Here is a 55,054-nt window from a genome sequence, read left to right as displayed (position 1 = left end):
GCTTTTCGAAGCCATGGGGCATCGGCGGGTACAAGGGCGTAGCTCGATAAGGAGGAGTGTCGGACGGTGGTGGTGCCGATGAAACGGCAAATCGCTGCGTTTTGCAAGCCTGCGCAGGACAGCGACGCTGCGTGGTTTGGAGCCTTTCCAGCAACTTGGGCCGTTAAGGTTTGCGCACGATGCAAACTCCGCGTGCAGGTTTTTCAAAAAGATCGGAACAATGACTCCTGCAGGTGGTTACTCAGAGGTCATCCGTGATGAAAATCAAAGGAGGATATCCTCATGACCAAATCCCTTATTGCCGCTTCGCTGCTCGCGATCGGCATGGCATCGTCAGCCTTTGCTCAGTCGAATCCGGATCCCATCGGACCGACAAATGGCGGCTCGACCGATCCGGGTTCGGGTAACTATTCGTCCGATTACACCAACAGCGACAATGGCATGCACCCTGTCCAGGTCGCGCCCGTCGATCCGACCACGACCCAGAGCATCCAACCGCCGCAGGCGATGGAATGCGCCGGCATGCCGCAGCAGCGGACCGGTGTCGATACGCGCGGCGGTGAGAGCGGCGCATCAATCAGCGAAGCTTGCCGCGAATACGACAACTGAGCAGGCAATCGCCCGTTTTGAAACATGTCGCGCAAAAGCGCACCACATCGGAAAAGGCCGGTTTATGCCGGCCTTTTCATGTCGCGGCGAATAAAGACTTCTTCCGCATCAGACCTTTTGATCCGCGCGTTCCGACCACCCGTCTTATTGCGCCATTGATCATTCCGCAGGGTGCGGCATCACCGGATGGTGATCATCGAGCGGTGGCCGCTGCCGCCAGCCAGTCAGATGGTTCATCAGCGGGAAATAAGCGCCATAAGGCAGCAGACGCGCCAGCTTCAGCATCGTCGTGAAGCGCCTGGGGAAAGCGATCTCGAAAGCCTCCGATTTCAGCCCGGCAGCAATCTGGCGGGCAGCCTCCTCGGGCGACACCAGCGCCGCTGACATGGGAAATGCGCTCTTCCCCACTGACGGCGTGTCAACGAAGCCAGGGCTGATGAGCTGGATGCGGATGCCCATCTTGTCGAGATCGAATTTCAGGCTTTCGGCCATGTTGATCAACGCCGCCTTGGTGGCGCCATAGGCAGCCCCCGTCGGCAGGCCCCCATAGCCTGTGGCGGAAGAGACGATGGCGATCTGTCCCTGCCCTTTCGCTTTCATATGGCGGATCGTCGGCAACAGACAGTTGACGACGCCGGAAAGATTGACCGCAAAGCTCATTTCGAAATCGGCGCGGTTCAGGTCTTCGGCGTGAACAGGCAGATGGATACCGGCATTGAGGATGGCCATGGCCAGCGTGCCATGCTCATATTCGATCGAGGCCAGGACATGTTCCATGTCCTCAGCATCGGTGACATCACCGTCGAGGACGATAATGTTGCCGGAAAGGCCGCTGGCTTCGGCCTGCAGCTCGACCAGCTTTTCGTGGCTTCTGGCGGTGACCGCGACCTTGTATCCTTCGCCGGCAAGCTTCAGCGCAAGCGCCCGGCCGATACCCGAGCTCGCGCCCGAGATCCAGACGATTCCATGTTCGGGACGGGCGATGAAATCACGCATGACATGCTCCTCCGGCTCTGCCTGACCAGCACGAAAACAGGCCCGGAAGTTCTTTGCGCCTCCCGGATTTACGGCTTTATCACACCATTGTGGCTGCTTTCAGCCGATCAGGTCGCCGATCATCTGACGAAAGGACCCGGTCAGCCGGATCGGTCCATCCGAAACAGCCAAGGCAATGCAAGGCCTGTCCCTTTCGGCAACCGGCCGGTGATCGACAGTTTCATCGGCAATCGAGATGTCGCCGGGGCCGAAATGGCCGCGCTCATCGTTGAAAGCCCCGTCGAGAACGAGGATCAGTTCCACGCCTTTATGCGTGTGCGCCGGAAAGGCGCGTCCAGGGCGAATCCACATCAGACGGACCTCGCAGCCGTCCATGTTGAGCGAGTATTCTTTAAATCCGGGCAGCCGCCTGCGCCAGGCGACCTCCTCGACTTCGAAGCCGACAAGGTCGCGCAGCCCACGGGGAAACAGCGCAGTTGCCGGTCTCCTGGCTGCCTCTGGCTCAGAATCGGAAGAAGCGGTGGAGAAGATTGCCGCAAGGTGCTGCTTGCGGTCGGCAATGGCGGCTTCCGTCGTGTTTTCCAGCGCCTCTCCGGCCAGCAGCTCGAGTGCCTTCACCAAGTTGCGATTGTCAGGTTTCATTTCCAGGTGGGAGTGTACGAGCACGCGTGCCGGCTCGGGCAAGGAGCCGGCGACATAATGCGCCATCAATGCGTCGATCGTGTCGATCTGCTTGTAATCCATTCGGTTTTCGGCCACGCCCCGCTGCCCGTGTTCCGTTGTCGCTTTGTCCTCATCCGTACGGGGAAAGTCAATCTTCGGATCACCGCGACACGGTGGGATCGCGCTCGCGGGCCATTTCGGGCAAGAAAGCTAAATTTTATCGTGGCCGTCAGGGGCATGGAATAGCATTTCTTGCCAACACAGCCTTGTGAAGGGAAAAGACCGTTCCTAAAGTAAGAGTTCGAAAGAGGCAGATTCCATGACCTTCCATCCCTCCGTCCTCGAAGCCATCGGCAGCACGCCGCTGATCAAACTCAAGGGTGCCTCCGCGGCAACCGGCTGCACCATTCTCGGCAAGGCGGAGTTCCTGAACCCCGGCCAGTCGGTGAAGGACCGTGCCGCGCTCTACATTATCCGCGATGCGGAGCGGAAGGGGCTGCTTCGGCCCGGCGGCGTCATCGTCGAAGGCACGGCCGGCAATACCGGCATCGGGCTGACGCTGGTCGCCAAGGCGCTCGGCTACCGCACCGTCATCGTCATCCCGGAAACGCAGAGCCAGGAAAAGAAGGACGCGCTGAAGCTGCTCGGCGCCGAACTCGTCGAAGTGCCGGCCGTTCCCTACAAGAACCCGAACAACTACGTGAGAGTGTCCGGGCGCCTTGCCGAGCAAATGGCAAAGAGCGAACCGAACGGCGCGATCTGGGCGAACCAGTTCGACAACGTCGCCAACCGGCAGGCGCATGTCGAAACGACCGCGCCGGAAATCTGGAAGGATACCGACGGCAAAATCGACGGCTTTATCTGCTCCGTCGGTTCCGGCGGCACGCTGGCAGGTGTCGCTGCCGGCCTCAAGGCCTTCAAGGCCGACGTCAAGATCGGCATCGCCGATCCCGATGGCGCCGCTCTCTACGAATTCTACAAGAACGGCACGCTGAAATCCGAAGGTTCATCGATCACCGAGGGCATCGGCCAGGGCCGCATCACCGCCAATCTCGAGGGCTTCATGCCGGACTTTTCCTATCGGGTCTCCGATGCCGAAGCACTTCCCTATCTTTTCGATCTCGTCGAAAACGAGGGCCTGTGCCTCGGCGGCTCGACGGCGATCAATGTTGCCGGCGCCGTCAATCTCGCCCGGGACCTCGGCCCCGGTCACACGGTGGTGACAATCCTCTGCGACTACGGCAACCGCTACCAGTCGAAGCTTTTCAATCCGGATTTCCTGAGGTCGAAAGGACTGCCCGTTCCGGGCTGGATGGCTCGGTCTTCCGACATACACGTTCCCTACGAACCCGTGTGAGACCGATGCCCGTCAATGCCCTCTATCGTGACGACTTCTATCTCTCGACATGCGAGGCGGTCGTCACCGCCGTTCACGACGACGGGGGCATCGAGCTCAACCAGACCTGCTTTTATGCCACTTCGGGTGGCCAGCCCGGTGACACTGGCCAGCTTGAACGCGCCGACGGCACCAAGATCGCACTCGGCCAGACGAAACACGGCGCCGGCAAGGACGTCATCATCCACGTGCCGCTCGAGAACGAGCCGCGGCCGGAGGTTGGCGAGACGCTGGTGCTGCATGTCGACTGGCCGCGCCGCTACCGGCTGATGCGCATGCACACGGCCTGCCACCTGCTGTCGGTCATCTGCTCCTATCCGATCACCGGGGCCGCGGTCGGCGAGGAAGAAAGCCGCGTCGACTTCGACATGAGCGAGACGATCGACAAGGACGAGGTCACGGCCAAGCTGATGGAACTCGTCGGCCAGAACCATCCGGTCTACTTGCAATGGATTACCGACGACGAGCTTGCGGCCAACCCAGACATCGTCAAATCAAAGAACGTGCGCCCGCCGATGGGGCTCGGCCGGGTCAGTCTGGTCTGTATCGGCGAGAACTCCTCGATTGACAGCCAGCCCTGCGGCGGCACACATGTCTCGGAGACGCAGGAAGTCGGTCAGATCCATATCGCCAAGATCGAAAAGAAGGGCAAGGAGAACCGCCGCTTCCGAATCCGATTCGGCACGCCCGGCGAAGAAGCCTGACAAGGGGAGACCATAATGACTGAGAGCAAGAGCCGTTTCGTCGTCTCGGCCGACTGGCTGCAGGCCGAGCTCGGCAAGCCGGATCTGCGCGTGCTGGACGCCTCCTTCTACCTGCCGGCGCAGAAGCGCGACGCCGATGCCGAATATGCGGCCGGCCATATTCCCGGGGCCATCCGCTTCGATCAGGACAAGATCGCCGACCACTCGACGTCTTTGCCCCACACCATCCCCTCGCCCGATTACTTCGCCGCCGAAGTCGGCAAGCTCGGCATCAGCGAGAATCATCGCATCGTCGTCTATGACGGTATCGGCGTGTTTGCCTCGCCCCGCGTCTGGTGGCTGTTCCGGGTGATGGGCACCAAGAACGTCTTCGTCCTCGACGGCGGTCTCGACGGCTGGAAGGCCGAGGGCCGTCCGCTCGAAACAGCGGCCCCCAGCTATGCCCCGACGACGTTTACGCCTGACTTCGACGAGAGCCGCGTCGTGACGCTGGATACCATGCGTGACATCGTCTCGAGCGGTGCGATGCAGATCGCCGACGCCCGTAGCGCCGGCCGCTTCGCCGCTACCGAACCCGAGCCGCGTGCCGGCATGCGCTCCGGCCATATGCCCGGCGCCCGAAGCCTGCCCTCCGGTGTCTTCGCCAACCAGGGTCGGTTCAAGTCGCTACCCGAACTCAGGCAGACGATCGAAAAGGCCGGGATTGATCTCTCTAAGCCGGTCGTCACCTCCTGCGGCTCGGGAATAACGGCCGCGATCATCACGCTGGCGCTGGAATCCCTCGGCCATCACGACAACAAGCTTTATGATGGTTCATGGAGCGAATGGGGCAGCCGTGACGATACCCCTGTTGTCACCGGTCCACCGACGCCGGTCAAAGCCTGAACCGCCATGGGAAAGACGCCCGCTTCGCTCAAAGCTCATATCACCCGTCTTGAAATGACAGCGGCGCCGAAGGCCAGCATGCCGGTGCCCGTCAATATCCAGACGGCGATCATGCGTGCGCCAGGCATACCACTGCCCTTCTACCGCTATCTCTACCGACAGGTGGGGGCGCGCTGGCAATGGGTGGACCGGCTGCGCATGAGCGATGAGCAACTCACCGAAACGCTGAACGACAAGCGCAACAATATCAGCGTCCTCTACGTGAATGGCGCGCCGGCTGGATTCTACGAGTATTTCTGCGAGGACGAGGAGACGATCGAACTTAGCCATTTCGGCCTGATCGAACATGCGCTCGGGCTTGGCATCGGCAAATGGTTTCTGCTGCAGGCGCTCTATGCGATCTGGGCGCTCGATCCGAAGCGCGTCACCACGACCACCAATAATCTCGACCATCCGCGCGCACTGCAGCTCTATCAGATGTACGGCTTCTCCCCTGTGTCCACAGGCACCGGCATTGTGCGGCCGCTGAGTGACAAGGAACTGCTGGAGCTTGCGCGGAAAAGCTGAAGGTTTGATTTGCTCGTCCAAGGGCTGTCTGCGTGCAAGAAACGGGTGGTTTGCACGCTCGTCCAGGTGCAATTTCATGGCAATCACAAAGGAGATTTGTCATGACCGTCATTCGTTTTGCCGCTATGCCGACCGCCGATGCCGATGCCCTCTGGAACGGTGGCCGTGATGCCTATGACAACCTGCCCGAGACGATGATATCAGACGGTGACGGCAACCCCTGCCGCCATTGCCTGCAGAATATCGAAGAAGGCGAGGAACTGCTGGTTTTCGCCTACCGGCCCTTTCCGGCGCTGCAGCCCTATGCCGAAACCGGGCCGGTCTTCCTGCATAAACAAGTCTGCCGACGCTACGCCGCCGAGGAGGTCCAACCGCCGATGCTGACGATGAGCCCCAATTTCATCGTCCGCGGCTACAGTACGAATGATCGCATCGTCTACGGCACCGGCGCGGTGACCGATTTCGACCAAATTCCGGCCTATGCCGAGACACTGCTGGCACGAGCCGACATAGCCTATGTCCATGTGCGTTCGGCACGAAACAATTGCTTCCAGTGTCGGATCGACAAGGTAAAGGCGCCGGCCCTGATAGAGACCGGCGCCTTTACGTGACCTTGGGCCAGACAGCTTACGCGACGTTGAGCACGCCTTCCGGCGCGAAGGCTTCGTAACCGAGCGCCTCCGCGACCGGCTTGTTGGTGATGCGGCCCTTGTGCACGTTGAGGCCGTTCCTCAGGTGCTTATCTTCGGTGATGGCGCGCAGGCCGCGGTCGGCAAGCGCAAGCCCGTGGACCAGCGTGGCGTTGTTCAGCGCATGCGCCGACGTGACCGGTACTGCGCCGGGCATGTTGGCGACGCAATAATGCACCACGCCCTCGACCTCATAAGTCGGATCGGAATGCGTCGTCGCATGCGAGGTTTCGAAGCAGCCGCCCTGGTCGATGGCGACGTCGACAATGACGGCGCCCTTCTTCATGCCGGACAGCATCTCACGGGTAACGAGCTTCGGAGCGGCAGCACCCGGGATCAGCACAGCGCCGATGATGAGATCGGCCGAGAAGACCTCCTCCTCGAGCGCCTGAATGCTGGAATAACGGGTGTGGACACGGCCGGCGAAAATGTCATCGAGCTGACGCAGGCGCGGCAGGGATTTATCGAGGATGCTGACATCGGCGCCGAGTCCGGCGGCCATTCTGGCGGCATGCAGGCCGACTACGCCGCCGCCGATGACTGCGACCTTGGCCGGCAGCACGCCGGGCACGCCGCCGAGCAGGACACCGAGACCGCCATTGGCCTTCTGCAAGGCTGTCGCTCCCGCCTGGATAGACAGGCGCCCGGCGACTTCGGACATCGGCGCCAGCAGCGGCAGGCCGCCGCGCTCGTCGGTCACCGTCTCATAGGCGATGGCGGTGACGCCGGAGGCGAGAAGACCTTTGGTCTGATCGGGATCGGGCGCCAGATGCAGATAGGTGTAGAGCAACTGACCATCGCGAAGCTGCTCCCATTCCGAGGGCTGCGGCTCCTTGACTTTGACGATCATGTCGCACTTTTCGAAAATATCCTTGGCGGAGGCGGCAATCTTCGCGCCGGCCGCGGCATAGGCGGCATCATCTGCACCGATGCCGGCACCCGCCTTGGTTTCCACCCAGACCTCGTGGCCATGAGCCACATATTCGCGCACCGAAGCAGGCGTCAGGCCGACGCGATATTCATGATTCTTGATTTCCTTCGGGCAACCGACACGCATTTCGCGTTCCTCTCCTTCTGTCTCCGCGGTCGCGGATCTCCTCTGCGACCGATCCAACCATCAAGGCTGCGAAATGTCCTTGCAAAGACGGTTTGCGCAGATGCGATTTTTCGGTGATTATTGCGTCACTAACTCTTATTTTCGAAGGTTCTTCGAATGGTCAACCTTGACACCATCGATCTTGCGATTCTGAAGGTTTTGCAGGCCAATGCCCGCATCACCAATGCCGAGCTCGCCGAGCGGATCGGACTTTCCCCCTCGGCCTGTTCGCGCCGGCTCGACATTCTTGAAAGAAGCGGCGTCATTGACGGCTACCATGCGCGGCTTTCGCACAAGGCGCTCGACTACAAGATGATCGCCATCGTGCATATTTCACTCTCAGGCCAGTTCGCCAAGACGTTGGCGGAGTTCGAGTCGGCGGTGAAGCTCTGTCCCAACGTGCTCGTCTGCTACCTGATGTCGGGCGAATATGACTACATCCTCAGGGTCGCTGCCCGCGACCTCGAAGACTATGAGCGTATCCATCGCGACTGGCTGTCGGCCCTCCCCCATGTAGTCAAGATCAATTCGAGTTTCGCGCTCAGAGAAATCATCGACAGGCCGAATGTAGGGTTTTGAGGCCTTGCTTATTTCCCGAATGCCTGACCAGACTTTCGCCACGCGCGGGCGTCTCCCGCTTATTGGCCTGTCATGAAATCGAAGACACACGGTTACATTTTCGCCCTGCTGGCGCTGACCATCTTTTCGCTGCAGGACGCCATCTCCAAACACCTGGCTTCCACCTATCCCCCGATCTTCGTGACGATGATCCGCTACTGGGCCTTCGGGCTTTTCACAGTCATTCTCGCTTCGAAGATGCGCGGCGGTCTCAAGGCGACGGCCCGTACCAAACGCCCCGTCCTGCAGGTGGCGCGCGGTGTGCTGCTCGCGGTCCAGGTGGTTCTGGCCATCACCTGTTTTGCCGTGATCGGCCTTGCCCGTTCACAGGCGATCTTTTCGGCGACGCCGATCCTCATCGCACTGCTGGCAATGCCGATCCTCGGCGAGCGAGTCGGATGGCGGCGATGGGCGGCAATCGGCGCCGGGCTTTTTGGAGTGCTGCTGATCCTGAAACCGGAAGGCGATTTTTTCGACGTGAAGCTGCTTCTCGCCGTCGCCTCCTGTTTCAATTTCGCCTTCTACGTCATCGCCACACGCCTCGTCAGCCGCGACGATTCTTCGACGACCAGCTTTTTCTATACCGGTGTCGTCGGCGCCGTCGCGATGACGCTGATCGGGCCGTTCTACTGGAGCTGGATGTCATCGGGCGACTGGGGCTGGATGGCGCTGGTCTGTATGACCAGCATTTCAAGCCATTATTTCCTGATCCGCGCCTACGATAGTCTCGATGCCGCCGCCGTTCAGCCGCTGACCTATCTGTCCCTCGTCTACGCTTCGATCATCGGCGTGACGATCTATGGCGAGACGCTCAGTCTCAACACGATCGTCGGCTCGGCAATCGTGGTTGGAGCCGGCATCTTCACGGTCTGGCGCGAACATGTGGTGGCGCGCAGAACGGCCACCGCCCGCGGCGTCGCATTGGAGTCAGGCGACCTGCGCTAGCGGGTCTTACACCATTGGCTTTCCAGAATCGCTGCACGCATCTTGGCGACCTGCAATAACGCCAACCGTTTCATTGCAATTTTAGCCAAGCCACTAAAACCATTTCAATTTTCGGGCGCTATGCTCTCCGACTGTATCCGAGGGAGACAGCATGACCCGAAACTTGAAAATCACCGCGCGAAAGGCGGACCGGCAAAACTGCCGTGTCTTCGGCAGCGTCAAATATCTGAACAGCGAAGTGGATGTCCGCATTCTCAACCTGTCGGTGACCGGCGCCGCCCTGGAGACGAAGACGCCACTCCATGCCGCTTCCGGCAGCAAGGTGCGCATCGAAGCCGAAAATATCGGACTGCTCGAAGGCATCATCCGCTGGAAGCACAATGGCCGCATCGGCGTGCAGTTCGATGTGAATTCGAATTCGCGGGCACAGGTCTCTTCCTATTTCCGCTTTTTCCATAAGGAAATACGGCCGGTGCTGGCGGTTCGTCAGCTTAGAGCCGCGACCAGCGGCGACCGCCCACCTCATTTGGCGACGTCGACGCTGAAATCGTAAGGCCGCACCGTCTTTGCGCCGAGGCACATCGCCGCCGTAAGTCACCTGCGATTTGTCGACCACACCGGCCGCGGTGCGCCCGAAATCTTTGACCCTTTGCAGTGACGACGCTGCTCGCGCCGCGCCCGAGGGCTTCAGTCGGAAGATCTCGCTATAGGTTGCGTTTTAAAACCATTTCGCCTTTGCCACGGATTGTTTCCGTCCTGTCATTTTCGCAGTGTACTCCTCGCCAAATCGTCCTAATGCTGAGGGGCCGGACGATGCATGATCTTTAAAGGAGAGCTTCCATGTCTTCCATTTTCGATGTCGGCCTGATGAGCCGCCGTTCCCTGCTTGGCGGCCTTGCCGCCACCTCCGCCCTGGTGCTGCTGCACCCATTCAGTGCGCGTGCCAGCGCCAACCAGGCGCATCTCCGGCTGATGGAAACGACGGACATTCACGTCAACGTCTTCCCCTATGACTATTATGCCGACAAGCCGAACGACACGATGGGTCTGGCGCGCACCGGGACGATCATCGACAATATCCGTGCGGAAGCCGTCAACTCGCTGCTGATCGACAATGGCGATGTGCTGCAGGGCAATCCGATGGGCGACTACATGGCCTATCAGCACGGCATGAAGGACGGCGACGTCCATCCCGTGATCAAGGCGATGAACACGCTCGGCTATACCGTCGGCACGCTCGGGAATCACGAGTTCAACTACGGCCTCGACTTCATGTTCAAGGTGCTGTCGGGCGCCAACTTCCCCTTCGTCTGCGCCAACCTGACCAAAGGCCAGCTCGCCTCGGACCCCAAGCGGGACGACCTCTTCTTCAAGCCTTACGTCATCGTGGAAAAGCAGATCAAGGACGGTGCCGGCAAGGAAAGCCCGGTCAAGATCGGCTTCATCGGTTTCGTACCGCCGCAGATCATGCTCTGGGACATCAAGAACCTTGAAGGCAAGGCGCAGACGCGCGACATCGTCGAGGCCGCCAAGGCCTGGGTCCCCGCGATGAAGGAAGCCGGCGCCGATATCGTCATCGCGCTTTCCCATTCCGGCATCGACGGCAGCGCGCCGTCCGAAAAGATGGAAAACGCCTCACTGCATCTGGCCGCCGTCGACGGGATCGACGCGATCTTCACCGGTCACCAGCATCTCGTCTTCCCCGGCCCGAAGAGCTGGGACGGCGTCGCCAATGCCGACCCGGTCAAGGGCACACTGCATGGCAAGCCCGCCGTGATGGCAGGCTTCTGGGGCTCGCATCTCGGCCTTATCGACCTGCTGCTCGAAAAGGACGGCAACAGCTGGAAGATCGTCGATTTCACCTCGGAAGCACGGCCGATCTATCATCGCGACGACAAGAAGAAAGTCGTCGCCGATTACGCCGACAAGAAAGAGGTGGTCGAGGCGGCCAAATCAGAGCATGCGGCGACGCTCGCCTACGTCCGCACGCCCGTCGGCAAGACCTCCGCGCCGCTCTATTCCTATTTCGCGCTCGTCGCCGACGATCCTTCCGTGCAGGTCGTCAGCCAGGCCCAGACCTGGTACATCAAGCAGATGCTCGCCGACACTGAATTCAAGGATCTGCCGGTGCTTTCGGCCGCGGCTCCCTTCAAGGCCGGCGGTCGAGGCGGCGCGGATTATTATACCGACGTTCCGGCCGGCGATATCGCCATCAAGAACGTCGCCGACCTCTACCTCTATCCGAACACGGTGCAGGCTGTCGCCATCACCGGCGCGCAGGTGAAGAACTGGCTCGAAATGTCTGCCGGCATGTTCAATCACATCGAAGCCGGCTCGAAGGATGCGGCTCTGCTCAACAACGACTTCCCGTCCTATAATTTCGACGTCATCGACGGGGTCACCTACCAGATCGACCTGTCGCAGCCGCCGAAGTATGATTCATCCGGCAAGACGATCAATCCGGACTCCAATCGCATCCAGAATCTCGCCTTCGATGGCAAGCCGATCGATCCGGCTCAGAAGTTCGTCGTCGTCACCAACAATTACCGCGCCGGCGGCGGCGGCAGTTTCCCCGAGATTGCAGCGGACAAGGTGATCTTCCAGGCACCTGATACCAATCGCGACGTCATCGTCCGCTATGTCCACGACCAGGGTACGATCAATCCGTCGGCCGATGCGAACTGGACCTTCAAGCCGCTACCGGGAACGACCGTCACCTTCGAAAGCGGTCCCAAGGCAAAACAGTTCCTAGCCGCGGTCAAGAGCGTCAAGATCGAGGATGCCGGCGACGGTGCCGACGGCTTCTCGAAGTTCCGGCTGGTTCTCTAAGGGCAGAATCTGGAGGAAGGCGCGGGAACCGCGCCTGCCTCATTCGGCCGCGAGCGGCACGACAGGTTCCCGCAATTCGGCAATCCGGGCGTGCAAGTCCGCCTGGCTCGGGCAACGCGTAAGCCGCGAGCGGAAGGCATCGATCATCCAGGTGGCCGCCGGCCCCGGCGGATTGGCGAGCCGGCGCATCGAATAGATGGCGTACTCCCCCTGCTCATAAGCATCCAGATCGAGATGGACGAGCGTGCCGCTCAGGAGATCGTCATGGATCAGGGACGCTGGAAGGCCGCCCCAGCCGAGGCCGCTCTTGATGAGCTGATGCTTCGTGGCGATATCGCTGACGCGCCATGTCTTGTAGGACAGGACGTTGAAATCGCGCCCCTTCGTCCGACCCGACGCATCGGTGACGACGAGTTGCACCTCCTCGCGGACATCACCGAGGGTCAGCGGCCGATCGAGTTCGGCCAGCGGGTGGTTGCGCGCGGCGACGGGCATCATGAAGGAGTGACCGATCCGCTCCGTGACGACCGAATCGTCCTGCTTCAGGACTGCTCCGCCAATTCCGATCGTCGCCTTGCCGCTCAGAACGAGATCCATGACCATTCCGAGTTCGCCGACGTTGAGGTTCATGGAAACGGACGGGAACATCTCACGGAATTCGTGGAGGACATCCACCACAGCCTTCGACGGCACCATGACGCTGATGGCCACGGATACCTCCGCTTCGAGTCCTTCCTTCAGGCTCTTGACGCGCGCCCGCATGACCTGCAGGTCGCCGAGAATTCGTCGCGCATCCTCCAGCATCGCCTTGCCCGCTTCCGTCAGCTTCGGCTGGCGCGCCCCGGAGCGCTCGAAAAGCGGCATCTCGAGCTGTGCCTCGAGATTGGCGATCGTATAGCTGACGACCGACTGTGCGCGATTCAGCGCGCGCGAAGCGGCCGAAAAGCTGCCGGTCTCGGCAACGGTCAGAAACACCTGCAATTGGTCCAGAGTCGGGTTCGGAAGCATCTTCCATCCATTCCATCGATAGTTTCGATCGACATTATCTCCGTTTTTTCGATAGCAGGCCAGACTTATTTTCCTGTTCGACACCGCGGCTCACCTCCCAGCAACGAGCCGTTCCGTTCAATTCGAAAGGAAATGATCCATGTCGTCCATTCTTCTTCTGACGTCCAGCCCGCGTGCCGAATCGCTCTCGACGCCGATCGCCGCCGATCTCGCCGAGAAGCTGAAAAACCAGAAACCGGGCAGCGTCGTCGTCCGCCGCGACCTTGCCGCCACCCCGCTGCCGCATATCGACGACCTCTTCACCGGCGCGATCCGCAAGCCGGCGGAAGCCCGCACCGCCGAAGAGATCGCAGCCATCAAGACCTCCGACGAACTGGTCGCCGAACTGTTTGCCGCCGACACGATCGTCATCAGCACCGGCCTGATCAACTTCAACATCTATTCGTCGCTGAAGACCTGGATCGACAATGTCGCCCGCGCCGGCGTGACCTTCAAGTATACGGAAAGCGGCCCGGTCGGCCTCGTAACCGGTAAGAAGGTCTATGTGGTACTTGCTTCCGGCGGCGTCTATTCGCAGGGACCGGCTGCTCCCCTGAACCATGCCGTGCCTTACCTGAAATCGGTTCTCGGCTTCCTCGGTATCACCGATATCGAAACCATCTATGTCGAAGGCCTGGCTTTTGGCCCGGAAGCCGCTGAAAAGGCCATCGGCGCCGCCAAGTCGCGCGTCGAGGAAATCGCACTCGCCGCATGATCGGCTTTCGAAGCCTCCATCGAACGGCCGGCACCTGCCGGCCGTTCGTCATTTGTCGATATCGGCGACGAAATCCCGGATCGTCTCCAGGATTTCGCCCGAAAGAGCCTCATCCGAGGAAACCCTGGCAAGGCCGACGCCGCCTGCCATCATCGCGAAAGCCATGATTGCCTTTCGCCGTCTTTCCGCTTCATTTGCTCCCGTGGCCTTGCTCGCCAAAGCCTCGAAATTGCGTTCGAGCCGCTCCGTCGCAATGCGCCGCGCCTTCTCGCCGCTGCGGGACAGATCCGAGGTCAGTGCGGCAAAAGGGCAGCCATCGCCGGGGTTGTCGCGATGATAGGCGCTGACATAACGATCGGCGATATCCGCCGCGGTCATCTCTGCCGGGTTCACTCCTTCGGCCTCAAGCCCGCGTCCCCATGAATCGAAGGCGAACTGGACTGCCTCGGCGACGAGATCGTCGCGGGAGGCGAAGTGCTTGTAGAAGCCGCCGACAGTCAGCCCGGCTTCCTTCATCAGGTCGGCGACGCCGATACCGTCAAGCCCCTCCTCGCGCAGCCGCTTCGAAGCGGTCTCGACGATCTTCTCGTGCGTCTTCTGTTTTTCCAGTTGCGAACGTCCCATCGGATTCTCCCCGTATTACGTCTTGACTTACATGGATTACAATTATAATCCTTGTAGCTAACGATCATAATCCAGATCGTTGTCATTTCCAAGAGGAGCATGCATCATGCGTCTAAGAAACAAGGTCGCCCTCATCACCGGGGGCAACAGCGGTATCGGTCTTGCAACCGCCAAGGTGTTCATCGATGAGGGTGCCAAGGTGGTGATCACCGGCCGCAACCCGGAAACGCTTGCCGCCGCCGAAAAGGCGCTTGGGGCCGGCGTGCTGGCGCTGAAGGTCGATGTCACCGATGCCGCCGCCACCGAGAAGGCTTTTGCGGAGGCTGCCGCAAAGGTCGGCAAGTTCGACATCGTCTTCGCCAATGCCGGCATCGGCGGCGCAACACCGCTCGGTGACACCTCGCCGGAGCAGTTCAATCGGATCATCAGCACCAATCTGACGGCAGTGTTCTTCACCGTGCAATCGGCCCTGCCGCATCTCAACGACAGCGGCTCGGTCATTCTCAACGGCTCGGTGCATGCCGTGCTCGGCGCTCCCGGCTGGTCGGCCTATGCGGCCACCAAGGCTGCGGTGCGCGCGATGACGCGCAATATGGCGTCGGAACTCGCGCCGCACGGCATCCGTGTCAACCAGGTGACTCCTGGCGGCACGAAGACACCGATCTGGTCGCCGATGGCACCCACAGAAGATGCGATGTCGGCGCTCGAGGCTCGCATGGGCGGCCTGAGCCCGCTCGGCCGCATGAGCGAAGCCGACGAAATCGCCAAGGCGGCGCTCTATCTGGCATCGGACGATTCCGCCAATGTCACCGGCATCGAGATCACCGTCGACGGCGGCATGACGAGCGCACCCTCCGGGGCCAAGATCTTCCGCGCCGCCTGACTGAAGTGGGGGGTTGGCAACACCTGCCCATCCCCCGCTCCCTGCGCATCTGCGGGATTGTTGGCCGAAACGGACCAACTGATCGACCGGCCGGCCTGGCCGTAGAGCCTGGCTACGACGCGCGCCGGCCGGTCGACCATCCCACTCCGTTTGGATCAACAGAATGATTCAATCTAATCAGGAAAGGCTCTAACTCGGTTGCATCATACCGGAGCGGCCGACGACGCAGTTGCGGCCGCTTTTCTTTGCCGCGTAGAGCCTGCCGTCGGCGGCGGTGAGCACCGTCGTAAAGCTGATGCCGTCCTCGTCAGCTGTGGCAACGCCGATGCTGACCGTCACCGGCTTGTTATCCGGTGTTTTGACGCTGGTCTCGATCGTCCAGCGCAGGCGGTCGGCAAGGAGCAGCCCTTCTTCGTGGCTTGTGCCGGGGCAGACGGCGACGAATTCCTCGCCGCCGAAGCGGAAGATGCGGTCGCTTGATCGCAGTGTCGTGCCGAGCCGGGCGGCGATCGCCTTCAGCACCTCGTCGCCCTGAAGATGGCCATGACCGTCGTTGACATCCTTGAAGTGATCGGCGTCGATAATGAGGACGGTGGCAAACAGCCCCTGCCTCAGGGCCTCCCGCAGCATCAGCGGCGCTTCGAGTTCCATGCGCGTGCGGTCATAAACGCCGGTGAGCATATCGCGGCCGGTGCGCTCCAGAAGATCGTTATAGCGCTCGCGAAAGGTGAGATCACCAAAGACGTCGCTGATGGAGCGCGCGGCGGCGTCGGCGCCAAGGCGGCGGATTCGATATTCATAGACGGCAAACATCGCCCCATAGAGGCAGACGGAGAGCATTTTCGCCTTCCAGCCACCCCAGAATACGGCGACCGGAACGTCGAGGAAATAGTGAAGCGCGGCAAAGAAGCCAACCTGGTCGAAAGTCAGCAGCACAAAGCCGGAGATCATGAAACGCAGAACGACACGCCTGCGGAAGAAATCGCCGAGTTTTTCATAGAGCAGAATGATGCCGAGCGAATCGACGTAGAGCAGCGCCGTGCCCCAGATCATCAGCCAACCCATCTCCTTCAGGAAATCGACATCGGGCGTGTGGTTCGACGACAGCTGCAGCGGCTGGTGCAACTGCAGCACCCAGGCGATGCCGACGGTCAGCAGATTGCCGAGAAACAAGCCGTAGATCGGCTGGCGCACCGTCGCGGCATCCTCCCACAGATACAGCATCAGGATCATCATCAGCTTGCCGGAGAAGAAGACCGAAGACCCCGGGGACACGTCGCCGAACGGCAGCGAGACGTAAAAGACCGCCGCTAGGTAGGTCTCCATGAAATGCATGACGCCGAGCGCCGTCAAAAAAACCCCGAGGCCGAGCCGATGGCGGAAATGCAGAAGCGTCACCATCAGCACGAAATAGGCAATGGCTTCGACGACGAAGAGCGCGAGGTTGATAGTCTCCATCACGGCACCGCGGCGTCCGGGAGGCGCCTTCGCGGCCGGGCGGGCGCTGCGATAACGGCAGCGGATCCCTTGATCGATCGTCTGAAAAATTGAAGCACAAGAGCGGCCCTGCAAATCCTGCAAGCGATAGCTTTCGCCGCAATCCTTTAAGATTGCGTGTGCAAGATCACATGACCGGGATCAGAACCAGAACTTGAAAAGCAAGAAAACTCCCCCGGCCGGGATTCGGGTTTCAGACCTGACGGATCTTCTCGCCATCGCTGAAGAGTGACGAACCATGCTGATCGATAATCTGCTGCGCCTTGCGCACCGTGCATTCGATCGCATCGTCGGAGGAGGAAAACATATCGGCACGGATGAAATTGCGCACCAGCACCTCGTCGCCGACCTTCTTTTCGATGCGGCCGGCCAGACGATACTGGCTGCCTTCCTTGCGCGGCTCCGCATAAATCGTGCAATCGCCGTAAAGCTGCGGCTCGCCGGACGGGCCTGCCGCCTGCGAGGCTGGTTTAGCCCCGCCGGAGAACATCGAAAAGAGATTTGAAAAGAATGAAGCCATGACGCGTCTCTAGCACGGCGGCCTTGCGATCGCCAAGTCAAATGATCAAGTTAGCGAGGATCTCGTTCTCGGTGATATCCTCGTAACCCATGCCGGAAGCTTCGAAATTCGCAATCAGCCGGGCGAAGTTCTCAGGCGCCTTGGTTTCGATGCCGATCAGGATCGAGCCGAAGTTGCGCGCCGATTTTTTCAGATATTCGAAGCGGGCGATATCGTCGTCGGGGCCGAGCAGATTGAGAAAATCCCTGAGCGCCCCGGGGCGCTGGGCGAGCCGCAGGATGAAGTATTTCTTCAGCCCTGCGTAACGCATGGCTCTTTCCTTTACGTCAGGCAGGCGCTCGAAATCGAAATTGCCGCCGGAGACAACGGCGACGATGCTCTTGCCGCGGATTGCCTGGGCGTCCATCGCAGCGACCGCCGTCAGCGACAGGGCGCCGGCCGGCTCCAGTACGACGCCCTCCACGTTCAGCATCTCCTGGATGGTGACGCAGATGGCGTTTTCCGACATCAGTTGCACTTGGCTTGCCGGGAAATCACGAAGGGCGGCGAAATTCAGGTCGCCGATGCGGGCGACCGCTGCGCCGTCGACAAAGTTGTCGACCTTGGCAAGCGTCGTCACCTTGCCTGCCTCAATGCTGCGCCTGAGGCTCGGCGCGCCGGCCGGTTCGGCGAAGACGAAGGCCGATTTCTGCACGATGCCGTCGAGATGACCGGTGATGCCGGCGGCCAGTCCGCCGCCGCCGACCGGCAGAATCACCATGTCAGGCACCGTTCCCTCGGGCAGCTGCTGCATGATCTCGGCAGCGACCGTCGCCTGCCCCTCGATGATATCGGCATGGTCGAAGGGCGGCACCATGACGCCGCCGACCGCCTCGACATGCTCGCGCGCCGCCTGATAGCACTGGTCGAAAAAGTCGCCGAACAGCCGGATGGTGATGAATTCAGCGCCGAACATGCGAGTCTTGTCGATTTTCTGCTGCGGCGTCGTCACCGGCATGAAGACGACGCCCGGCACGCCGAAATGACGGCAGACATAGGCAAAGCCCTGGGCGTGGTTGCCGGCCGAGGCGCAGACGAAGGTCTTGCCGGCCGCCCCCTGCCCGATCGCCTTGCGGAAGAAGTTGAAGGCGCCGCGGATCTTGTAGGAGCGCACCGGCGACAGATCCTCGCGCTTCAGCCATATGTCGGCGCCGTAGCGGGCCGAGAGATGGTCATTGAGCTGCAGCGGCGTTGCCGGAAAGAGGCTGCGCATTGCCTCTTCGGCGCTTTCGACTTCAAGTCTCGTCACGGGCGTGGTCCGTTCTCATGATTGGTCACCGCCGCTATGGCACAGGCCGGCGGCCAAAGGAAAGGGTTCACTGATCGGCCGGCCCAGCCCATAGAGCCTTTCTTAAGCCAATCGCAAAATCGGCGGCAGATGAACTGATTTTAACTGTCAATGAAAAGGCCTGCCACTTATATGGAGCGATGATGATCTTCAAATTCGCAAGACCGCTCGCCTGGCTGCTGCTCGCCCTCATCCTGTTTGTCACGGTTTCGCCGATCGGGCTGAGACCGAATACGGTGACGACGGTCGATGCGGACCGCGGCACCGCCTATGTTCTGCTCGGCCTCTCCTTTGCTCTCGCCTATCCGAAGCAGTGGAAACTGGTGGCCGTGCTGCTGATCGTTGGGGCGGTCGCCATCGAATATCTGCAGTATTTCGCGCCGACCCGCCATCCGCGCCTGCATGACGCGGGCATCAAGGCCATGGGCGCCGCCCTCGGCCTCGTTGCCGGCTGGGTGATCAACAGATGGCGCGAGAGCAGAGCTCCAAGCGGCCTGCCTTTCACAGAACGCTAATTATTGCGAATCAGAAACCCGGCAAATCCATTGCCCAGAAAAACAGCGGTATCGCAGCCACAGCAGTTGCAAGAACAAATGCGACGCTCGTCTTGAAGATCCGGACGCGCCGAACCCTGGTCCCGCTCCAATCGTAAACCATCGTCTTACTCCCACAAGACAACACTTACTCGCCGCGGCGCAATCCTTGCACCGAAAATGTCATTGTCAAGCAACAACGCGCTTTTTTGCGCGCAATATACAGGCATATTCAAACAGGATTATAAAGATTGTTGCAGCGAACCGGGGCATTATCGAACCAGTCCGCCTTCGTTCCCGACGGAACTACGGCGCGACAGCCTTCGCTTGGCTGCTCTCTTCGGCTCGCCGAGCCGAAGCTCACAGAGCGTAGGCTGGTGCGGGCGACGGGGATCGAACCCGTATAGCCTAAGGCCGAGGGATTTTAAGTCCCTTGCGTCTACCAGTTTCGCCACGCCCGCTTGCGGCGTTTTCAATATCTCGCGTCACCGACTATGGGAAGAGCCGTGGGGCGTAAAAATAAGATCAGCTCTGCCGGCAGCGCCCCGGAATGAATGAGCAGGCATTTCAGCGCGAAAGAGACGCATCGGTCGGTGCCAAAGAGCATGATATCGTCGGAAAACCGCTCACACTTTTCCGCATCACGCGCGAGTGTTTGCAAAGCGGCCCGAGGGCGCTACCTATTGACCAGCCTCACATCACGGAACATCCCATGAGCCATGACACCGTCGTCACCGCCGCCATGCTCGCCATCGGCGACGAACTCCTTTCCGGCCGCACCAAGGACAAGAATATCGGCCACCTCGCCGATCTGCTCACCCTGTCAGGCATCGATCTCAAGGAAGTGCGCATCGTCGCCGACGACGAGGAGGCGATCGTCGAGGCGCTGAATGCGCTTCGCCCTCGATATGATTACGTCTTCACCTCGGGCGGGATCGGGCCGACGCATGACGACATCACCGCCGATGCAATCGCCAAGGCTTTCGGACTGCCCTGCGAATATGACGAAGCGGCAATGACCCTGCTGGCCGATATGTACCGTCGCCGCGAGATGGACTTCACCGAGGCGCGCCAGCGCATGGCGCGCATGCCGCGGGGTGCCGTTCATATCCCCAATCCGGTGTCGACGGCGCCGGGCTTCATCATCGGCAATGTCTATGTCATGGCCGGCGTGCCGCAGGTCTTTCAGGCCATGGTCGACAATGTGCTGCCGACGCTTCGCACCGGCACGCCGCTGCTCTCGCTCGCCATCGCCTGCCCTTACGGCGAGGGTGATATCGGCACCCCGCTTGCCGCGATCCAGAAAGCGCATCCGGACACCAGCATCGGTTCCTACCCACGTTATCTCGGCCAGAAATTCTCGACCGAGATCGTCGTGCGCGGCCGCTCGCAACCGGCAATCGATGCAGCCGGCGCCGAGGTGCATGCGATGATCGACGCCATCGGCCGGAACAAGGCGATCGCAAAAAACCATTCTGCCGAGGCTTGAGGGACTGGACTTGATTCCCGTCATGGAACGGGAGAACGGTCCGGTGCATTCCGTCCCTCGCGCACGTCATTTCAGCGCAAGGAGAATTGATATGTCCTACAAAACCATCCTCGCCATTCTCGATACGGCAGACAATAGCGCCGTCGTTGCCGATTTCGCCTTTGCGATTGCCGCAGAAAGCGGTGCTCACGTGATCGGCCTGCATGCCGAAACCATCTCGGCCGTGCCGCTGGTGGCGCCGATGGAAATTCCCGATCCCGTCGCGGTGCAGGCGCTGCAGGATATGGCGCATGGTGAAACGGTCGCCGTCGAGCGCATCTTTCAGGCGAAAGCGCAGGCCGCCGGCGCCTCCTCGGAATGGCGCAGCTTTGCCACCTCCACCGGTTACGGTTCCGCACCGCTGATCGAAAGCGCCCGCAGCGCCGATCTTCTGATCGCATCGCAGGCCGACCCGGACAATCCCTCCGACAGCCATGTCGACGTCGACAGCTTCCTCTTCGAAACCGGGCGACCGGTGCTGATGATCCCTTACGTTATCCGCCAGCCGAGGCCGATCAAGCGCGTGCTGATCGCCTGGAATGGCTCGAAGGAGGCGGCGCGCGCGACCTTCGATGCGCTGCCCTTCCTGAAAGCGGCCGAGGAAGTGGAGATTTTTTCGGTCGACCCGGCCGATACCGCCCTGCAGTCGCCGCTCACATCAGGCGCCGAGATCGCCGCTGCACTTGCCCGCCATGGCGTGAAGACGACGCTTGCGACGGGCCACAGCGTCGACAGGAATACCTCGCATGTCATCGAAAACCGGCTGTCGGACAGCAGCATCGACCTTCTCGTCATGGGCGCATATACCCATTCCCGGCTCTGGCAGGCGATCTTCGGCGGCACGACGAAGAGCCTGCTGCAATCGATGACGGCGCTGACGCTGTTGTCGCGATGAGCGGCTGCTCTTGCGTTTTACCGCCAAATCCCGCTAATTGCTGCCACCGATGAAGGCTTCCAGCCCCGGCCACGCCTCGCGCAGTAGCACGTGCGATCTCGCGCGGCAGCTCGCGATCTCGCGCAGTTCCGGCTGCGCGATTTGCGTTTTGCCGCTGAAGCCGTCCGGTCGCCGACAAACGGCGTGTCCTCTCAATCATGCCGCGGAGCAGCCCTATGTCCCTTCCCGATAAAGCCTTTCCCGTTTCCTGGGATCAGTTCCACCGCGATGCGCGCGCACTTGCCTGGCGGCTTGCCGGCCTCGATCAGGCCTTCAAGGCGATCGTCTGCATCACCCGCGGCGGCCTCGTTCCGGCCGCAATCATCTCGCGCGAACTGAACATCCGGCTGATCGAGACCGTCTGCATCGCCTCCTACCACGACTATGTGAACCAGGGCGACATGGTGCTCCTCAAGGGAATTGCGCCGGAGCTTACCGAAAACGGCGGCGAAGGCGTGCTCGTGGTCGACGATCTGACGGATACCGGCAAAACAGCCGCACAGGTGCGCACCATGCTGCCGAAGGCGCATTTCGCCTGCGTCTATGCCAAGCCGAAGGGCGTGCCGACCGTCGACACCTTCATCACCGAGGTCAGCCAGGACACCTGGATCTATTTCCCCTGGGACATGGGCTTCACTTATCAGGAACCGATCGCCAAGGGCGCGCGCTAACCGCCGCTATCCGGAGTGCGCCGGCATTCTCGGCGCACTTCGACAGCGCTCGCCGGCTCAGCGAATCGGCATGCGCATTTGTGCCGGAAATGCCATCACAAGATTTGCCGCAGGACGCTTTTTTGCCGCTACGAGATTTTCCTTAGCCGGCGACACCCGCAAGTCCTTGTATTTTCAGCACTCCCCGACTTTCCCCAATCTCCACAGGCGCATCCACAAGATGTTGTGGTTACCATTCAATTAAAAACCAGCCCTTGACGGAATCAGCTGTTTCAAACTTTATTGTTCGTGATGTTGCGGCGGCGACAGGACCGGAGGTTACGAGCCCGGTTCCCTTTGAAAAACAAGACGCAGATTGAGGGCATGCGCCGGAACCGGTTCAGGCCCGAGGGAATCTCTGCGCAGTTTTCAGCCTCCAAAAAAAGTGACATCGGGACTGGCGATAATAAGTTGTTAATACTATATTTAGTGTTTGCAGCCACCATCACCACAAGATACAGGAAAGCCATCTCCGGATGACACCCCTGTGACAATACGGAAACGAGACTGGCTGCACGACGACAATGTGCCGCCGGATAGGAAATTTGCGCCCAGGGGACGGGCGCCAACGCGAGGTCAAGACTATGCGCATCGAACGTCGTTTCACGAAGGCCGGCCAAGGCGCCTATGCGGATATCGAATTCCGCAAGGCGACGAGCGAGATCAAGAACCCGGATGGGTCGATCGTCTTCCGCCTCGAGAATATCGACGTTCCCGCGCAGTTCTCCCAGGTCGCGACCGATGTTCTGGCGCAGAAATATTTCCGCAAGGCCGGCGTTCCCACTCGTCTGAAGAAGGTCGAGGAAAACGACGTTCCTTCCTTCCTGTGGCGCTCCGTTCCCGATGATGCCGCGCTGAAGACCCTGCCCAAGGAGGAGCAAACCGGTTCCGAAATCGATGCGCGCCAGGTCTTCGACCGTCTCGCCGGCACCTGGACCTATTGGGGCTGGAAGGGCGGCTATTTCTCTTCGGAAGAAGATGCTGCCGCCTTCAAGGACGAGCTCGCCTATATGCTCGCCACCCAGCGCGTCGCCCCGAACTCGCCGCAGTGGTTCAACACCGGCCTGCACTGGGCCTATGGCATCGACGGCCCTGGCCAGGGTCACTTCTACGTCGACCCCTTCACCGGCAAGCTGACCAAGTCCAAGTCGGCCTACGAACATCCGCAGCCGCATGCCTGCTTCATCCAGTCGGTCGAAGACGACCTCGTCAACGAAGGCGGCATCATGGACCTTTGGGTGCGTGAAGCCCGCCTCTTCAAATACGGCTCCGGCACCGGCTCCAACTTCTCGATGCTGCGCGGCGAAGGCGAAAAGCTTTCCGGCGGCGGCCGCTCCTCCGGCCTGATGAGCTTCCTGAAGATCGGCGACCGCGCCGCCGGCGCCATCAAATCGGGCGGCACGACGCGCCGCGCCGCCAAGATGGTGGTCGTCGACATCGACCATCCCGATATCGAGGAATACATCAACTGGAAGGTCAAGGAAGAGCAGAAGGTCGCCGCTCTCGTCACTGGCTCGAAGATCGTCGCCAGGCACCTGAAGGCGATCATGAAGGCCTGCTTCAACTGCGAAGGCGGCGATAATGGCGATTGCTTCGATCCGGCCAAGAACCCTGCCCTCAAGCGCGAAATCCGCGCCGCCAAGAAGGACCAGGTTCCGGAAAACTACGTCCAGCGCGTCATCCAGTTCGCCCGCCAGGGCTACAAGGATCTCGAATTCAAGACCTACGACACGGATTGGGATTCGGAAGCCTACCTCACGGTATCCGGCCAGAACTCCAACAACTCCGTTTCGATCAAGGACGACTTCCTGCGTGCGGTCGAGGATGACGGCGAATGGAAGCTGACCGCCCGTAAGGACGGCCGGGTGATGAAGACGCTGAAGGCGCGCGACCTCTGGGAAACGATTTCCTATGCCGCCTGGGCTTCGGCCGATCCGGGCATCCACTTTAACACGACCATGAACGACTGGCACACCTCGCCGGCCGGCGGCCCGATCCGCGGCTCGAACCCGTGCTCGGAATACATGTTCCTCGACGACACGGCCTGCAACCTCGCCTCGCTGAACCTCTTGCAGTTCAAGGACAAGGCCACCAAGCGCATCAATATCGGCGACTATGAACATGCAGTTCGCCTGTGGACCGTCGTGCTCGAAATCTCGGTGATGATGGCGCAGTTCCCGTCGAAGCGCATTGCCGAACTCTCCTACGAATACCGCACGCTCGGCCTCGGCTACGCCAATATCGGCGGCCTGCTGATGTCGTCGGGCATTCCCTACGACTCCGCTGAAGCCCGTGCCATCGCCGGTTCGCTGACCGCAATCATGACCGGCATCTGCTATGCGACCTCGGCCGAAATCGCCGGCGAGCTCGGCCCCTTTCCGAATTTCGCGCCGAACCGCGAGAGCATGCTCAGGGTCATTCGCAATCATCGCCGCGCCGCTTATGGCGAAACCTCCGGCTATGAGGCGCTATCGATCGATCCGGTTGCGCTGATCCATTCGGAAAACCCCGACCAGGATCTTGTAGTCCATGCCAAATCGGCCTGGGACAAGGCGCTCGAACTCGGCGAAAAGCATGGCTACCGCAATGCACAGGTCTCGGTCATTGCGCCGACAGGCACGATCGGCCTCGTCATGGATTGCGACACCACCGGCATCGAGCCTGACTTCGCCCTCGTCAAGTTCAAGAAGCTCGCCGGCGGCGGCTACTTCAAGATCATCAACCGCGCCGTGCCGGAAGCGCTTCGCACGCTCGGTTATTCCGAAAGCCAGATCGCCGAGATCGAAGCCTATGCCGTCGGCCACGGCAACCTGAACCAGGCGCCGGCGATCAACCCGTCGACGCTGAAGGCCAAGGGCCTGACCGACGAGAAGGTGGAAGCCGTCAATGCCGCGCTGAAGAGCGCCTTTGACATCAAGTTCGTCTTCAACCAGTGGACGCTCGGCGCCGACTTCCTCAAGGAGACATTGAAGGTTTCCGACGAGCAGCTCGCCGACATGAGCTTCAACCTGCTCGACCATATGGGCTTCTCGAAGAAGGACATCGAAGCCGCCAACATCCATGTCTGCGGCGCGATGACGCTGGAAGGCGCGCCCTTCCTCAAGGCCGAGCATTTGCCGGTCTTCGATTGCGCCAATCCCTGCGGCAAGATCGGCAAACGCTATCTCTCCGTCGAAAGCCATATCCGTATGATGGCGGCTGCCCAGCCCTTCATCTCCGGCGCGATTTCCAAGACGATCAACATGCCGAACGAGGCGACCGTCGAGGATTGCAAGAACGCCTATATGCTGTCCTGGAAGCTAGGCCTCAAGGCCAACGCCCTCTATCGCGACGGCTCCAAGCTGTCGCAGCCGCTCAATGCCTCGCTGATCGAAGACGAGGACGACGAGGATGCGCTGGAGGAACTGCTGCAGGCGCCCGTCGCCGCCCAGGCTGTGACGGTCACCGAGAAGATCATCGAGCGAGTGATCGAACGGGTTTCGCGCGAACGCGAGAAGCTGCCGAACCGCCGCCAGGGCTATACCCAGAAGGCCGCCGTCGGCGGACACAAGGTCTATCTCAGAACCGGCGAATTCGGCGACGGCCGCCTCGGCGAGATCTTCATCGACATGCACAAGGAAGGGGCTGCTTTCCGTGCGATGATGAACAACTTCGCCATCGCCATCTCGCTCGGTCTGCAATATGGCGTGCCGCTCGAGGAATATGTCGAGGCCTTCACCTTCACCAAGTTCGAGCCGGCCGGGATGGTCATCGGTAACGATGCGATCAAGAACGCCACCTCGATCCTCGACTATGTGTTCCGCGAACTCGCCGTCTCCTATCTCGGCCGCCATGATCTCGCCCATGTCGACACGTCCGACTTCTCGAACACGGCGCTTGGCAAGGGCATCCAGGAAGGCAAGACCAACCTGCTCTCCACCGGCTGGACCCGCGGCTACAAGCCGACGCTGGTCTCCGGCACCGGCGGCGAACGCCAGGCGGGCGAACCCAAGGGTGCTGCCACCGCAGCCCCTGCCCGCGCCGCCTCCACCGGCACCGTGACCGCCTTTGCAGGTGCCGCGGCCCGCAAGCTGGAGCCGACAGTTGCCGTCTCCACCTCCGAAATCGTCGCCTTCAAGCGCGACTACGAGGAACGCGCCAAGGAATTGGCCGAGGAGATCGCCGAAGAGATAAGCGAGGAAATCACCAGCGACGCCACCGCCCTCTTCTCCGACAAGGCGGCAGCTGACGCAGCGACGGCGAAGACCGAAGCCAAGAAGGTGGAAGCCGAACGCCGCCAGCGCTCAATTATGCAGGGCTATACCGGCAACATGTGCTCGGAGTGCCAGAACTTCACGATGGTGCGGAATGGGACGTGCGAGAAGTGCGACACGTGCGGCGCGACGAGCGGGTGCAGCTGAGCAGGCTTGCAGTTCTTAAGTGTCTGTTGAGAAATCGAAGCTAGTTCTGGCCAAAAGCCTCTGAAATTGGCCATTTCCGACAGAAGCAATGGCCAGCCCGTCTGGGCACTTAAAGTGCCCGGACGGTGGCCCGTTTTGCGAATTCGCAGCAAATACCCTGCCTGCATAAGCCTGCAATCTGGGGTTTCGAAAAGGGTTGACGCCTGCTCGAAGACCTGCTGCGGTTCTCCTGGCATCGGAACTCAGGGCGACGTCCAGAGTTTCGTCAGCGAGGTCGAGCTTAATTCGATTTCGGACAAGACGCGTTCCAGGCTCGATCGCACACCGTCACGCCGAAACCCGCGGGATGCTCAAGTTTCGCAAAGGTGGGACGAAACGACTGACCTCCCTGTGACATCCGCCTAGTTTGCGAGCTGTATCGGAGGCCCTTCATGCTCCAGGAGTCAACACGCAACGAAGCTCTAACCGACGACATCGGCCTCGCGATAAAATGAAGCTGAACCCCATGCTGCCGAAACACCGCCTCATCCTTCTGCGCCATGCCAAATCCGCCTGGCCCGACGGTGTGGCCGACCGTGAACGGCCATTGGCGGATCGCGGGCGCAAGGCGGCATCCGTCATCGGCGCCTATATGGTGCGCGAAAAACTGATCCCCGATCTCGCCCTCGTCTCGCCGGCCCGCCGGGCGCAGGAAACCTGGAAGCTCGTCCGCGGGGCCATTTTGAAAAAGGTCGAACACGAGGCGGCGGATATCTACGAGGTGCCGGCCGAGCGCATGCTCGATGTGATCCGGGCCGTCGAACCTGGCATCCGCACGCTGCTCATCGTCGGCCACAATCCCGGCATGGAGAATGCGGCCTCGCTGATCGCGCCGGACGGCGATGCCGATGCCGTGAGATGCATGCGGGAGAAGTTCCCGACGGCAGGACTCGCCGTCATTGACCTCGATCTCGACGGATGGGACGAGATTGCGGCGGGCACCGGTTATCTCGAGCGGTTCGTAACGCCGAGATCCTTGGGATAACAAGGCCACTTTCCGATTTGAATTTAGTGGACATGGTGCACGGTTCCGATTCTGCCCGCGCCGGTCCGAACGGGCCGTCCACGGCAGAATGGTTCGACAGCGCCGACCTGGCCGGAGAAGCCGTTCTCGTCAACCAGTTGGGATCGATTCCACAAGGTAATCCATTGCGGGTATCTCTTCCCTATATGGCGGATGCTACACGCCGGGCAGCCGCTTCCCTCACCCGGTCAGAGTTCCGCCTTCGGGCTCTCCTTGGCCGGTACCTCAGGCCATTGTCAAAAGGGCAGAATGTTGAACAGGCACTTGCTCGCCCTCGCCGCCCAAGTCGGCGTCACGGTCCCGGCTGCCAATGGAGGGCCGGACGATGGAGTCGGTGGCGATTGGTAGAACCGGTTGAGCATCGCGTCACACACGTAGTGCCCCCAATTCGTCAGATGCTCCGTCTCTCTGGCGCCGAGGAAATGGAGGTAGGTGCCAACCTCGGAGGGAACGACCGAGGACGGCGGCAGTGTGTAAGAGGCGTATGGCTTGAGTTCGGCGTCCTTGCTGTCGATCGACCAATAAACGCCATGGGTTCTTGCACGCAGCGCCGATTTCGCAAGATCATCGAGGCCAAGCCTATCGGCCTGTGTTGCAGCCTTGAAGCCGCCGATCAAGTCTCGTCGCCGCAACGACCTCACCTGATTGTCCGTCGTATCGAGAACGCGTTTCAGCTGGGAGAGATAGTTCCAGTAACCGCGGCTCGAGGAACGCCAAGGCGCACCGGCGTCGCTGACAAGCAGGCAGTCGCAGCGTTTCAGCGCCGGTTCGATGCCGTGATTGTCGTAGACGCCGCCGTCGCTCAATATTGCCCGGCCCGGAGCAACCGGTTCGCCGACGGTGTCGTCGAGTTTTTCCCTCTCCCACGAAAATTGCGACAGGTCCAATCGCAGCGGTGACAACACGGGCGGAAATGCAGCTGAAGCGGCAACCGCGGTTGCGAGCGAAAGTGTCGGGTGGAACGACAAGCCGATCCTGTAATCCGCGATATAGCGGTTCGACATCCGGAAAAGCGAACCGGTGCTGAGATTGCTGGCGCAAAATACGAACCAGGGCGAGCTTGGAAGCTCGCGCAGGCTTGGCGATTTTCCATGGAACAGATGTCGCTCGTAGAGTTTCGCGGCTTCGTCCGCCGCGCTCGAAAAGGGATTGAACACGCCCTTCAGGAAGCTCGGCCCATCAGCGAATAGCTGACTGAAGGCCAGAACGTGATCCAGATATGCGGTCCTGAAGTTGACGGCGATGTCGTTCTCGAAGATCAGCCGGGGCCAGATGTAGGCGAGCAGGCCGGAAGCGATGGATCCGCCCGATACCGACGAGATCATACCGAGCTTCGCCAGAAGACCGGCCTCGTTGAGCCTCGCAAGCGAACCCGCATGGAAAAGCACGGCCCGATAGCCGCCGCCCGAAAGGCAGAGGCCGAGTTTATAACGCTCAGCGGGCTTCTCGGGGTCAACGGATCCCGACAAGACGGCATTCGATGGGGCATGCGCGTCTTCCGACATGCTCAGCCTCACTCAGGAATCTGAGTTTCCCAACATTTCCTCCTCCGGGCGAACCAGCGGTCGCTCGTCTTTGGGCCTGCGCGCTACTTACTCGTATAGCTCCGGGAGTTGGCATCGCATTTGTGCCACTCCCAGTTTATTTCGGCTTCATCCTTATAGCCATAGCACCAGTCGGCGCGATTGAGCAGCGAACCGAGTTCGTCGCGCCGTTTGCATGCCCGCAGCGTATCGGGTCCCTTGCGATCGACACTCGTGCGGCAGATGTCGTCCAGTCCTGTCCACTGATGGATCAACCGATCCGGCGCCTTTGCCCCCTTGTCCGTGGCGAGCACCTTTCCGGTCTCGGCCTCGATCTGCAGAGAGGCCATGTTCCACACGAAAGAGAATTCGGCCATCCCGGAGGACGTCTTACCCGTGTCTCTGTTTCCGGCAAACCACTCGACAATTCCCGACATTTCGCATTTTCCGGCACAGCTGGCCGTCACGGAGCCCGGCTTGACGCTGTAGATGCGCTCCGGCCAGCGTTGGGCGAAGGCTGCCTTTTCCTCCAGGACGGCATCTTTGTCGACCGAGTTTCCGAAGAAGGAGACCTCGTCGGCATAGACGCCCTTCATAAAGGCCAACGCCGAAGCACTGTCTTTCGACCATTCGTCATTGTATCGGTTGACGAAATCAACCGCCTCCGTGGTCAGGTCGCCGGGTTCGGAGGCGGCCATTTCCTCGGGATCGCTCGGGTCTGACGGCATGTCGCCGGGTGTTGCGCTCTCCTGCGGTGCGGCGCCCGGCGGGGGCGGCGCGCTTTCCTGTGCCGAGGGCATATCCTCGGGCGTGTTGATGTTCCAGTCCCGCATTTCCGCAGCGGTGAGATACCGTATATCGGTGTTGTCGATCGACAGGCTGAGCTGCAGCAGATTGGGGCTTACCCCCATCTCGGTGAGATAGCCGATGATCTCGCCGGTCAGTGCTTGAACAGTCGAGACGGCCAACTTGTTGTCGATGGCAACATCGTCGGACAGGGAAACCCGATGCACGCCGATAGAGCCCGGCTCGGCAAATCTTTCAACGCCACCGACGAAGGCGAAGGCGCAAGCCGACGCGCACTCGGCGGCTCTGATCTGTATCGTTTTTGCATTCAGGAGGCGGAGGGCCCGGCCGAACCTGATCGCTGCGACCACGTTTCCGCCGGGCGAGTCAAAGGTGACATAGCTCGGCTGGTACTGCGTATATTCGTCGACAAGCGTCATCGCATCGTCGGAACCCTCGAACACGCCTTTTATCGTCAGGGCGCGCTCTCCCGGCGCGGTCTCCAGACGTTGGTAGGAAATGGCCGCATGCCCCTCCCCGGCTATGGCGACGAACGCCAGCAGCATCGATATCAACGAGACGAATTTCCGCATTCTTCCCCAGCCCTCGAGCACCCGTACTTCTCCTGTCGTCATTCGCAGCATGGCTTGCGCATGTCTGTATAGCCGGACGATGAAAATTACCTGCTCCACCCCAGCCTCATCCGCGACCGGCCAAAACCAATAACGGTCCGAAGAACAATAGCTTCGCAGAGAATGTTGACAGCTGCCCCAGCAGCTCAGATCAATGCACAAGGGCGATCTTCTGGCAAGCGTCACAATCAGAAGTGATGAGACAAGGTAAATGCCGGCCCTCGCCGAAAAGGATCGCAGTTCACCAGACATCATAGACGCGTGCAATTGATATCGGCTATGTCGCCTGGACCGAGGCATTTGACCAGTGAGGCAGTTCGTGACTTCTTCCTATGACAACCACGCCCTTGACCTGAGGAATGATCCCGATTTCTTCGCCCTTCTTGCCGGCAGCTACCAGCGCATTGTCGGCCGCCGTCTTGTGGAGGATGGGCAAGGGCCGGACTGGCTTTACAGCCAAGCGCCTTTCGTGGTCCTCGCGCATAATACGCTGCCCGACCCGCGCTTCATCTATGCAAACAGGACTGCGCAGAACTGCTTCGAATATAACTGGGACGAATTCATCATGCTGCCGTCGCGACTATCGGCCGAGCAGCCTGATCGCGCCGAGCGCCAGCGGCTGCTCGATGCCGTCACGCGCGATGGTTTCGTCAATAACGGCCGCGGCCTCAGGGTCGCGAAATCGGGCCGCCGTTTCTGGGTCGAAAATTTCACTGTCTGGCAGCTTATCGATGAGACGGGCAAGCGGTTGGGCCAGGCTGCGATATTTTCATCGTGGCGGGACGCGTAGTTCCTACGGTTTCACGCGGTCCGGATGCGCTGCCTGAAAGGCGGGGAGTTCAGCGCATCTGGCGTCGATATCGCTGATGCGTCTGAAAGCAGTCATATCAACGCCCCAGCGGCGGGCATTGTAGACTTGGGGAACAAGGCAGAGATCGGCGATCGACGGCCTGCCGCCAAAGCTGAACGCGCCATCGGATTCGCCGAGCATGATCTCCAGCTTGCGAAGTCCATCGCCGATGAAATGCTTCATCCATTCCTCGCGAGCCTCGGCCTTGTCGGTCAGCGTCAGAAGATGCGAGACGACATGGAGGTTGCAGATCGGATGGATGTCCATGGCCATCGCATATGCGAGGGCGCGCACTCTGTGGCGATCGAAGCTATCCGATGGCAGCAATCCGTATTCCGGCCGAGACTCGGCCAGATATTCGATGATGGCCAGCGACTGTGCCAGCGTTTTCCCATCGATCACCAGTGTCGGCACGAGCCCCTGCGGGTTGAGCGCGAGGTAGTCCGGCATCTTGTGCGCACCGTCGAGCAAGTTGATCGGCACCGTCTGATAGTCGAGGCCCAGAAGATTGAGCGCGATCCGCACGCGATAACTCGCCGATGATCGCCAGTAGTCGTAGAGAATGATCTCGTTCATCCCCCGGCAGCTCCCTCGTATCTTCCCACCATCTGCTCGATTGCCCCGAAGATCGAATGGCCGGCATGATCCTTCATCTCGATGCGGACCTGGTCGCCGAACCTCATGAAGGGGGTCTTCGGCGATCCGCTCTCGATGGCCTCGATCATTCTCAATTCGGCAATGCAGGAGTATCCATCTCCTCCCACGCCCACCGGCTTGCCGGGGCCGCCGTCGAGCTTGTTGGAGATCGTGCCGGAGCCGATGATCGTACCGGCCACGAGGTGGCGGGTTTTGGCGGCATGGGCAATCAGCTGGCCGAAGTCGAATGTCATGTCGACGCCGGCATTCGCCTTGCCGAACGGCTTGCCATTCAAGCTTACGAGCAGCGGCAGATGCAGCTTGCCGCCATCCCAGACGTCCCCAAGCTCGTCCGGCGTCACCGCAACCGGAGAAAATGCCGAAGCGGGCTTGGACTGGAAGAAACCGAAGCCCTTGGCAAGCTCCTCCGGGATCAGGCCGCGCAGCGACACGTCGTTGACGAGCATCAGCAGCTGGATGGCGCCGCGCGCAGCCTCGGGGCTGGCTCCCATAGCAACATCGCCGGTGATAACGGCAACCTCGCCCTCCATGTCGATCCCGTAGGCCTCATCCGCCACGAGGATCGGATCGCGCGGCGCGAGGAAACCATCCGAGCCGCCTTGATACATCAGCGGATCGGTCCAGAAGCTTGCCGGCATTTCGGCGCCGCGCGCCTTGCGCACCAGTTCGACGTGGTTGACGTAGGCCGAGCCGTCGGCCCATTGATAGGCGCGCGGCAAAGGCGATGCGGCGTCGTGTTCGTGAAAGCGGATGGTCGGCTGAGCCCCCGTCTCGATGCCTTCGGCAACCAGCCGAAGTCTCGGAGCGACATGCTCCCAGTCGTCGAGCGCCGCCTGCAGGGTGCGGGCGATGTGGCCGACCTCTGAACAGCGGGTCAAATCGCGGGAAACGACGACGAGGCGGCCGTCCCTGGTGGAGTCCTTCAAGGTCGCAAGTTTCATGTCGCAGTTCCAGTGCCGGAGGGGCGGATCTTCATTTGATGCCCGGGGTCCCATCGAACTTGCGTTCCAGGCCATCCCAGCATTCGAGGTAATCCTCCTGCAGCGTTTCGAGCTCGGCTGCGTATTTCGTCAGCTGCTGCGGGTAGCGGGTCTCGAACATGAAGGCCATTGTGTGATCGAGCTTCACCGGTTTGAGTTCGCTGTTGGACGCCTTGTCGAAGGCGAGCGCATCCGGCCCATGGGGCAGCATCATGTTGTGCAGGCTGATGCCGCCCGGCACGAAGCCCTCCTCCTTGGCGTCATATTGACCATGGATCAGGCCCATGAACTCGCTCATGATGTTGCGGTGGTACCAGGGCGGCCGGAAGGTGTGCTCGGCGACCAGCCAACGCGGCGGAAATATCACGAAATCGACATTCGCCGTACCCGCATCTTCGGTCGGCGCAGTCAGCACCGAAAAGATCGACGGATCGGGATGATCGAAGCTGATCGCGCCCACCGGCGAAAACGTTCGCAAGTCATATTTGTAAGGTGCGTAATTGCCGTGCCAGGCGACCACATCAAGCGGCGAGTGGCCGATCTCGGTGACATAGAATTTGCCGCACCATTTCACATGGACGCGGCAGGGTGTTTCCTTGTCCTCAAAGGCGGCGACCGGCGTCTTGAAGTCGCGCGGGTTTGCCAGACAATTGGCGCCGATCGGCCCGCGGTCCGGCAATGTGAATTTCGCGCCGTAGTTCTCGCAGATATAGCCACGCCAGACCGTCTGCTCGCCGACTGTCGTGACCTTGAACATCATGCCGCGGGGGACGAGGCATATCTCCAGCGGCTCGACGTCCATGATGCCCGTTTCGGTGAACACTCTGATGGCGCCGAGCTGCGGCACGATCATCAGTTCGCCGTCAGCGTTGAAGAAATAATCGTCGACCATGTCTTCGTTGAAAACATAGGCATGCGCCGACATGCCGACCTGAGTCACGGCATCGCCTGCCGTAGTCATCGTCCGCACTCCCTCCAGAAAGGTCAGCTTCTCCTCAGGCGCGGGGATGGGATCCCAGCGAAGCTGGCCGAGCGGCAGCGAATGTTCGTCCAGGCAAGGCGCGGTTTTCCAGAGCGGATAGGAGGCGTTCGAGAAGCGGCGGCTGTGACGCACGCTCGGGCGAATGCGGTACAGCCAGGACCGTTCATTCGTCCCGCGCGGCGCGGTGAAGGGCGAGCCGGAAAGCTGTTCGGCATAAAGGCCGTAATTGCATTTCTGCGGGCTGTTCTGGCCCTGCGGCAAAGCGCCGGGCAGCGACTCCGTCTCGAAGTCGTTGCCGAAACCCGGCATATATTTCAGCCTGTTTGCCGTCGCCGCTTCCGCATCGGCGGCCTGGATCGATGTCTGGTCCATGCTCAACTCCTCCCCGAAAACTCTACTGCGCCGTAGAGTTTACTCCGCTGCCGTGCCGATGACACCACGCTTGATCTGATCGGCTTCGATCGACTCGAAAAGCGCACGGAAGTTGCCTTCGCCGAAGCCCTCATCACCCTTGCGCTGGATGAATTCGAAGAAGATCGGGCCGATCACCGTCTTGGAAAAGATCTGCAGCAGGATTTTCGTCATGCCGCCGTTCACCACACCTTCGCCGTCGATCAGAATGCCGTGCTTCTTCATGCGGTCGATCGGCTCCCTATGGCCGTTCACACGCTCATAGGACATATCGTAATAGGTCTCTGGAGGCCCCGGCATGAAGCGCAGGCCGTTATCAGCAAGCCGGTCGGTCGCTTCGTATATATCCTCCGTTCCGACGGCGATGTGCTGAATGCCCTCGCCCCGGTACTTCTTCAGATATTCCTCGATCTGGCTGGTGTCGTCCTTCGATTCATTCAACGGTATGCGGATCTTGCCGCAGGGCGAGGTGATGGCGCGGCTGACGAGGCCGGTGATGCGCCCATCAATATCGAAGAAGTGGATCTGCTTGAAGTTGAACAGATTGCGGTAGAAATCCCACCACTTGTCCATGTTGCCGCGGAAGACGTTGTGGGTGAGATGGTCGAGATAATAAAAGCCAATCCCGGTGGGATTCGGATTGGGCTCGCCAAGCCAATCGAACTCAGCCTCGTAAGCCGATCCCTTTGCCCCATAGGTCTCGACGAAATAGAGCAGCGAGCCGCCAATGCCGACAATCGCGGGAACGTCGAGCACTTTGTCATTTCCTTCATAGGGAACGGCGCCATTCGACACGGCGTGATCGAAGGCGTGCCTGGCATCGACCACGCGCCAGGCCATCGATGGAGCGCAGGGACCATGCTTTGCGACGAAACGCGCCGCATGGCTGCCGGGCTCGGCATTGAGGACATAATTGATGTCGCCCTGGCGCCAGACGGTAATGTTTTTCGTCTTATGCCTGGCAACCGCTACATAACCCATGCGCGTGAAGAGCTCGCTGAGCTTCTCAGGCTCGGGGTGGGCGAATTCGACGAATTCGAAGCCGTCGGTGCCGGCCGGATTGTCGGCGGTGATTTCCGACGGAGGTGCATCATGCGGGAACGGACCCATTTTCTTTTCCTCCAGAGGAGACTGCATTTTCTATGCAAACTATGGCTCAAAACACGCGCAAAGTTCTTGCGTTCTTGATGCAGGAGGAACAAATTATGCACGACCTGTGAGCATTATGGAGATTTTGCGCAATGGATGAGCCCCTCGACAAATTGGATATGCGCCTCCTCTTGGAACTTCAAAAGGATGGCAGGCTCACGAATAACGAGCTAGGTGAGCGGATCGCGCTTTCACCGTCGCAATGCTCACGCCGGCGCACCAGACTGGAAGCCGAGGGATATATTCGCAGCTACCGTGCCCACCTCGATCGGGAGAAGCTGGGGCTCGATATGCTGGTGGTCATTTCCGTCACGCTTGCGACCCACAACCGAGACAATGCCCGCCGATTTTCGCAACTGATCAACGGCCTGCCCGAGGTTCTCGAAGCCTATGCGCTGACCGGCGAAATGGACTATCACCTCAAGGTGGCGACCCGTGGGCTCGCCGATCTGTCGAAGTTCGTCAACGACGTTCTGCTGCCGCACGAATCCGTGCAGCACGTGAAAACCTCAATCGTGCTCGACACGCTGAAAACGTTCGAAGGCTATCCGGTGATGACGCCGGGCAGCCGGCATGGCGACAGCGCGCGATGATTTCGTCGCCGTGCTCAGAGCGGCAGTTCGGTGGAGAATTTCAGCTCGCGCAACACGAAGCTCGATACGACGGTTCGCACATGCGGATTGCGCATGAGATAGCGGGTCATGAAGGCTTCGTAGCTTTCGACGTCCCTCGCCCTTATCTTCAGCATGTAATCGAAGGCGCCCGACAAGGCGTAGCACTCCATGATCTCCGGCCGCTCCAGCACCACTGAAGCGAAAGAAGCCACCGCCTCCTCATGGTGATCCTCCAGCGTGACGTGGGCAATCACGCAGAGCTTGAGATCGAGTTTGCCGGGATCGAGCAACGTCACGCGCTTACGGATGACGCCGTCGGCTTCGAGTTCCTGGATCTTCCGCCAGGCCGAACTCTGCGACATGCCGGCCTTTTCAGCCAGGTCCGCCAGCGACAGGGTGCCGTCGGCCTGGATCAGCTGCAGAAGCTTGCGGCGGAAATTCCCAGTTTCTTTCATTTTAGCCGTCGCATTCGAAAATATCGCCCACCACTATGGCGATAACCGGCATGAAAGAAAAGAAAATCCGTCAAACACGGAGCATAATGGCAGAAATATCGCCATTCCCGGGAGGATCAGCCAATGACCAAGGAAAGCAGCTACACCGCCAAACTGCCCGGCCCGGACGGCCTCTATGACTACACCCCCGAAGAAGATGCAATCTGGGGCGAACTCTACCGGCGTCAGATGAAGCTCTTGGCCGACAAGGCTTGCCAGGAATATCTGGACGGCGTCAAATTGCTGGGGCTCAGACCGGAGAAAGTGCCTCAGCTCCTCGATGTGAACAGACGCCTGAATGAGACCACCGGTTTCGGCGTCGAAGGCGTGCCGGCGCTCATTCCGCCTTCGCGCTTCTATGAACTTCTGTCGCAGGGCAAGTTCCCGCTGGCGACCTTCCTGCGCCGCCGCGAGCATATCGATTATATTGAGGAACCGGATCTGTTCCACGAAGTGTTCGGCCATTGCCCGCTGCTGACCAACCAGAGCTATGCCAATTTCGTCCGGCATTTTGGCGAAACTGCCATGCACCTCGGCAAGGGCTATTCATGGCATCTGTTCCGGATTTTCTGGTTCACCGTCGAATTCGGCCTGATCAACACACCGCAAGGACGCCGATGCTTCGGCGCCGGTATCGTCTCCTCGCCGAGCGAAGCGAAGGCGGCAACGGAAGGCACGGCGTGCGAATTCCGGCCGTTCGATTTGATGAGCGTGCTCCGGACGCCCTACCGCATCGATATCCTCCAGCCGATCTACTATGTCATCGACAGCTTTGCCGATCTCGAGTCGATCGTGGAGCAGGATATCGGCGGCGCGATCCTCAAGGCGAAATCGCTGGGAGATTTCGCCCCGGCTTTCGAAGCCAAGGCTTCGTAATCCTGACGCGGCGGTAGCGTGTGAGTAGTCGTCAGATCCTGCGTTTCACTTCGGATCGGCGGAGCTGCGATTGACGAATTCGACGCGGACGCCCGGCTTGACCATGCCGGCCAGCTCTTCGGCGTCCCAATTCGTCAGCCGTACGCAGCCATGCGAGCCGATCTTGTCGATGAGCTTCGGCTCCGGCGTCCCGTGTATGCCATAGGTCGGCTCCGTCAAATCGATCCAAACGCTGCCGACCGGACCGTTCGGTCCCTTCGGGATTGTTAGAACCTTGTCGTTCTTCCCCTGCTTGAAGTTGCGCTTCGGATCATATCGGTACACTGGCATTCGCGCGACACCCTTGACCTTGTGCTTTCCTGAGGGCGCCGGATTGTCCTCGCTGCCGATGGTCGCGGGATAGACGGCAAGCAGCGATCCATCCTCGCCATAGGCCAGCACCTGCCCTGCCTTCTTGTCAGCCTCGATGCTTTTGACCTTGCCTTGCCTGGGAGGGCCCGGATTAACGACCCACACCTTGTCGCCGGGCGCGAACTGCGAACCCGGGTTGAGCGCGTTCAAGAGATCGAGATCCATGTGGAAGCGCTCGGACAGCTTCTCCGCAACGCTGGTATAGCCGAGGCTCTGCATCTTTGCCTTCTCGCCGTAATCCTCAGGAATTCTGTCAACGAGCCCCGTGGCGTCCTCCGGCGAGACGACATAGCTTTCGATGATGGCCGAATTGTCTTCCAAGCGGGAGGCGACATCCGGATCCGGCCTGCCGTCGACAGGAAGCTTGTTCATCGCCTCGAACCCGGCCACAGCCTTGTCGACGTTCTCGCCGGAGAGACCATCGATCACGCCGGGAGAGGAGCCGGCACGGTCGAGCAGGACCTGGAGGCGGACGATCGCCGGATCCGGATCTGACGGCGACAGCTTTCCTTTCCCGATGTCGGCAAGGGAAGCGGCATTGATCGCTTCGGGACGAAGCTCCCGCGCGACGGCGCCGCCAACGGAGAGGGCCAGAGCGAGCAGCGACATCGGCAGGGCTGTTTTCATGGACAACAAATGGCCGACGTGGGAATTTGTTCCCACGTCGGGCCGGCGTTGTCGACGCAGCATCTACAAGTCCGCGAGACTCCGGTCACTGCGCCTTCGCTTGCTTCCTGGCTTCGCGTGATCTTGCGGCGTGCCGGGCGGGCCTCAGTTCTTCGATCGTCGGCTGCCACCATTCGGCATTTCGACGGGGAGACGTTTTCGCAGGCCAGGTACGGACAAGTTCGTCGAATGTCGGCACCCGCCAAACTCCCCAGAGATGATCCTCGGTGACACCGGGATAGAAGTCCGCGACCAGAGCCGGATCGACCAGTTCGCCAGTGATATAAGTAAAAACAACGATCCCATACGCGGTCGCCACCGGACGTCCTGTCGGCGGCAGGTCGTCGGCCGCAAGGGGGTAACGGCGTCGCTTGCGTTCCGCTGCGCGAAGCCTGCTGCGCACCTCCCCTTCGGTTCCCTTCCGCTCCTCGGCACGCCGTCGCCTCTCCTCCGGTTCGTTTCTGCGAGCCGCCGCTTCGATGTCGGGCCATCTGCGTCGCAGTTCCTCATAGGATCGAAAGGGCACGTGCCATATTCGAAGATCGCCGTCCCATAACGAGAACGGCACCTCGCGCAGCTCATCGACGACAGTTTTTGAATAAGGCGTGCGGATTCGAAAGCCGGCCTTGCCGAGTTCCAGATATGGACTGTCGATGGGATCGAAGGCGAAGGCATCGCGCCCCTTCGCATCCGCATGCGCGTCGGCTTCGGCCTCCAGCTCGGCAAGCCATCGACCGATGCGACGGGACGCGGTTCGGCCGGGAACGAACCAGGCTTTTCGCACGTCGTTCCAGCGGGCACGAGGGAAACGGTTCCGGAACTGGTCGACCGTTATCCTGTCGTAAGGAAAGGAAACCTCTGCACCTGGCTTCGGCTCATGGTCACCGAGCGACTTCTCGTCCCGGTCAGCGGGCGATTTTGTTTCGATCATAGGGGGAGAACGCTCCCGCGCCAGGATCGGTTTCCTCGGGCCGTGCGTCGCCTTAACGACGCTAGTGAACCGTCTTCGACGGCTTCTGCGGGTGCGAAATGTTATGCAGCGTCGCCATGAGCTTTTCGAACTCGTTCAAGACACGGTTGAACTCGGCGTCCGGCATCGTGACGATTTCCGATACCGTCGAAGAAACCGACGCGATCAGTTTATCGATCCAAACGCAGCGATCGGCCGGCACATTTCCGAGAATATCGCGACGAAGTATCTTCAACTCGCGAAGAATGCGAACGATAAGGGCTCCGCGCTCCGCCCTGCTCAAGAACGGAAGCCTTGTCTGCGCTTGGTGGATTTCTGCTATCAGCGTCGTCGCCATCCCCGCTCTCCGCCCCCTCAAATGCAACCGGATATCACAACCGGTGCGATTACAACACGGACTTTAGTCTGGCTAGGCGGCACGGTTCCATTTTGTACGCGCTGCCCCTCCATGGTTAATTGCTCGTCGCGACCAGATCCGACATGTCGCAATTGCGGCGTGGACCATCCCATGGCTGATAGGTGTTGTCTTCCGGCCGATACGATCTGTATCGGGCGGCACATCGGGCTGCCGCCTGCGCATTGACTTTCGTGCGGCCGTCTTCAGGGCTTGCGGCGATATTCTGCTGGAACGGTGAGGAGCATTCGCGGATCTCGCCCTTATAGGATCGGTAGCTGTTGGTCACAGGATCGAAGGAACGGTAGCGCTTGGCGCACCAGGCAAGGTGCTCGGCGGCGAATTTTGGCTGCGGTGCCTGCAGTTCTGTCGACGGACGAGCGGGTTGCGAAGCCATACTTGGCGCGACGGTCGCCGGAGCCTCGGTGACATAGCTGGAATAGACCGGCGGAATTCGCTCATAATGCTGCCGACGTGGATCGACCTTCACCGGACTCGTCGTCCATAGATCGGGGGCGGCAAGGTCCGTGAGCGCGGGCGGTCCGGAATCCGCCACCACATGCGAGGCAACGGAGGCCGCTGCCATGCAGGCGCCAACCGAGCTGACGATGCCGAAGGCGACGGTCGCAATGGCATTCATCAGCTCGCTCCCTGCTGTTGTGCCTGGGGGACCCAGACACGCGGCCCGGCGCTGCTGTGACCGCCGGTGGCGACCAGCACGGCGATAATGCCGGCGATCGCCAAGAGGATGGCGATCAGCGGCACGGCGAGACCAGCGGATTTCTCTTCGGAATAGATCATGTTCCCTCTCCTCGATCCGTGCGGCCGCACGACGACGCTGCCGTCCATCGTGCGGCCAACCTCAAAGCTGATGTGCGAAAGGAAGACGTGGCAGGGCCACGTGAACAATCACGTCACTTGATCACCTGAATCACCTTGCGGGACGAGGGTTCGACAATGACACGCTCGTCATTGACCACCGCGTAGGCATATGTCGGATCGTCCGGAACGGGGGTCACCACGACCGTTTCCGGCAGTGGCTGGCCGACGACCACCTTTTCCTTCACAACGACGCGTGCCGACGGTGCCGGAGCCTCGCGGACATAGGTGACGACCTTCTCAGGCGGCGGATCGATCGCCGTGCCGACGACTGCGCCGGCAACGCCGCCGATGGCAGCACCGGCGGGACCACCGACGATGGCTCCGGTGATTGCGCCACCAGCCGCACCATTCACGGTCGAGGACTGGGCGAATGCGACACCTGACATCAGGGTCATGGCAGTTGCCGCGCCTGCAATAAGCTTGAAGAGCATCTTTTCCTCCTTGCCTTTCAATGCGGCCTGCTTGCCGCTGCCAAACCAACTTGCTGGCAACGAGGTCGTTCCACGCCCCGGACCTCGGTCTGAGGCATCCCGGCCCTTGGTCTGGATTTCAATATTCGTTGGCGGCGCTATTCTCGAGCCGAATGCCATCGCATCGCCGGCTTGGGCAGGAGGCCGAAGGAGATGACACGATCCAACCGCCGGGAAGCTGGACGCAGGCGCCTGGCCATGCGTCTGCCGCAAATGCGGACGCTGATCATGCAGGCACGGGACCCGTGGCAGCTCGAGCTTTTCGAGGCCTATCAGATGGCAGTCAAAGCGCGTGATCGGCTTAGAAGACGACGGTTCAATTTGAAGCTGGTGCGGGAATATGACGAAACCTGTGTCGAGATCGAACAGCACGTCATCGGCGCGATCCATGCCCCTCCCCACCCCAACGACAGCCTCATCCCCTAATCGGCGACCGTCAGTTCAATCCAGGCGGCAGGGCAATGTTGTCCGTACGAGCCCCGGCACCGGCTATCCGCGCGCAAGAGGATGCCGGAAGGGGTTAAGGGGTCCGGCCGGAGACGACCAGGGCGCTCATGCTGCCGCAAGGGCGGGCGCCATGGCGGGACGCCACCCGCTCGGCCACCTCATCAACAATCTCCGACATGCGCTCCGGTGCCCGCGATTCAATTTCTCCGCTGAGCAGCGTGCCCCGGCAGAAAGCGGTCGCGACATCATGTGCTGTGGCCGCGGCAGAGGTCAGTTCGAGCCGTTCGCAGGAAACGGCCTCGAAGCCCGCCGATGACACTTCAGCCTTGATCGAGCCAGGGTCGAAATACGAATATGGCAGGCGCCTCAGGAAATCTGGAGGATCCGGCGGGAAGATGCCTGCCAGACATTCGTCCACACATCGTGCGAAATCGTTGGCAGCAAGCGAATCCCACGTCGAAAACAGGAAATTGCCTCCGCTCCGCAACACTCTCTTCGCCTCGCGATAAGCCTTCGGCTTGTCAGGAAAGAACATCACACCGAACTGGCACGCGACGAGATCGAACATCAAATGGGCGAACGGCAGATCCTGCGCATCCGCGTGCATCCAATGCGTTCGCGACATCGTCAGAGATGGTGCGCCGACATCGATCATCGCCTGGCTGAAATCGGTGGCAACGATCTCGGCCGTCGGATCGAGCTTCGCCCGCAGAGCGCGGGTCAAAGCGCCAGTCCCCGCCGCGACTTCGAGCACGCTGACCGGCTTCGACCGTTCGGCGACGATTGCCATCTCCGACGCGTAGGGCTCGAAAAGAATCGGTACGAGAAGGGCCTGGTAAAGGTCGGCGACGCCTGCCCCGAACGGTGTGGGTGACGCGACAAATGCGGCGTCTGCGCCGCCTTCGATGTTCGCAGAAGTTGTCACCATAAGCCTCCAAACCCAACTCCATCAGAACTGAAATATGGCTGAACCCGCTGTTGTCCACGGGGACGGACCTTGGTCCCAGGCCCCTTCGACCGAAGTCCCCGTAGAGGAACGACCGCCTGACCGCGTCGTTTGAACGATACGTAAGGAGATCCGCACATGCCCCAGAGGAACAGATCCCATGCCAATGACGCTTGGAACATCTCCGTCATCGCCCTCGTCATCGTTCTGGCCGGCCTTCTCTATGTCTTCGGCGCAGCCATGTCAGGCGATAGCCTCCAATTGACCGAGAGCATCAGAGGCGCAGAGGTCTTCGATACCAGGAATCTGCCCTGATCCCGTCTGGAAAAACTCTAAAGACGCGGTAGGTTAGTCGGCAAAGTCTCATGCCGGTATCAAAATGAATTGGCTTCGCCGCTGGAATGCCCGCTCACTCGCCTCGCAATTTTTCATCGCGGGTGGTTTGGTCTCGGTCGCCGCCATGTTTCTGGTGGGCATTCTTGTTACCCATCTGATCGAGGAAGCCGTCATTCATAATTCCGGCGCGGCGACGGCGCTTTACGTCGACAGTGTGGTGGCGCCGCTGCTTCCCGACATGCAAACGGAATCTCTGCTGGACGAAGGCAGCGCTCAGGCTCTCGACGAAACGCTCGGCCAGGGGGCGCTTGGCAGGCGCCTTGTCTCTTTCAGGCTGTGGCGAAACGACGGCACCATCCTCTACTCGAACAACAAGGAACTGGTGGGCCAGAAGTTTCCCCTGAACGCCAAGCTGCAGAAGGCATTCGCCGGCTCGCTCGTTGCGCGCTACGAGATTGCCGATGACCCGGAAAGCGGTACCGAGCGCGCGATCGGCAAGCCGCTGATGGAAATCTACAATCCGGTTCTCCAGCCGTGGTCCGGCCAGGCGGTCGCTGTGCTCGAATTCTACGAGACGGCAGAAGGCCTCGGCGACAGTCTGGCGCACGCGAGGCTGCAGAGTTGGGGGGCCGTCGCCGCTCTCACAGGGATCTTTTTCCTCGTTCTCTCCGCCCTGGTGTTTCGGGGAAGCCGCACGATAGAAGCACAGCGCAGGGATCTCAAGGAACGGGTCAAGGAATTGTCTGCGCTGCTGGCGGAAAATCGCGGGCTGCAGCGGCGGCTGCAGCGCGCCTCGCAGCGCGTGGCGGCGCTGAACGAAACATATCTGCGCAGCATCGGCGCCGATCTTCACGACGGTCCGGCACAGCACATTGCCTATGCTTCGCTGCGGCTGGACAGCGACTTATTGATCAACGCATCCACCGAACCCGAAGCACGGGAAAAAGAACTTGCCTGGATACGCTCGAGCCTCGCCGAAGCCATGACGGAAATCCGCAATATCTGCAGTGGCCTGGTGCTCCCGCAGATCGAAAAGTCGTCGATCACCGAGATCGTGCTGCGGGTCGTCGAAGCGCATCGGCACAAGACGGAAACCGTTGTCGAAACGATCATCGACGAGGATGGACCCGAACTCGCCGCTGCCGTAAAGATCTGTATCTATCGCTTCGTTCAGGAAGCCTTGAACAACGCCTATCGCCATGGCGGTGGCGTTCAGCAGACCGTGAAAGCCGTGTCGCACAATGGTCATGTTTGTGTGGCGGTCAGTGATCGTGGCGATGGTTTCGACCCGACGGAGGTGAGGCCGACAAGCCTCGGCCTGGTGGGGCTGCGCGAACGCATCGACAGCCTGGGGGGATCTTTCGATATCGAGACGGGCGAAGGGGGAACGACCGTGACCATGACCTTCGAGCCTATGGAAGCAGGAGACTAGAGATGACACCAATCACCGTCGGGGTCGTGGACGACCACCCGCTTTTTCGCGAGGGCGTAACGCGCAGCTTGTCGGAGATGAGCGACTTCGTGGTCATTGGCGAAGGCGCCAGCAGCGAAGACGCCGCCATGATCGCCTCGAACAACCGCCCCGATGTGATGCTTCTCGATGTTTCGATGCCCGGCGGCGGATTGGCTGCGATCGGCGATGTCCTGGCGCTGAGCCCGTCGACGAAAGTGCTGATGTTGACGGTGTCGGAGGAGGTGGACACGCTGCTCGGAGCCCTGCAGCAGGGCGCGATGGGCTACGTTCTCAAAGGTGTCGGCTCCCGCGGTCTCGCCGAAGCGATTAAAACCGTCCTCAGCGGATCGCGATATGTCTCGCCGACGATGTCGGCGAAGGCGATGGAAAATTCGCTGCAAAACGGAAACTCCGACAAGAACAGTCTGACGCCAAGGGAGCGCGAGGTGATGGATCTCGTCGCCCAGGGTCTGTCAAACAAGCATATCGGCCTGCGCCTCAACCTGCAGGAAAAGACCGTGAAGCACCATATGACACAGATCCTGAGCAAGCTCGGCGCTTCGAACAGGACCGAAGCGGCCCTGCAATGGCGCGAACGGCGATAGCGCCTGGTCGATCTGCGATCCCTACGGCGCCGTTTTCCGCATTCTGCCTCAGCGAAGGAAATTGCTCAGCCGGTTTGCGTCGCCAGCCGTCGCCTGCCTGCTTATGATCGTCCTGCCCTTCGAGTCCTTCATGATATAGCGGCCACTGCGAAGGCTTTCGGTGATGCCGTTCGCGTGGCGAACGTTGATCGACCCATCGGTGCCTTCGGTCGCTCTGGCCTTCGATCCTGTCGGCGACGAGGCTGATGAGGAAGAGGATCGGGCGTTGCTGTTGGAGCTTCCACCTGCGCTGCTGCCGGAACCGCCGTTTCCGCCCCCATTGCCACTGCCTCCCCCGTTGCCACTGCCTCCCCCGTTGCCACTGCCTCCCCCGTTGCCACTGCCTCCGCCGTTGCCATTCCCTCCGCCGTTGCCGCTTCCGCCACCGTTGCCGTTCCCGTTACTGCCGTCTTTTGCCTCTGCGTGTTTCACCGCCAGAACGCGAAGCGAGCCATCGAGATTGATTGTCACAGGCGATGCGGCAACCACCAAGGCGACAGCCGCGCTGCCGCCCAATCTCAGAAAATCCCGTTTCGAGATAGTCAACGCCATTCCCTTGTTCATCCGTTTTTCGCCGTTCCTACGCTTATGGAAGGCCTTGAGGATTTTCGCTTTTCCGAAGCCTAAATGCAACCGGACCTAGGTACTAAGAAAAGGCAGGACTTTGGTCCGGCATGCAGTGGATGCGCCCCCAAGCGATGTCATCACAAATACTGCCTCGGCGCGTATATTGTCGACATTGTCGCCGTGGTATTGCTGGATGAGGCGCAGACGCATTTTTCTGGAACTTCTTTCCTCGTCATCGCTTTGATTATCAAAGTGCAACAGAGGACACCGCGATGCCGAACCCGAATGATTCACCCGCCGTCCAGTCCCTGCGAAAAGAGCAGGCAGAGCAGCGAAAACAGTCCCGAAAGGGCGAACTGGACAAAGCGATCGAAGACACGTTTCCCGCGTCTGATCCTGTTTCCGCCACTCATACCTCCATCCCCGCCGGTCGCAGCGATGTCGAGGCGGCTGAGCGGGTGAAGCGGGAGCCTGATCCGACCGCGCTTGACCAAGACTATCCGCTGGTCGATCAAGCCCTACGCTCCACCGGACAAATTGCCCGCGCCTCGGACAGATTCGATGCCGACCGCGAGGAACTGCGCGCGCTTCAGAAAGAAGCCGGTCGGATGGCGGAGTCCGCCTCGGAGCTGGCGTCCGGAACAGCCCGTCTGGCAAAGGCGGAAGCTAGGAGTTTGGTCCAGGACATCGAGGATCGGATCCGCCGGCAGCCCCTGACGGCTGCAGCGATCGTCGCCGGCATCGCCTTCGTCTTCGGCGCGACGCGCTGAGAGGACCACGATGGCGAGCCAATGGACCGGCGGCTGCCTGTGCGGATCCTGCCGTTACGAATTCGCCGGCGATCCGCCGCATTCGGGATACTGCCATTGCGACATGTGCAAGAAAGCGACCGGAGGTCCTTTCGCGGTTCTTGTCCAGGCCAAGGTTGAAGATCTCGTCTGGATAAAAGCTTCCCCTGCCGTATACCGATCCTCACCCATTGCGACACGCGGCTTTTGCGGCAAATGCGGAACGCCGCTCTTCCTTCAGTATGACGGCGACGAACTGATCCGCGTGACGGTCGGCTCGCTCGATCGCCCCGACAGGATTCGCCCGGCAGGTCATTACGGCGTGGAGAGCCGGCTTGACTGGGCCGACTGCGGGCGCGGACTACCGGAGGAGGAAACTCAGGAGCGCTTCTGAAGCATGCCGCGCAAAATCATGCTGCGGCTTTGCAGCGCTGACATGCGTTTAAAGTAGACCGGTGACGCGCGACAAGTGAACCTGTTAGATTGCGCCAGCTTCCCGATCTTGCCAGCACCGCTTCGCATGAGCTCTCATGAAAATCGCAACCTACAATGTCAACGGGATCAACGGGCGACTGACCAACCTGCTGCGCTGGCTGAAGGAGGATGGTCCCGATGTCGCCTGCCTTCAGGAACTGAAAACCGACGACGCCAGGTTTCCGCGAAAAGAGCTCGAACGGGCCGGCTACGGCGCGGTCTGGCACGGGCAGCGATCCTGGAACGGTGTCGCGATCCTGGCAAAGGACACGACACCGATCCTGACACGGCGCGGTCTTCCGGGCGATCCTGATGACACCCACAGCCGGTATATCGAAGCCGTCATCGAGGGCATGCTGATCGGATGCCTGTATCTGCCGAACGGCAACCCCTTTCCGAGCGCCAAGTTCGAATACAAGCTTCGCTGGTTCCGTCGCCTGCACGCCTATGCCGCCGAACTGCTCGAAATCGAGGTGCCTTCCATCCTTGCCGGCGATTTCAACGTCATGCCGACGGAGATCGACGTCTACAAGCCGGAGCGCTGGCGAGACGATGCGCTTTTCAGGCCCGAAGTCCGCAAAGCCTATGCCCGGCTCGTCTCCCAGGGTTGGACGGATGCCATCAGGCATCTGCATCCGGACGAGCGCATCTACACCTTCTGGAAATATTGGCGGAACAGTTTTGAGCGCGACGCGGGGCTTCGGATCGACCACTTTCTGCTCAGCCCGACGGTGGCGCCGTGGCTTCGATCTGCGACCGTCCGGCGCAAGCCGCGGGGGTGGGAGCATACGAGCGACCACGCACCCGTCATGATCGAGCTCGATATTGCCGCAGCTGAAGCCGGGTGAGCGGCAATGCCATCGATCGCAGAATATCGGGGAACCTGCGATGCCTGCCGGAGTTTGCCTGCAAAGGAGATTGTCCGATGCGCACGAAGCCCATTCCCGATTCCGTCAAGCTTCCACCGAAATCGTTGAACGAGGATACTCGGGACGGCGAGTTGCCCGAAGCCAATATCGACGACCAGCGCAAGCCTCCCGTCAGCATGGGCATCTGCCGCGAGGCGGGCGACGGCGTCCCCGGCTCCGACCCTGAAGGGTCGGCATTCCTGCCCCGCAATTCTCCAACCGGAAGTGATCGTTATGGGCGAGAGCAAGAACTATCTCAATACCGATGAAATCCGGGCCGGCGATCAATTGTCGCCGAAACCGATTACAACATCGCCTCATTCGCCGCCGTCCAGATCATAGATGCGGCCCGTCAACCAGGCGGGCCAGTCGCGTTCGAAAAAGGATCTGGCGCCTTCGTCCAAATTGCGGTTCGGACGGGTTGAAAGCCTGATCTCATCGCCGTCGAGCCTAACGACGATCTGCTCCTGGCGATGCGCTTCGCTTTCCTTGCGGAAACGATAGTCCTCCAGTGGACCGGCGCTCGCCTGCGGAAGGAATTCGCCCTCCGCATCGCAGATCGCGCGTGCACCCCGACTGCCGCCGCCCCTGCCAATGAAGAAGTCGAGCGCGCTCAGCACCGCTTCCGAGGCGAGCGCCATGTGCCGCCATTGCACACCTCGGACCGCTTCGGCCGCGCGGTCGTAGGCGAGGCCGTTGGCGCGGACTTTGGCGTTCAGCGCCCGCGCTTCGACCAAGGCCTGGCGGACGCTCCTTTGATCGCAGATGATGCCCGCCTTCTCGCTCATGCGCGCCTGCACCGCCGAGCGGACCGCTTTGACGGTGAGCGGGCTTTCAGTCCGCAGCGCGGAGAGGAGATCGGCGATGCCCGCCTCTGCCGCCTCCGGTACCGGTCCTGCGGCAGCCCGCTTCGCCCCGCCGCCGGCGCCGATGTGTTCGGCCACCCTGGTGCCGAAGACCTGTCCGGCATTCAGCGCCGCTCCACCGGGCCTTGTTACCCCATGTGTCCCTGCCGCTTCCCCGACCGCGTAGCAGCCCCTAAGATTGGTGCGGCCCCAGCTATCGACCATGATCCCGCCGTTCATGTGCTGGTTGTTGACCGCGAACTCCAGCGGCTCTGCGGCAATATCGATCTTGTAGCGGCGATAGAGCTCGATCGCGAGCGGGTTCATGTGCTTCAACCGATCGATCGGCATTTCCTGATCGGCGCCAGCCTTGCCGAGATAGAGACGGACGTCCTCGTCCAGCCGTTCCAGGCTGAATGGCAGGTCGCCGGGAACGGGCAGAGGATTACGATTGAAATCCATAAAGACGCGCCGACCCGCTGCGGTCTCACGGTAAATGGCGAGATCGACCAGGCTCGAGCCGAAATCAAGCAGGCGGGTCGCGTGGAACGGCCATTGATAGCCCTTACGGAAGATGTTTGACGCCAGCTCCTGGGTACTTCGATAATATCCCGCCAGGAAATGGTGTTCGGCGCCTTCGCCGTCGACCGAATAAATGTGCGGAATCGCCTGGACATATGTTCCGGACAGATTCCACGGGAATCCCTCCCTGCGCGTTCCAATGCCGAACTGGCTTTCGGTCAGGTTGACGAGTTCCACGCCCCCTTCCAGCGCCAGTCCGAGGGAGCCGAAGCAGCCGTTGGGATAAACGCTGTCGCGATAAAGTTCGCCTGGGCCGCCGGCTGCGAGCACGATCACGTCACTCACGAACAAAGCGATGCCGAGCGGGTTTTCCTGCCTACGGTCGCCGGCGCGCATGACGAGCGTGCCGACGACGTTACGCTCAGCCCCCTCGCCTTCGATGAGGATCTTGACCGCGGTGGTCTGGTTGTAGAACGGCACGCCCAGTCGGATCGCCTCCTCCGCCAGCACCTTGACCATCAAGCGCGAGGTGCGCGGGCCGCAGCTGGTGGCGCGGCCGACCTCGTCATGGTCGGTCTGATATCTCAGCGTTCCGCCGAGCGGATCCTGGGGCAGCGGCAGCCCCAAGTACTGCAGCGATGCCATCATCCGTGACGAGCCGACCGCTTCGACATAGGCCGTGTCCTCGTCCATCGCGCCGCCGCTGCCGATGGCGCGGGCCATCGCCCGGTAATTGTCGCCCTGGTCGGCCGTGTTCGCGGTGTGGAGGGTTTGCTTGTCGGAGCCAGAGCAGGCCGAGGTTCCGCCCCAAGCGCTTTGGCTGATAATGACGACATCGACGCCGCGCCGCTTCATTTCCACCGCCGCACGCAAACCCGCAGCGCCAGATCCGACCACGACGCAGCCGGCTCGGTAGATCGGTACGTCGATGCCAGCCAGGCGGGCTCGACCGGAAGCAGGCGGCTCCGGCGGAAGCCGCGGCATATCGACATCGGTCAGTGCGTCAAGAATTTCCTGCGGAATATCTATGGTCATCGGCGCGTCACAATCAATTGAGCGGGATATCCACCCAGCGTCTCTGCCGGGAGGACTCCATGCAGGCGTCGACAATCTGGCAGATGTGGTGGCCGGTATCGAATGTCGGCCACATCGGCTTGTTTGCGACGATCGATCTTATGACTTCGGCCACCTCGATGATCTTGCTTTCATTGTAGCCTATGCCGAAATTCGGCAGCGGAAGGAAGGCCCTGAAGGTGGGGTTCTCAGGCCCGACGTCGATCTCGCGAAAGCCCCGGCGTCCCGTGCTGTCGTCGTTGGAGTAAAAACGCAACCGGTTTATCTCGTCATAGGTATAGGCGATGCTGCCTTTCGTTCCGTAGACTTCGTAGGTCTGCATGAATTTGCGGCCGGTGGCGACGCGGCTGAAGTCGACGATGCCGGCGGCGCCGTTTTCGAACCGGCACAGCAGGTTCGTCGCGTCGGGATTGGTGATATCGGCCCAGGCCTCGTTGCCCGACAGTTTCACCTGCTCCCCATAGGCAAGCCCCTCGACGATCGGCCGGCGCGGGGTGACGATGAGATTGTCGGCGATCAGAGAGCTGACGCGGCCGACAAGGAAATCCATAAAGCTGAAGATGTGCGAACCGGTATCGCCGACGATCCCGGTCGGCGCGAGCTTGCCATCGGCGCGCCACATGAACGGTGCTGTGGGATCCCCATACATGTCGACGTGCTGGCAGCCGCGAAACAGCTTGACCTCGCCGATTTCACCGGATTCGATGATCTCTTTCGCCAGATCATGAACGGGGTTTCGGGGAAAGGCGTGTCCGACACGGGTAATGACACCCTTTTCTCTGGCGATCTCGGCCAGCTCCAGCGCTTCGTTAGCGGTATTCGCCAGCGGCTTCTCGCAATAGACATGTTTGCCGGCCAGCAGGGCCGCCTTGGCCACCGGATAGTGCAGATGGTCGGGCAGGCAGATATCGACGAGATCGACTTCGGGATCGGCAACCGCCAGCTTCCAATCCTGGTAGATCCTGGCCCCCGGCGCCCTGTTGCCAATATCCTGCGCTACGTCAGGGTTGCTGTCGACAAGCGCAACGATCCGCGCCGTTCCATCCGACACGCCGAAGAAATGCGGAAAGGTCTGATAGGCCATCGTGTGGACCTTCCCCATCCAGCCAGAGGCGCCAAGCACTGCAACTTTCACTACAGACATTGTCGTTACTCCTTAGCGTATTTCGGCGCGGGCCCGCGGCCTGGTATCATTGCGTTCATAGGCAAAGATCGCCGACGGCAGCGCAGGCAGGCCCCGGATGAGGTCCGATCCCTTTTCGCCGACCATGATCGTCGGCGCGTTGGTGTTGCAGGACGGCACGCGCGGCATGACGGAGGAATCGCAGACCCTCAGGCCTTCGAGGCCGTGCACCTTGAGATCGAGCCCGACAACAGCGTCAGGCCCTGTTCCCATCTTGCAGGTGCCCACCGGATGATGGTCGGTCTTGGCACTGGCGCAGCCATAGTCGAAAAGCTGCTCGTCGGTCATGACCTTCGGTCCCGGCAGCCTTTCGGCCATGACATAGGGTTTCAGCGCCGCCTGCTGCATGATTTCGCGGGCGATCTTGAGCCCCTCCAGTGACATCTTCCTGTCATGGGGATCAGACCAGTAATTGGGATCGATCAAAGGAGCCACAGCGGGATCGGCGGATGAGAGACGCACCGTCCCTCGCGAGCGCGGATGCAGATAGGCCGAGTTGAGCGTGACCCCGGCATTTTTGAGCCGCTCCACGCCTGCTTCGATGCCGGAACCCAGGCCGAGGTGGAACTGAATATCGGGAGACCGTGCGTTAGGATCGGCATACCAGAAGCCGCCGGTCTCGAAGAGCGACGAGGCGACCGGACCGGTGCGGAACAGGACATATTGTATCCCCGCCCAAAGCGTACGGTGCAGCTTCGCGACGCCGTCATAGGTGTGATCGCCGGTGCATTCGGCGATAACGAACAGATCGAGATGGTCCTGAAGATTGCCGCCAACGCCAGGCAGATCATGGAGGGGCTTGACGCCCACCGCAGTCAAATGATCGGCCGGCCCTATGCCGGACTGCAACAGGAGCTTCGGCGATCCGATCGCGCCTGACGAGACCAGGACTTCGCGTTCAGCGCGCACGACCTCCAGGCCGTGTCCGGTGGCGATCTCAACGCCGACCGCGCGGCCTGCCTCCAGCAGGATACGGACGACACGCGCGCCCGTGCGGATCGTCAGATTCTTCCGGTTCCTGATCGGCGAGAGATAGGCAAACGACGCCGACGACCGGCGGCGATTGCGCTGGGTGAGCTGGTAAAATCCGACGCCGGCCTGCTGGCGGCCGTTGAAGTCGTGATTGTAGGGTATTCCAAGCTCCTGTCCCGCGCGGATATAGGCGTCGCAGATCGGCAAGGGTGCAGCCGGCATCGAGACACCCAGCGGACCGCCATAGGCGTGGTAATCGTCGGCGAAACGCTGATTGTCCTCCGCACGTTTGAAATAGGGCAGGATCGAACGGTAGTCCCAGCCCGCGCAGCCATCTTCACTGGCCCAGAGATCATAATCGGCCGCGTTGCCGCGGGTGTAGAGCTGCGCATTGATCGACGAGCCGCCGCCGATGATCTTTGCCTGGGTATAGCGGAGCACCCTGCCCTTCATGTGCCTCTGGGGAACGGTTTCCCATCCCCAGCTGGCGACGCCCTTGGTCATCTTGGCAAAGCCGGCGGGCATGTGGAAAAGAGGATTCCAGTCACCTCCGCCCGCCTCCAGAAGCAGTACCTTGACATCGGGATCTTCGCTGAGGCGGCTCGCAAGAACACAGCCCGCAGGGCCGGCACCGGTGATGATATAGTCGAATCCCATTTTACTGTCCTATTTGAAGCCGGCGCGCGCCAACGGATCTGCCTGTGTCTGCAAGTCTGTCGACGCGATGTGATGGGCAACTCTGAGCGCTTGGCTGGCGACGGTGAGCGCCGGATTGACCGCAGCCGATGTGGGCAGAAAACCGGCGTCGACGACGAAAAGATTGCCGTGATCGTAGGACCGGCAGTATGGATCCAGTGGCGCCGTTGCCGGGTCGTTTCCGATGCGGATCGTTCCGCACTGATGGGACGGCGTGCGTTTGTCGAAGGGTCTGGACAACACGATCGGAAAACCGATCGACCGCAGGATCGCCTTCAGCTTGGCGACCAGCGCAAGATGCGCGTCCCAGTTGGTCCTCTGCCATTTGAGGACGATCCGATCGCCATCGACCATCACGCGGCTTTCGGGATTCGGAACGTCCTCGCTCATCGCATAGAAGTCGATGGCATGGTCCGTCATGAAACGCAGAAGCCATTCCGGCGCCTGCGGCAAAGAGCCCTTAAGGACCTTTTCGGAAATACGCCCCAGCAACTGCACATTGCCGAGCGGCGGTCCGCCCTCCCCGTCCGAGAGATAGAAGTCGTTGAAGGCGAAGGTCTTCTGGTAGACGGCGGTGTTCCTGAAGCGCGGCGAGACTGCTATCACAGCCGAGGCGTTGTGGTTCATGAAGTTGCGGCCCACCTGATCGGAAGAATTGGCGAGCCCCCTCGGGAAGCGGTCGTTTTTCGAACGCAGCAAAAGCACGGATGACTGCACCGCACCGGCGGAAAGGATGACGATCCTGGGCGAGACGGTCAGCGTCTGTCCGTCCTTGACATAGGTGACCCGGTCGATCCGGTTCCCCGCCCCTGTGTCGAGCCGTATCACCCGCGCATTGGTCTCAAGCCGCACGTTCTCGTGTTTCAGCGCCACCGCGAGGGCTGCGGTCTCGGCATCCATCTTGCCGTCTCGTGAATGCGGATGTGCATCCCAGGGCGTACGTGCCTTGGAGAGCCAGGCTTGGAGATCCAGACCGAGCGGCAGCGAAAACGGATGCAGGCCTTTCGCCTTGAGGCGTGCCCTGACTTCGGCGATCGGCGCCTCGTCGGGCACGGGCGGGAATCCGTAGGCAACCGAGTGATGCGGTTCGGTCGGATCTTCGCCAAGAGTGCCGCGAACCTGATACATCAGCTCCGCCTGCGAATACCATGGCTCCAGCTCTTCATAGGGAAAGGGCCAGGCGGGCGAAACGCCTTCCCGATGTTCGATGACCCCGAAATCTTCCTTGCGATAGCGCGACAAGACGGCGCCGTAGAATTTCGAATTGCCGCCGACATTGTAATAGTTGCCGGGGTTGAAGCCCCTGCCGTCCGCCTCGTACCAGGTTTCCTTCGGCCGGAAATGCCCACGCTGGAAGATGGCGCGCTGGTCGCGATTGACTGGAAGATCGGCGATATGCTCGCCGGCTTCGAGGACCAATATCTGCGCACCAGATACAGCCAGGCCGGCAGCGACGGTGGCGCCGCCGACGCCCGAGCCGATGATGACGATGTCTGGTGAACCGCTCATGTCAACACCTTGCCAATCACGCGATGCGGGCCTGGCTGTCCGGGTCGAAGAACACAGCCTTGTCGAGATTGAAGGCGAGGCGTGTGTGCTGGCCGGGTGCGATGCCGGCATCGGCGCGCAGTCGGGCGACCACTTCCTTGCCGCCGAGCTTGGTGACGGCGAAGG

At 60.8% G+C, this 55,054-nt stretch carries 57 protein-coding genes, 1 tRNA gene and 1 pseudogene (1 of these 59 cut by a window edge); 29 read left to right on the top strand and 30 right to left on the bottom strand.

Translation table 11 applies throughout. The features are described 5' to 3' along the window. A protein-coding gene (locus HJC00_RS26245) for an HAD-IA family hydrolase (RefSeq protein ID WP_405047658.1) crosses the window boundary here: on the bottom strand, positions 1-22 show its beginning. Its footprint begins 644 nt before the window's first position; the window shows 22 of its 666 coding nt (coding positions 1-22); the start codon lies at positions 20-22; its stop codon lies off the left edge, out of view. Positions 23-282: 260 nt separating this feature from the next. Here HJC00_RS26245 and HJC00_RS26240 point away from each other — a divergent pair, with 260 nt between their 5' ends. Further along, positions 283-609, top strand: a complete 327-nt coding sequence (locus HJC00_RS26240; RefSeq protein ID WP_210628166.1) for a hypothetical protein — start codon at positions 283-285, stop codon at positions 607-609. 159 nt (positions 610-768) lie between these two features. Here HJC00_RS26240 and HJC00_RS26235 read toward each other — a convergent pair whose 3' ends face one another. Next, a complete protein-coding gene (locus tag HJC00_RS26235; RefSeq protein WP_221122770.1) occupies positions 769-1,605 on the bottom strand; it encodes an SDR family oxidoreductase in 837 nt (278 codons plus the stop codon). Between the two features lie 99 nt (positions 1,606-1,704). Further along, complete coding sequence (locus HJC00_RS26230; protein ID WP_221122769.1) at positions 1,705-2,349, bottom strand: ChrR family anti-sigma-E factor; 645 nt, start codon at positions 2,347-2,349, stop codon at positions 1,705-1,707. Between the two features lie 238 nt (positions 2,350-2,587). Between HJC00_RS26230 and HJC00_RS26225 the strand changes: the two genes are divergently transcribed. From HJC00_RS26225 to HJC00_RS26205, 5 genes are all read left to right on the top strand, one after another. Then, positions 2,588-3,625: a cysteine synthase A gene (locus HJC00_RS26225; RefSeq protein WP_210628169.1), complete on the top strand. Its 1,038-nt coding sequence runs from the start codon at positions 2,588-2,590 to the stop codon at positions 3,623-3,625. A 5-nt stretch (positions 3,626-3,630) separates the two neighbouring features. Continuing rightward, positions 3,631-4,368 (top strand): alanyl-tRNA editing protein, encoded by a 738-nt coding sequence (locus HJC00_RS26220; RefSeq protein ID WP_138396748.1) that lies wholly within the window; start codon positions 3,631-3,633, stop codon positions 4,366-4,368. 15 nt (positions 4,369-4,383) lie between these two features. Continuing rightward, a complete protein-coding gene (sseA, locus tag HJC00_RS26215; protein ID WP_221122768.1) occupies positions 4,384-5,253 on the top strand; it encodes a 3-mercaptopyruvate sulfurtransferase in 870 nt (289 codons plus the stop codon). A gap of 6 nt (positions 5,254-5,259) precedes the next feature. Next, a complete protein-coding gene (locus HJC00_RS26210) occupies positions 5,260-5,820 on the top strand; it encodes a GNAT family N-acetyltransferase (RefSeq protein ID WP_210628171.1) in 561 nt (186 codons plus the stop codon). A 101-nt stretch (positions 5,821-5,921) separates the two neighbouring features. Beyond that, positions 5,922-6,431: a DUF1203 domain-containing protein gene (locus tag HJC00_RS26205; RefSeq protein ID WP_210628172.1), complete on the top strand. Its 510-nt coding sequence runs from the start codon at positions 5,922-5,924 to the stop codon at positions 6,429-6,431. A gap of 16 nt (positions 6,432-6,447) precedes the next feature. On the opposite strand, the gene ald is transcribed toward HJC00_RS26205, so the two are convergent. After that, entirely contained in the window at positions 6,448-7,566 is a 1,119-nt protein-coding gene (gene ald / locus HJC00_RS26200) for an alanine dehydrogenase (protein WP_221146522.1), read from the bottom strand. A 156-nt stretch (positions 7,567-7,722) separates the two neighbouring features. Between ald and HJC00_RS26195 the strand changes: the two genes are divergently transcribed. The 4 genes from HJC00_RS26195 to HJC00_RS26180 all read left to right on the top strand — a co-directional run bounded on the left by HJC00_RS26195 (position 7,723) and on the right by HJC00_RS26180 (position 11,997). Continuing rightward, on the top strand, positions 7,723-8,184 hold the full coding sequence (locus HJC00_RS26195; RefSeq protein ID WP_210628174.1) for an Lrp/AsnC family transcriptional regulator: 462 nt from the start codon (positions 7,723-7,725) through the stop codon (positions 8,182-8,184). 72 nt (positions 8,185-8,256) lie between these two features. Then, a complete protein-coding gene (locus tag HJC00_RS26190) occupies positions 8,257-9,168 on the top strand; it encodes a DMT family transporter (protein WP_221122767.1) in 912 nt (303 codons plus the stop codon). 151 nt (positions 9,169-9,319) lie between these two features. Continuing rightward, positions 9,320-9,721 (top strand): PilZ domain-containing protein, encoded by a 402-nt coding sequence (locus HJC00_RS26185; RefSeq protein WP_221122766.1) that lies wholly within the window; start codon positions 9,320-9,322, stop codon positions 9,719-9,721. Positions 9,722-10,008: 287 nt separating this feature from the next. Beyond that, positions 10,009-11,997 carry a bifunctional 2',3'-cyclic-nucleotide 2'-phosphodiesterase/3'-nucleotidase gene (locus HJC00_RS26180; protein ID WP_221146520.1) on the top strand — a complete coding sequence of 663 codons (1,989 nt, stop codon included), beginning with the start codon at positions 10,009-10,011 and terminating at the stop codon, positions 11,995-11,997. 39 nt (positions 11,998-12,036) lie between these two features. Here the strand turns inward: HJC00_RS26180 and HJC00_RS26175 are convergent, their stop codons facing one another. Further along, the gene (locus HJC00_RS26175; protein WP_210628178.1) at positions 12,037-13,005 is read right to left on the bottom strand and encodes a LysR family transcriptional regulator; all 969 of its coding nucleotides are present in this window, start codon (positions 13,003-13,005) and stop codon (positions 12,037-12,039) included. A 139-nt stretch (positions 13,006-13,144) separates the two neighbouring features. On the opposite strand from HJC00_RS26175, the gene HJC00_RS26170 reads away from it, so the two are divergent. Then, the gene (locus tag HJC00_RS26170; RefSeq protein WP_064802027.1) at positions 13,145-13,759 is read left to right on the top strand and encodes an FMN-dependent NADH-azoreductase; all 615 of its coding nucleotides are present in this window, start codon (positions 13,145-13,147) and stop codon (positions 13,757-13,759) included. Positions 13,760-13,807: 48 nt separating this feature from the next. Here the strand turns inward: HJC00_RS26170 and HJC00_RS26165 are convergent, their stop codons facing one another. Continuing rightward, a complete protein-coding gene (locus HJC00_RS26165; RefSeq protein WP_210628179.1) occupies positions 13,808-14,383 on the bottom strand; it encodes a TetR/AcrR family transcriptional regulator in 576 nt (191 codons plus the stop codon). A 106-nt stretch (positions 14,384-14,489) separates the two neighbouring features. Here HJC00_RS26165 and HJC00_RS26160 point away from each other — a divergent pair, with 106 nt between their 5' ends. Further along, positions 14,490-15,266: an SDR family oxidoreductase gene (locus HJC00_RS26160; protein WP_221154907.1), complete on the top strand. Its 777-nt coding sequence runs from the start codon at positions 14,490-14,492 to the stop codon at positions 15,264-15,266. Positions 15,267-15,455: 189 nt separating this feature from the next. Here HJC00_RS26160 and HJC00_RS26155 read toward each other — a convergent pair whose 3' ends face one another. The 3 genes from HJC00_RS26155 to ilvA form a co-directional block, all read right to left on the bottom strand. After that, the gene (locus tag HJC00_RS26155) at positions 15,456-16,727 is read right to left on the bottom strand and encodes a diguanylate cyclase (protein ID WP_210628181.1); all 1,272 of its coding nucleotides are present in this window, start codon (positions 16,725-16,727) and stop codon (positions 15,456-15,458) included. A 229-nt stretch (positions 16,728-16,956) separates the two neighbouring features. Next, a complete protein-coding gene (locus tag HJC00_RS26150; RefSeq protein WP_210628182.1) occupies positions 16,957-17,283 on the bottom strand; it encodes an HlyU family transcriptional regulator in 327 nt (108 codons plus the stop codon). Between the two features lie 37 nt (positions 17,284-17,320). Continuing rightward, the gene (gene ilvA / locus HJC00_RS26145; protein WP_221164821.1) at positions 17,321-18,571 is read right to left on the bottom strand and encodes a threonine ammonia-lyase; all 1,251 of its coding nucleotides are present in this window, start codon (positions 18,569-18,571) and stop codon (positions 17,321-17,323) included. 179 nt (positions 18,572-18,750) lie between these two features. Between ilvA and HJC00_RS26140 the strand changes: the two genes are divergently transcribed. Next, positions 18,751-19,125 carry a VanZ family protein gene (locus HJC00_RS26140; RefSeq protein ID WP_210628184.1) on the top strand — a complete coding sequence of 125 codons (375 nt, stop codon included), beginning with the start codon at positions 18,751-18,753 and terminating at the stop codon, positions 19,123-19,125. A 393-nt stretch (positions 19,126-19,518) separates the two neighbouring features. On the opposite strand, the gene HJC00_RS26135 is transcribed toward HJC00_RS26140, so the two are convergent. Next, positions 19,519-19,604 (bottom strand) — tRNA-Leu (locus HJC00_RS26135). A gap of 251 nt (positions 19,605-19,855) precedes the next feature. On the opposite strand from HJC00_RS26135, the gene HJC00_RS26130 reads away from it, so the two are divergent. The 5 genes from HJC00_RS26130 (at position 19,856) to HJC00_RS26110 (ending at position 27,739) form a co-directional block, all read left to right on the top strand. Continuing rightward, positions 19,856-20,632: a competence/damage-inducible protein A gene (locus tag HJC00_RS26130; RefSeq protein WP_210628185.1), complete on the top strand. Its 777-nt coding sequence runs from the start codon at positions 19,856-19,858 to the stop codon at positions 20,630-20,632. Between the two features lie 91 nt (positions 20,633-20,723). After that, positions 20,724-21,566: a universal stress protein gene (locus HJC00_RS26125; protein WP_221164820.1), complete on the top strand. Its 843-nt coding sequence runs from the start codon at positions 20,724-20,726 to the stop codon at positions 21,564-21,566. 215 nt (positions 21,567-21,781) lie between these two features. Further along, entirely contained in the window at positions 21,782-22,276 is a 495-nt protein-coding gene (gpt, locus tag HJC00_RS26120; protein WP_210628187.1) for a xanthine phosphoribosyltransferase, read from the top strand. Between the two features lie 623 nt (positions 22,277-22,899). Beyond that, positions 22,900-26,715: a vitamin B12-dependent ribonucleotide reductase gene (locus tag HJC00_RS26115; protein ID WP_210628188.1), complete on the top strand. Its 3,816-nt coding sequence runs from the start codon at positions 22,900-22,902 to the stop codon at positions 26,713-26,715. A 490-nt stretch (positions 26,716-27,205) separates the two neighbouring features. Further along, complete coding sequence (locus tag HJC00_RS26110; protein WP_210628189.1) at positions 27,206-27,739, top strand: histidine phosphatase family protein; 534 nt, start codon at positions 27,206-27,208, stop codon at positions 27,737-27,739. Between the two features lie 275 nt (positions 27,740-28,014). On the opposite strand, the gene HJC00_RS26105 is transcribed toward HJC00_RS26110, so the two are convergent. Both HJC00_RS26105 and HJC00_RS26100 read right to left on the bottom strand, forming a co-directional pair. Next, the gene (locus HJC00_RS26105; RefSeq protein ID WP_221164819.1) at positions 28,015-29,283 is read right to left on the bottom strand and encodes a patatin-like phospholipase family protein; all 1,269 of its coding nucleotides are present in this window, start codon (positions 29,281-29,283) and stop codon (positions 28,015-28,017) included. Between the two features lie 83 nt (positions 29,284-29,366). Next, a complete protein-coding gene (locus tag HJC00_RS26100) occupies positions 29,367-30,701 on the bottom strand; it encodes a hypothetical protein (protein ID WP_221164818.1) in 1,335 nt (444 codons plus the stop codon). 337 nt (positions 30,702-31,038) lie between these two features. Between HJC00_RS26100 and HJC00_RS26095 the strand changes: the two genes are divergently transcribed. After that, positions 31,039-31,509, top strand: a complete 471-nt coding sequence (locus tag HJC00_RS26095) for an MEKHLA domain-containing protein (protein ID WP_221146517.1) — start codon at positions 31,039-31,041, stop codon at positions 31,507-31,509. Between the two features lie 3 nt (positions 31,510-31,512). On the opposite strand, the gene maiA is transcribed toward HJC00_RS26095, so the two are convergent. From maiA to hppD, 4 genes are read right to left on the bottom strand one after another with little or no spacing between them, the layout of a single operon-like run. Then, complete coding sequence (gene maiA / locus HJC00_RS26090; protein WP_221164817.1) at positions 31,513-32,145, bottom strand: maleylacetoacetate isomerase; 633 nt, start codon at positions 32,143-32,145, stop codon at positions 31,513-31,515. After that, entirely contained in the window at positions 32,142-33,167 is a 1,026-nt protein-coding gene (locus HJC00_RS26085; protein WP_221154897.1) for a fumarylacetoacetate hydrolase family protein, read from the bottom strand. The genes maiA and HJC00_RS26085 overlap by 4 nt, the downstream gene beginning before the upstream one ends. A gap of 31 nt (positions 33,168-33,198) precedes the next feature. Beyond that, complete coding sequence (gene hmgA, locus HJC00_RS26080) at positions 33,199-34,560, bottom strand: homogentisate 1,2-dioxygenase (protein WP_221164816.1); 1,362 nt, start codon at positions 34,558-34,560, stop codon at positions 33,199-33,201. Positions 34,561-34,599: 39 nt separating this feature from the next. Next, positions 34,600-35,709: a 4-hydroxyphenylpyruvate dioxygenase gene (gene hppD / locus HJC00_RS26075; RefSeq protein WP_210628195.1), complete on the bottom strand. Its 1,110-nt coding sequence runs from the start codon at positions 35,707-35,709 to the stop codon at positions 34,600-34,602. Positions 35,710-35,840: 131 nt separating this feature from the next. On the opposite strand from hppD, the gene HJC00_RS26070 reads away from it, so the two are divergent. Beyond that, positions 35,841-36,341 carry an Lrp/AsnC family transcriptional regulator gene (locus HJC00_RS26070; RefSeq protein ID WP_210628196.1) on the top strand — a complete coding sequence of 167 codons (501 nt, stop codon included), beginning with the start codon at positions 35,841-35,843 and terminating at the stop codon, positions 36,339-36,341. 14 nt (positions 36,342-36,355) lie between these two features. Here the strand turns inward: HJC00_RS26070 and HJC00_RS26065 are convergent, their stop codons facing one another. Then, positions 36,356-36,817, bottom strand: coding sequence for an Lrp/AsnC family transcriptional regulator (locus HJC00_RS26065; protein ID WP_064801990.1), 462 nt, complete (start codon positions 36,815-36,817; stop codon positions 36,356-36,358). A gap of 123 nt (positions 36,818-36,940) precedes the next feature. Here HJC00_RS26065 and HJC00_RS26060 point away from each other — a divergent pair, with 123 nt between their 5' ends. After that, positions 36,941-37,732 (top strand): phenylalanine 4-monooxygenase, encoded by a 792-nt coding sequence (locus tag HJC00_RS26060; protein ID WP_210628198.1) that lies wholly within the window; start codon positions 36,941-36,943, stop codon positions 37,730-37,732. Between the two features lie 45 nt (positions 37,733-37,777). On the opposite strand, the gene HJC00_RS26055 is transcribed toward HJC00_RS26060, so the two are convergent. The 6 genes from HJC00_RS26055 to HJC00_RS26030 all read right to left on the bottom strand — a co-directional run bounded on the left by HJC00_RS26055 (position 37,778) and on the right by HJC00_RS26030 (position 41,486). Then, positions 37,778-38,770, bottom strand: coding sequence for a L,D-transpeptidase (locus HJC00_RS26055; protein ID WP_210628199.1), 993 nt, complete (start codon positions 38,768-38,770; stop codon positions 37,778-37,780). Between the two features lie 85 nt (positions 38,771-38,855). Further along, a complete protein-coding gene (locus tag HJC00_RS26050) occupies positions 38,856-39,740 on the bottom strand; it encodes a hypothetical protein (RefSeq protein ID WP_210628200.1) in 885 nt (294 codons plus the stop codon). A 61-nt stretch (positions 39,741-39,801) separates the two neighbouring features. Next, positions 39,802-40,116: a hypothetical protein gene (locus HJC00_RS26045; RefSeq protein ID WP_210628201.1), complete on the bottom strand. Its 315-nt coding sequence runs from the start codon at positions 40,114-40,116 to the stop codon at positions 39,802-39,804. A gap of 115 nt (positions 40,117-40,231) precedes the next feature. Continuing rightward, positions 40,232-40,813: a BA14K family protein gene (locus HJC00_RS26040; RefSeq protein ID WP_210628202.1), complete on the bottom strand. Its 582-nt coding sequence runs from the start codon at positions 40,811-40,813 to the stop codon at positions 40,232-40,234. Beyond that, complete coding sequence (locus tag HJC00_RS26035; protein ID WP_210628203.1) at positions 40,813-40,974, bottom strand: hypothetical protein; 162 nt, start codon at positions 40,972-40,974, stop codon at positions 40,813-40,815. Before HJC00_RS26035 ends, HJC00_RS26040 begins: the two co-directional genes overlap by 1 nt. 113 nt (positions 40,975-41,087) lie before the next feature. Continuing rightward, entirely contained in the window at positions 41,088-41,486 is a 399-nt protein-coding gene (locus HJC00_RS26030) for a DUF1236 domain-containing protein (RefSeq protein WP_210628204.1), read from the bottom strand. Between the two features lie 192 nt (positions 41,487-41,678). On the opposite strand from HJC00_RS26030, the gene HJC00_RS26025 reads away from it, so the two are divergent. After that, positions 41,679-41,951: a hypothetical protein gene (locus HJC00_RS26025; protein WP_221164815.1), complete on the top strand. Its 273-nt coding sequence runs from the start codon at positions 41,679-41,681 to the stop codon at positions 41,949-41,951. Positions 41,952-42,045: 94 nt separating this feature from the next. Here the strand turns inward: HJC00_RS26025 and HJC00_RS26020 are convergent, their stop codons facing one another. Then, positions 42,046-42,900, bottom strand: a complete 855-nt coding sequence (locus HJC00_RS26020; protein WP_221164814.1) for a methyltransferase domain-containing protein — start codon at positions 42,898-42,900, stop codon at positions 42,046-42,048. A 156-nt stretch (positions 42,901-43,056) separates the two neighbouring features. Between HJC00_RS26020 and HJC00_RS26015 the strand changes: the two genes are divergently transcribed. The 3 genes from HJC00_RS26015 (at position 43,057) to HJC00_RS26005 (ending at position 45,312) form a co-directional block, all read left to right on the top strand. Then, the gene (locus HJC00_RS26015) at positions 43,057-43,233 is read left to right on the top strand and encodes a hypothetical protein (protein WP_210628207.1); all 177 of its coding nucleotides are present in this window, start codon (positions 43,057-43,059) and stop codon (positions 43,231-43,233) included. Between the two features lie 64 nt (positions 43,234-43,297). Continuing rightward, positions 43,298-44,686: a sensor histidine kinase gene (locus tag HJC00_RS26010; RefSeq protein ID WP_210628208.1), complete on the top strand. Its 1,389-nt coding sequence runs from the start codon at positions 43,298-43,300 to the stop codon at positions 44,684-44,686. Positions 44,687-44,688: 2 nt separating this feature from the next. Then, positions 44,689-45,312 (top strand): response regulator transcription factor, encoded by a 624-nt coding sequence (locus tag HJC00_RS26005; protein ID WP_210628209.1) that lies wholly within the window; start codon positions 44,689-44,691, stop codon positions 45,310-45,312. A 48-nt stretch (positions 45,313-45,360) separates the two neighbouring features. On the opposite strand, the gene HJC00_RS26000 is transcribed toward HJC00_RS26005, so the two are convergent. Next, entirely contained in the window at positions 45,361-45,897 is a 537-nt protein-coding gene (locus HJC00_RS26000) for a hypothetical protein (protein ID WP_221164839.1), read from the bottom strand. A gap of 293 nt (positions 45,898-46,190) precedes the next feature. Between HJC00_RS26000 and HJC00_RS25995 the strand changes: the two genes are divergently transcribed. The 4 genes from HJC00_RS25995 (at position 46,191) to HJC00_RS25980 (ending at position 48,357) form a co-directional block, all read left to right on the top strand. Further along, positions 46,191-46,688 (top strand): hypothetical protein, encoded by a 498-nt coding sequence (locus HJC00_RS25995; RefSeq protein ID WP_221164813.1) that lies wholly within the window; start codon positions 46,191-46,193, stop codon positions 46,686-46,688. 10 nt (positions 46,689-46,698) lie between these two features. Continuing rightward, positions 46,699-47,100, top strand: coding sequence for a GFA family protein (locus tag HJC00_RS25990; protein ID WP_221164812.1), 402 nt, complete (start codon positions 46,699-46,701; stop codon positions 47,098-47,100). Between the two features lie 136 nt (positions 47,101-47,236). Next, positions 47,237-48,028 carry an exodeoxyribonuclease III gene (gene xth, locus HJC00_RS25985; RefSeq protein WP_221164811.1) on the top strand — a complete coding sequence of 264 codons (792 nt, stop codon included), beginning with the start codon at positions 47,237-47,239 and terminating at the stop codon, positions 48,026-48,028. Positions 48,029-48,105: 77 nt separating this feature from the next. After that, the gene (locus HJC00_RS25980) at positions 48,106-48,357 is read left to right on the top strand and encodes a hypothetical protein (RefSeq protein ID WP_259672318.1); all 252 of its coding nucleotides are present in this window, start codon (positions 48,106-48,108) and stop codon (positions 48,355-48,357) included. A gap of 48 nt (positions 48,358-48,405) precedes the next feature. On the opposite strand, the gene HJC00_RS25975 is transcribed toward HJC00_RS25980, so the two are convergent. From HJC00_RS25975 to HJC00_RS25955, 5 genes and pseudogenes are all read right to left on the bottom strand, one after another. After that, positions 48,406-50,490: an FAD-binding protein gene (locus HJC00_RS25975; RefSeq protein WP_221164810.1), complete on the bottom strand. Its 2,085-nt coding sequence runs from the start codon at positions 50,488-50,490 to the stop codon at positions 48,406-48,408. A 13-nt stretch (positions 50,491-50,503) separates the two neighbouring features. Then, complete coding sequence (locus tag HJC00_RS25970; RefSeq protein WP_221164809.1) at positions 50,504-51,673, bottom strand: Gfo/Idh/MocA family protein; 1,170 nt, start codon at positions 51,671-51,673, stop codon at positions 50,504-50,506. A gap of 12 nt (positions 51,674-51,685) precedes the next feature. Next, positions 51,686-53,341: a GMC family oxidoreductase gene (locus HJC00_RS25965; RefSeq protein ID WP_221154887.1), complete on the bottom strand. Its 1,656-nt coding sequence runs from the start codon at positions 53,339-53,341 to the stop codon at positions 51,686-51,688. A gap of 9 nt (positions 53,342-53,350) precedes the next feature. Further along, positions 53,351-54,889 (bottom strand): GMC oxidoreductase, encoded by a 1,539-nt coding sequence (locus tag HJC00_RS25960; RefSeq protein WP_210628218.1) that lies wholly within the window; start codon positions 54,887-54,889, stop codon positions 53,351-53,353. A gap of 16 nt (positions 54,890-54,905) precedes the next feature. Next, positions 54,906-55,054, bottom strand: a pseudogene (locus HJC00_RS25955) (sugar ABC transporter ATP-binding protein); the annotation flags it as partial.

The organism is Rhizobium sp. NLR22b (assembly GCF_019685295.1).
Lineage (GTDB): Bacteria > Pseudomonadota > Alphaproteobacteria > Rhizobiales > Rhizobiaceae > Rhizobium.
This window is presented reverse-complemented; position numbering and strand designations above follow the sequence as displayed.

What these genes read in the sequence shown, in the direction of transcription:
- HJC00_RS25990 (WP_221164812.1), top strand. Translation starts at nt 46,699, where the DNA reads ATGGCGAGCCAATGGACCGGCGGCTGCCTGTGCGGATCCTGCCGTTAC.
- HJC00_RS26165 (WP_210628179.1), bottom strand. Translation starts at nt 14,383, where the DNA reads ATGGGACGTTCGCAACTGGAAAAACAGAAGACGCACGAGAAGATCGTC.
- HJC00_RS26025 (WP_221164815.1), top strand. Translation starts at nt 41,679, where the DNA reads ATGACACGATCCAACCGCCGGGAAGCTGGACGCAGGCGCCTGGCCATG.
- HJC00_RS25960 (WP_210628218.1), bottom strand. Translation starts at nt 54,889, where the DNA reads ATGAGCGGTTCACCAGACATCGTCATCATCGGCTCGGGCGTCGGCGGC.
- HJC00_RS26015 (WP_210628207.1), top strand. Translation starts at nt 43,057, where the DNA reads ATGCCCCAGAGGAACAGATCCCATGCCAATGACGCTTGGAACATCTCC.
- xth (WP_221164811.1), top strand. Translation starts at nt 47,237, where the DNA reads ATGAAAATCGCAACCTACAATGTCAACGGGATCAACGGGCGACTGACC.
- HJC00_RS26160 (WP_221154907.1), top strand. Translation starts at nt 14,490, where the DNA reads ATGCGTCTAAGAAACAAGGTCGCCCTCATCACCGGGGGCAACAGCGGT.
- HJC00_RS26070 (WP_210628196.1), top strand. Translation starts at nt 35,841, where the DNA reads ATGGATGAGCCCCTCGACAAATTGGATATGCGCCTCCTCTTGGAACTT.
- HJC00_RS25965 (WP_221154887.1), bottom strand. Translation starts at nt 53,341, where the DNA reads ATGGGATTCGACTATATCATCACCGGTGCCGGCCCTGCGGGCTGTGTT.
- HJC00_RS26205 (WP_210628172.1), top strand. Translation starts at nt 5,922, where the DNA reads ATGACCGTCATTCGTTTTGCCGCTATGCCGACCGCCGATGCCGATGCC.
- hppD (WP_210628195.1), bottom strand. Translation starts at nt 35,709, where the DNA reads ATGGGTCCGTTCCCGCATGATGCACCTCCGTCGGAAATCACCGCCGAC.
- ald (WP_221146522.1), bottom strand. Translation starts at nt 7,566, where the DNA reads ATGCGTGTCGGTTGCCCGAAGGAAATCAAGAATCATGAATATCGCGTC.
- HJC00_RS26115 (WP_210628188.1), top strand. Translation starts at nt 22,900, where the DNA reads ATGCGCATCGAACGTCGTTTCACGAAGGCCGGCCAAGGCGCCTATGCG.
- HJC00_RS26175 (WP_210628178.1), bottom strand. Translation starts at nt 13,005, where the DNA reads ATGCTTCCGAACCCGACTCTGGACCAATTGCAGGTGTTTCTGACCGTT.
- HJC00_RS26170 (WP_064802027.1), top strand. Translation starts at nt 13,145, where the DNA reads ATGTCGTCCATTCTTCTTCTGACGTCCAGCCCGCGTGCCGAATCGCTC.
- HJC00_RS25970 (WP_221164809.1), bottom strand. Translation starts at nt 51,673, where the DNA reads ATGTCTGTAGTGAAAGTTGCAGTGCTTGGCGCCTCTGGCTGGATGGGG.
- HJC00_RS26040 (WP_210628202.1), bottom strand. Translation starts at nt 40,813, where the DNA reads ATGAATGCCATTGCGACCGTCGCCTTCGGCATCGTCAGCTCGGTTGGC.
- HJC00_RS26220 (WP_138396748.1), top strand. Translation starts at nt 3,631, where the DNA reads ATGCCCGTCAATGCCCTCTATCGTGACGACTTCTATCTCTCGACATGC.
- HJC00_RS26150 (WP_210628182.1), bottom strand. Translation starts at nt 17,283, where the DNA reads ATGGCTTCATTCTTTTCAAATCTCTTTTCGATGTTCTCCGGCGGGGCT.
- HJC00_RS26085 (WP_221154897.1), bottom strand. Translation starts at nt 33,167, where the DNA reads ATGAAACTTGCGACCTTGAAGGACTCCACCAGGGACGGCCGCCTCGTC.
- HJC00_RS25975 (WP_221164810.1), bottom strand. Translation starts at nt 50,490, where the DNA reads ATGACCATAGATATTCCGCAGGAAATTCTTGACGCACTGACCGATGTC.
- HJC00_RS26235 (WP_221122770.1), bottom strand. Translation starts at nt 1,605, where the DNA reads ATGCGTGATTTCATCGCCCGTCCCGAACATGGAATCGTCTGGATCTCG.
- HJC00_RS26105 (WP_221164819.1), bottom strand. Translation starts at nt 29,283, where the DNA reads ATGTCGGAAGACGCGCATGCCCCATCGAATGCCGTCTTGTCGGGATCC.
- HJC00_RS26030 (WP_210628204.1), bottom strand. Translation starts at nt 41,486, where the DNA reads ATGCTCTTCAAGCTTATTGCAGGCGCGGCAACTGCCATGACCCTGATG.
- HJC00_RS25995 (WP_221164813.1), top strand. Translation starts at nt 46,191, where the DNA reads ATGCCGAACCCGAATGATTCACCCGCCGTCCAGTCCCTGCGAAAAGAG.
- HJC00_RS26060 (WP_210628198.1), top strand. Translation starts at nt 36,941, where the DNA reads ATGACCAAGGAAAGCAGCTACACCGCCAAACTGCCCGGCCCGGACGGC.
- maiA (WP_221164817.1), bottom strand. Translation starts at nt 32,145, where the DNA reads ATGAACGAGATCATTCTCTACGACTACTGGCGATCATCGGCGAGTTAT.
- HJC00_RS26065 (WP_064801990.1), bottom strand. Translation starts at nt 36,817, where the DNA reads ATGAAAGAAACTGGGAATTTCCGCCGCAAGCTTCTGCAGCTGATCCAG.
- HJC00_RS26130 (WP_210628185.1), top strand. Translation starts at nt 19,856, where the DNA reads ATGAGCCATGACACCGTCGTCACCGCCGCCATGCTCGCCATCGGCGAC.
- HJC00_RS26225 (WP_210628169.1), top strand. Translation starts at nt 2,588, where the DNA reads ATGACCTTCCATCCCTCCGTCCTCGAAGCCATCGGCAGCACGCCGCTG.
- HJC00_RS26005 (WP_210628209.1), top strand. Translation starts at nt 44,689, where the DNA reads ATGACACCAATCACCGTCGGGGTCGTGGACGACCACCCGCTTTTTCGC.
- HJC00_RS26050 (WP_210628200.1), bottom strand. Translation starts at nt 39,740, where the DNA reads ATGATCGAAACAAAATCGCCCGCTGACCGGGACGAGAAGTCGCTCGGT.
- HJC00_RS26045 (WP_210628201.1), bottom strand. Translation starts at nt 40,116, where the DNA reads ATGGCGACGACGCTGATAGCAGAAATCCACCAAGCGCAGACAAGGCTT.
- HJC00_RS26195 (WP_210628174.1), top strand. Translation starts at nt 7,723, where the DNA reads ATGGTCAACCTTGACACCATCGATCTTGCGATTCTGAAGGTTTTGCAG.
- HJC00_RS26035 (WP_210628203.1), bottom strand. Translation starts at nt 40,974, where the DNA reads ATGATCTATTCCGAAGAGAAATCCGCTGGTCTCGCCGTGCCGCTGATC.
- HJC00_RS26010 (WP_210628208.1), top strand. Translation starts at nt 43,298, where the DNA reads ATGAATTGGCTTCGCCGCTGGAATGCCCGCTCACTCGCCTCGCAATTT.
- hmgA (WP_221164816.1), bottom strand. Translation starts at nt 34,560, where the DNA reads ATGGACCAGACATCGATCCAGGCCGCCGATGCGGAAGCGGCGACGGCA.
- HJC00_RS26055 (WP_210628199.1), bottom strand. Translation starts at nt 38,770, where the DNA reads ATGAAAACAGCCCTGCCGATGTCGCTGCTCGCTCTGGCCCTCTCCGTT.
- sseA (WP_221122768.1), top strand. Translation starts at nt 4,384, where the DNA reads ATGACTGAGAGCAAGAGCCGTTTCGTCGTCTCGGCCGACTGGCTGCAG.
- HJC00_RS26180 (WP_221146520.1), top strand. Translation starts at nt 10,009, where the DNA reads ATGTCTTCCATTTTCGATGTCGGCCTGATGAGCCGCCGTTCCCTGCTT.
- HJC00_RS25980 (WP_259672318.1), top strand. Translation starts at nt 48,106, where the DNA reads ATGCGCACGAAGCCCATTCCCGATTCCGTCAAGCTTCCACCGAAATCG.
- HJC00_RS26110 (WP_210628189.1), top strand. Translation starts at nt 27,206, where the DNA reads ATGAAGCTGAACCCCATGCTGCCGAAACACCGCCTCATCCTTCTGCGC.
- HJC00_RS26240 (WP_210628166.1), top strand. Translation starts at nt 283, where the DNA reads ATGACCAAATCCCTTATTGCCGCTTCGCTGCTCGCGATCGGCATGGCA.
- HJC00_RS26185 (WP_221122766.1), top strand. Translation starts at nt 9,320, where the DNA reads ATGACCCGAAACTTGAAAATCACCGCGCGAAAGGCGGACCGGCAAAAC.
- HJC00_RS26210 (WP_210628171.1), top strand. Translation starts at nt 5,260, where the DNA reads ATGGGAAAGACGCCCGCTTCGCTCAAAGCTCATATCACCCGTCTTGAA.
- HJC00_RS26125 (WP_221164820.1), top strand. Translation starts at nt 20,724, where the DNA reads ATGTCCTACAAAACCATCCTCGCCATTCTCGATACGGCAGACAATAGC.
- HJC00_RS26140 (WP_210628184.1), top strand. Translation starts at nt 18,751, where the DNA reads ATGATGATCTTCAAATTCGCAAGACCGCTCGCCTGGCTGCTGCTCGCC.
- HJC00_RS26020 (WP_221164814.1), bottom strand. Translation starts at nt 42,900, where the DNA reads ATGGTGACAACTTCTGCGAACATCGAAGGCGGCGCAGACGCCGCATTT.
- gpt (WP_210628187.1), top strand. Translation starts at nt 21,782, where the DNA reads ATGTCCCTTCCCGATAAAGCCTTTCCCGTTTCCTGGGATCAGTTCCAC.
- HJC00_RS26230 (WP_221122769.1), bottom strand. Translation starts at nt 2,349, where the DNA reads ATGGATTACAAGCAGATCGACACGATCGACGCATTGATGGCGCATTAT.
- HJC00_RS26190 (WP_221122767.1), top strand. Translation starts at nt 8,257, where the DNA reads ATGAAATCGAAGACACACGGTTACATTTTCGCCCTGCTGGCGCTGACC.